The sequence below is a fragment of the Nonomuraea sp. NPDC003707 genome, from assembly GCF_053587055.1.
In genome coordinates, this window is sequence record NZ_JBSFNK010000047.1 from 1 (window position 1) to 57,671 (window position 57,671).

At 67.9% G+C, this 57,671-nt stretch carries 50 protein-coding genes and 2 pseudogenes (1 of these 52 running past the window's edge); 19 read left to right on the forward strand and 33 right to left on the reverse strand.

The genetic code is table 11. The features are described from left to right. Positions 1-786 (forward strand): annotated as a pseudogene (locus tag ACWDRB_RS58755) (hypothetical protein); the annotation flags it as partial. Here ACWDRB_RS58755 and ACWDRB_RS58760 read toward each other — a convergent pair. The 21 genes from ACWDRB_RS58760 to ACWDRB_RS58860 all read right to left on the reverse strand — a co-directional run bounded on the left by ACWDRB_RS58760 (position 713) and on the right by ACWDRB_RS58860 (position 27,696). Further along, entirely contained in the window at positions 713-1,576 is an 864-nt protein-coding gene (locus tag ACWDRB_RS58760) for a hypothetical protein (RefSeq protein WP_449910201.1), read from the reverse strand. The pseudogene ACWDRB_RS58755 and the gene ACWDRB_RS58760 sit on opposite strands and share 74 nt — an antisense overlap. 201 nt (positions 1,577-1,777) lie before the next feature. Further along, entirely contained in the window at positions 1,778-5,776 is a 3,999-nt protein-coding gene (locus ACWDRB_RS58765; protein WP_449910203.1) for a CHAT domain-containing protein, read from the reverse strand. A 14-nt stretch (positions 5,777-5,790) separates the two neighbouring features. Beyond that, positions 5,791-6,732 carry a hypothetical protein gene (locus ACWDRB_RS58770; RefSeq protein ID WP_449910205.1) on the reverse strand — a complete coding sequence of 314 codons (942 nt, stop codon included), beginning with the start codon at positions 6,730-6,732 and terminating at the stop codon, positions 5,791-5,793. Then, positions 6,729-7,121: a hypothetical protein gene (locus ACWDRB_RS58775; protein ID WP_449910207.1), complete on the reverse strand. Its 393-nt coding sequence runs from the start codon at positions 7,119-7,121 to the stop codon at positions 6,729-6,731. Before ACWDRB_RS58775 ends, ACWDRB_RS58770 begins: the two co-directional genes overlap by 4 nt. A gap of 234 nt (positions 7,122-7,355) precedes the next feature. Further along, positions 7,356-9,599, reverse strand: coding sequence for a DNA/RNA non-specific endonuclease (locus ACWDRB_RS58780; RefSeq protein ID WP_449910208.1), 2,244 nt, complete (start codon positions 9,597-9,599; stop codon positions 7,356-7,358). 224 nt (positions 9,600-9,823) lie between these two features. Continuing rightward, on the reverse strand, positions 9,824-10,141 hold the full coding sequence (locus ACWDRB_RS58785) for a hypothetical protein (RefSeq protein WP_449910210.1): 318 nt from the start codon (positions 10,139-10,141) through the stop codon (positions 9,824-9,826). Between the two features lie 25 nt (positions 10,142-10,166). Further along, positions 10,167-12,347 carry a hypothetical protein gene (locus ACWDRB_RS58790; RefSeq protein ID WP_449910212.1) on the reverse strand — a complete coding sequence of 727 codons (2,181 nt, stop codon included), beginning with the start codon at positions 12,345-12,347 and terminating at the stop codon, positions 10,167-10,169. Then, a complete protein-coding gene (locus tag ACWDRB_RS58795) occupies positions 12,344-14,416 on the reverse strand; it encodes a hypothetical protein (RefSeq protein WP_449910214.1) in 2,073 nt (690 codons plus the stop codon). Before ACWDRB_RS58795 ends, ACWDRB_RS58790 begins: the two co-directional genes overlap by 4 nt. A 36-nt stretch (positions 14,417-14,452) precedes the next feature. Continuing rightward, the gene (locus tag ACWDRB_RS58800; RefSeq protein ID WP_449910216.1) at positions 14,453-16,144 is read right to left on the reverse strand and encodes a phage tail protein; all 1,692 of its coding nucleotides are present in this window, start codon (positions 16,142-16,144) and stop codon (positions 14,453-14,455) included. A 31-nt stretch (positions 16,145-16,175) separates the two neighbouring features. Next, positions 16,176-18,383 carry a putative baseplate assembly protein gene (locus tag ACWDRB_RS58805; protein ID WP_449910218.1) on the reverse strand — a complete coding sequence of 736 codons (2,208 nt, stop codon included), beginning with the start codon at positions 18,381-18,383 and terminating at the stop codon, positions 16,176-16,178. Beyond that, entirely contained in the window at positions 18,380-18,769 is a 390-nt protein-coding gene (locus ACWDRB_RS58810) for a GPW/gp25 family protein (protein WP_449910220.1), read from the reverse strand. Before ACWDRB_RS58810 ends, ACWDRB_RS58805 begins: the two co-directional genes overlap by 4 nt. Continuing rightward, the gene (locus ACWDRB_RS58815) at positions 18,766-19,104 is read right to left on the reverse strand and encodes a hypothetical protein (RefSeq protein ID WP_449910222.1); all 339 of its coding nucleotides are present in this window, start codon (positions 19,102-19,104) and stop codon (positions 18,766-18,768) included. Before ACWDRB_RS58815 ends, ACWDRB_RS58810 begins: the two co-directional genes overlap by 4 nt. Positions 19,105-19,119: 15 nt before the next feature. After that, entirely contained in the window at positions 19,120-20,763 is a 1,644-nt protein-coding gene (locus ACWDRB_RS58820; protein WP_449910224.1) for a phage baseplate assembly protein V, read from the reverse strand. Further along, positions 20,760-21,524 (reverse strand): CIS tube protein, encoded by a 765-nt coding sequence (locus ACWDRB_RS58825; RefSeq protein WP_449910225.1) that lies wholly within the window; start codon positions 21,522-21,524, stop codon positions 20,760-20,762. The genes ACWDRB_RS58820 and ACWDRB_RS58825 overlap by 4 nt, the downstream gene beginning before the upstream one ends. 1 nt (position 21,525) lies before the next feature. Beyond that, positions 21,526-22,464: an eCIS core domain-containing protein gene (locus ACWDRB_RS58830; RefSeq protein WP_449910227.1), complete on the reverse strand. Its 939-nt coding sequence runs from the start codon at positions 22,462-22,464 to the stop codon at positions 21,526-21,528. Between the two features lie 61 nt (positions 22,465-22,525). After that, positions 22,526-22,738 carry a DUF6760 family protein gene (locus ACWDRB_RS58835; protein ID WP_449910229.1) on the reverse strand — a complete coding sequence of 71 codons (213 nt, stop codon included), beginning with the start codon at positions 22,736-22,738 and terminating at the stop codon, positions 22,526-22,528. After that, entirely contained in the window at positions 22,684-23,046 is a 363-nt protein-coding gene (locus ACWDRB_RS58840; RefSeq protein ID WP_449910231.1) for a hypothetical protein, read from the reverse strand. The genes ACWDRB_RS58835 and ACWDRB_RS58840 overlap by 55 nt, the downstream gene beginning before the upstream one ends. Positions 23,047-23,048: 2 nt before the next feature. Further along, positions 23,049-23,489: a phage tail protein gene (locus ACWDRB_RS58845; RefSeq protein WP_449910233.1), complete on the reverse strand. Its 441-nt coding sequence runs from the start codon at positions 23,487-23,489 to the stop codon at positions 23,049-23,051. Between the two features lie 13 nt (positions 23,490-23,502). Then, positions 23,503-24,645: a phage tail sheath family protein gene (locus tag ACWDRB_RS58850; RefSeq protein WP_449910235.1), complete on the reverse strand. Its 1,143-nt coding sequence runs from the start codon at positions 24,643-24,645 to the stop codon at positions 23,503-23,505. A 27-nt stretch (positions 24,646-24,672) separates the two neighbouring features. Next, on the reverse strand, positions 24,673-25,497 hold the full coding sequence (locus ACWDRB_RS58855) for a Pvc16 family protein (protein WP_449910237.1): 825 nt from the start codon (positions 25,495-25,497) through the stop codon (positions 24,673-24,675). 9 nt (positions 25,498-25,506) lie between these two features. Then, a complete protein-coding gene (locus tag ACWDRB_RS58860; RefSeq protein ID WP_449910239.1) occupies positions 25,507-27,696 on the reverse strand; it encodes an AAA family ATPase in 2,190 nt (729 codons plus the stop codon). Between the two features lie 790 nt (positions 27,697-28,486). On the opposite strand from ACWDRB_RS58860, the gene ACWDRB_RS58865 reads away from it, so the two are divergent. Further along, positions 28,487-29,092, forward strand: a complete 606-nt coding sequence (locus ACWDRB_RS58865) for a hypothetical protein (protein ID WP_449910241.1) — start codon at positions 28,487-28,489, stop codon at positions 29,090-29,092. A gap of 419 nt (positions 29,093-29,511) precedes the next feature. Next, positions 29,512-30,810, forward strand: coding sequence for a tyrosine-type recombinase/integrase (locus ACWDRB_RS58870; RefSeq protein WP_449910243.1), 1,299 nt, complete (start codon positions 29,512-29,514; stop codon positions 30,808-30,810). 651 nt (positions 30,811-31,461) lie between these two features. Here the strand turns inward: ACWDRB_RS58870 and ACWDRB_RS58875 are convergent. The 6 genes from ACWDRB_RS58875 to ACWDRB_RS58900 all read right to left on the reverse strand — a co-directional run bounded on the left by ACWDRB_RS58875 (position 31,462) and on the right by ACWDRB_RS58900 (position 34,323). Then, a complete protein-coding gene (locus ACWDRB_RS58875) occupies positions 31,462-31,767 on the reverse strand; it encodes a hypothetical protein (RefSeq protein ID WP_449910245.1) in 306 nt (101 codons plus the stop codon). 57 nt (positions 31,768-31,824) lie between these two features. After that, positions 31,825-32,061 (reverse strand): hypothetical protein, encoded by a 237-nt coding sequence (locus ACWDRB_RS58880; protein ID WP_449910247.1) that lies wholly within the window; start codon positions 32,059-32,061, stop codon positions 31,825-31,827. A 309-nt stretch (positions 32,062-32,370) separates the two neighbouring features. Further along, positions 32,371-32,868: an ATP-binding protein gene (locus ACWDRB_RS58885; protein WP_449910249.1), complete on the reverse strand. Its 498-nt coding sequence runs from the start codon at positions 32,866-32,868 to the stop codon at positions 32,371-32,373. A gap of 82 nt (positions 32,869-32,950) precedes the next feature. Further along, positions 32,951-33,265, reverse strand: a complete 315-nt coding sequence (locus tag ACWDRB_RS58890) for a hypothetical protein (protein ID WP_449910251.1) — start codon at positions 33,263-33,265, stop codon at positions 32,951-32,953. Positions 33,266-33,445: 180 nt separating this feature from the next. Continuing rightward, a complete protein-coding gene (locus ACWDRB_RS58895; protein WP_449910253.1) occupies positions 33,446-33,844 on the reverse strand; it encodes a hypothetical protein in 399 nt (132 codons plus the stop codon). Between the two features lie 284 nt (positions 33,845-34,128). Further along, positions 34,129-34,323, reverse strand: a complete 195-nt coding sequence (locus tag ACWDRB_RS58900) for a hypothetical protein (RefSeq protein WP_449910254.1) — start codon at positions 34,321-34,323, stop codon at positions 34,129-34,131. A gap of 209 nt (positions 34,324-34,532) precedes the next feature. Between ACWDRB_RS58900 and ACWDRB_RS58905 the strand changes: the two genes are divergently transcribed. After that, positions 34,533-35,813, forward strand: a complete 1,281-nt coding sequence (locus ACWDRB_RS58905; RefSeq protein ID WP_449910256.1) for a helix-turn-helix domain-containing protein — start codon at positions 34,533-34,535, stop codon at positions 35,811-35,813. A gap of 625 nt (positions 35,814-36,438) precedes the next feature. Here ACWDRB_RS58905 and ACWDRB_RS58910 read toward each other — a convergent pair. Further along, positions 36,439-36,699 carry a hypothetical protein gene (locus tag ACWDRB_RS58910; protein ID WP_449910258.1) on the reverse strand — a complete coding sequence of 87 codons (261 nt, stop codon included), beginning with the start codon at positions 36,697-36,699 and terminating at the stop codon, positions 36,439-36,441. A gap of 245 nt (positions 36,700-36,944) precedes the next feature. On the opposite strand from ACWDRB_RS58910, the gene ACWDRB_RS58915 reads away from it, so the two are divergent. After that, entirely contained in the window at positions 36,945-37,880 is a 936-nt protein-coding gene (locus ACWDRB_RS58915; protein ID WP_449910260.1) for a PIN domain-containing protein, read from the forward strand. Positions 37,881-38,295: 415 nt separating this feature from the next. Here ACWDRB_RS58915 and ACWDRB_RS58920 read toward each other — a convergent pair whose 3' ends face one another. Further along, positions 38,296-38,604 carry a CPCC family cysteine-rich protein gene (locus tag ACWDRB_RS58920; RefSeq protein ID WP_449910261.1) on the reverse strand — a complete coding sequence of 103 codons (309 nt, stop codon included), beginning with the start codon at positions 38,602-38,604 and terminating at the stop codon, positions 38,296-38,298. 789 nt (positions 38,605-39,393) lie between these two features. Beyond that, positions 39,394-40,806 (reverse strand): helix-turn-helix domain-containing protein, encoded by a 1,413-nt coding sequence (locus ACWDRB_RS58925; RefSeq protein ID WP_449910263.1) that lies wholly within the window; start codon positions 40,804-40,806, stop codon positions 39,394-39,396. 380 nt (positions 40,807-41,186) lie between these two features. On the opposite strand from ACWDRB_RS58925, the gene ACWDRB_RS58930 reads away from it, so the two are divergent. Then, positions 41,187-41,474 carry a hypothetical protein gene (locus tag ACWDRB_RS58930; protein ID WP_449910265.1) on the forward strand — a complete coding sequence of 96 codons (288 nt, stop codon included), beginning with the start codon at positions 41,187-41,189 and terminating at the stop codon, positions 41,472-41,474. A 142-nt stretch (positions 41,475-41,616) separates the two neighbouring features. Beyond that, a complete protein-coding gene (locus tag ACWDRB_RS58935; RefSeq protein ID WP_449910267.1) occupies positions 41,617-42,348 on the forward strand; it encodes a GntR family transcriptional regulator in 732 nt (243 codons plus the stop codon). A gap of 11 nt (positions 42,349-42,359) precedes the next feature. Here ACWDRB_RS58935 and ACWDRB_RS58940 read toward each other — a convergent pair whose 3' ends face one another. Next, positions 42,360-43,775 carry a DUF4041 domain-containing protein gene (locus ACWDRB_RS58940; RefSeq protein ID WP_449910269.1) on the reverse strand — a complete coding sequence of 472 codons (1,416 nt, stop codon included), beginning with the start codon at positions 43,773-43,775 and terminating at the stop codon, positions 42,360-42,362. 263 nt (positions 43,776-44,038) lie between these two features. Here ACWDRB_RS58940 and ACWDRB_RS58945 point away from each other — a divergent pair, with 263 nt between their 5' ends. The 10 genes from ACWDRB_RS58945 to ACWDRB_RS58990 all read left to right on the forward strand — a co-directional run bounded on the left by ACWDRB_RS58945 (position 44,039) and on the right by ACWDRB_RS58990 (position 54,893). Further along, entirely contained in the window at positions 44,039-44,449 is a 411-nt protein-coding gene (locus ACWDRB_RS58945) for a plasmid replication, integration and excision activator (protein ID WP_449910271.1), read from the forward strand. Beyond that, positions 44,446-44,739 carry a hypothetical protein gene (locus tag ACWDRB_RS58950; RefSeq protein WP_449910273.1) on the forward strand — a complete coding sequence of 98 codons (294 nt, stop codon included), beginning with the start codon at positions 44,446-44,448 and terminating at the stop codon, positions 44,737-44,739. The genes ACWDRB_RS58945 and ACWDRB_RS58950 overlap by 4 nt, the downstream gene beginning before the upstream one ends. Positions 44,740-44,821: 82 nt before the next feature. After that, positions 44,822-46,240, forward strand: coding sequence for an FtsK/SpoIIIE domain-containing protein (locus tag ACWDRB_RS58955; protein WP_449910275.1), 1,419 nt, complete (start codon positions 44,822-44,824; stop codon positions 46,238-46,240). Further along, on the forward strand, positions 46,237-46,392 hold the full coding sequence (locus tag ACWDRB_RS58960) for a hypothetical protein (protein WP_449910277.1): 156 nt from the start codon (positions 46,237-46,239) through the stop codon (positions 46,390-46,392). Before ACWDRB_RS58955 ends, ACWDRB_RS58960 begins: the two co-directional genes overlap by 4 nt. Further along, positions 46,389-47,999 (forward strand): replication initiator, encoded by a 1,611-nt coding sequence (locus ACWDRB_RS58965; RefSeq protein ID WP_449910279.1) that lies wholly within the window; start codon positions 46,389-46,391, stop codon positions 47,997-47,999. The genes ACWDRB_RS58960 and ACWDRB_RS58965 overlap by 4 nt, the downstream gene beginning before the upstream one ends. Next, on the forward strand, positions 47,999-48,181 hold the full coding sequence (locus tag ACWDRB_RS58970) for a helix-turn-helix domain-containing protein (RefSeq protein ID WP_349454367.1): 183 nt from the start codon (positions 47,999-48,001) through the stop codon (positions 48,179-48,181). Before ACWDRB_RS58965 ends, ACWDRB_RS58970 begins: the two co-directional genes overlap by 1 nt. Next, positions 48,181-49,497, forward strand: coding sequence for a tyrosine-type recombinase/integrase (locus ACWDRB_RS58975; protein WP_449910340.1), 1,317 nt, complete (start codon positions 48,181-48,183; stop codon positions 49,495-49,497). The genes ACWDRB_RS58970 and ACWDRB_RS58975 overlap by 1 nt, the downstream gene beginning before the upstream one ends. Before the next feature lie 797 nt (positions 49,498-50,294). Beyond that, the gene (locus ACWDRB_RS58980; protein ID WP_449910281.1) at positions 50,295-52,025 is read left to right on the forward strand and encodes a tyrosine-type recombinase/integrase; all 1,731 of its coding nucleotides are present in this window, start codon (positions 50,295-50,297) and stop codon (positions 52,023-52,025) included. Positions 52,026-53,007: 982 nt separating this feature from the next. Then, positions 53,008-53,760, forward strand: coding sequence for an FAD-dependent monooxygenase (locus tag ACWDRB_RS58985; RefSeq protein WP_449910283.1), 753 nt, complete (start codon positions 53,008-53,010; stop codon positions 53,758-53,760). Between the two features lie 194 nt (positions 53,761-53,954). After that, a complete protein-coding gene (locus tag ACWDRB_RS58990) occupies positions 53,955-54,893 on the forward strand; it encodes a sodium:calcium antiporter (protein ID WP_449910285.1) in 939 nt (312 codons plus the stop codon). Here ACWDRB_RS58990 and ACWDRB_RS58995 read toward each other — a convergent pair. Together ACWDRB_RS58995 and ACWDRB_RS59000 are read right to left on the reverse strand one after the other, a co-directional pair. Next, positions 54,842-55,060, reverse strand: a pseudogene (locus ACWDRB_RS58995) (alpha/beta fold hydrolase); the annotation flags it as partial. The gene ACWDRB_RS58990 and the pseudogene ACWDRB_RS58995 sit on opposite strands and share 52 nt — an antisense overlap. A 302-nt stretch (positions 55,061-55,362) precedes the next feature. Next, positions 55,363-56,589, reverse strand: coding sequence for a cation:proton antiporter (locus tag ACWDRB_RS59000; RefSeq protein WP_449910287.1), 1,227 nt, complete (start codon positions 56,587-56,589; stop codon positions 55,363-55,365). A gap of 286 nt (positions 56,590-56,875) precedes the next feature. On the opposite strand from ACWDRB_RS59000, the gene ACWDRB_RS59005 reads away from it, so the two are divergent. After that, positions 56,876-57,322 carry a CBS domain-containing protein gene (locus ACWDRB_RS59005; protein ID WP_449910289.1) on the forward strand — a complete coding sequence of 149 codons (447 nt, stop codon included), beginning with the start codon at positions 56,876-56,878 and terminating at the stop codon, positions 57,320-57,322. Continuing rightward, on the forward strand, positions 57,319-57,671 hold the beginning of the coding sequence (locus ACWDRB_RS59010) for an ArsB/NhaD family transporter (RefSeq protein ID WP_449910291.1). Its footprint extends 931 nt past the window's final position; 353 of the gene's 1,284 nt are visible here — the first part of the coding sequence; the start codon lies at positions 57,319-57,321; the stop codon falls past the right edge of the window. Before ACWDRB_RS59005 ends, ACWDRB_RS59010 begins: the two co-directional genes overlap by 4 nt.

The following is a 57,671-nucleotide window of genomic DNA, read 5'->3' on the forward strand; positions in this document are numbered from 1 at the left end:
GCTGACACAGCACGGCGAGATAGCCATGTACCGACACGAGCTATCACGTTCCGTCACCACCGAAAGTGGGCCAGAGCCACTGACTGGACACACCCCTACACCTGGCAGCGGATCACACCCGAGTACGACGAGGTCCCCTCGGGCCGCCTCAGGCTAGAGCTGGGGGAAGGACGCGGCCTGCAGTGCTGGGCGGACGACAAACGTTCGCGTCTGGAGGACAAGATACGAGCGGCCGTCAAAGAGATTGAGCGGCGCTCCGAGGCTGACCAGCAGGCGCGCCTGGAGCGAGAGAAAGCTGAGTGGGAACGCGCTGAGAACTGGCGGCGCGAGGAGGAGGAACGGCAACGTCGGGAGGCGGCGCGGCAAGCGGAGCGTGATAAGGAACTGGCGCAGGCCGCCGACCAGGCGAGGGAGGAGCACAGGCGGCGAGCCTTTGGTCAGGCCCTGGAAGGATGGGCTTGCGCTGCGGCTATCCGCGAATTCTGTCTGGGGCTGGAAGCACTTGCGGCGACTCTGCCTGCACAAGAGGCAACGATTACGCAATGGGTGACGTGGGCGCGAGCGCAAGCAGATCGCATGGATCCCCTGCACACGCCGAGCGTCCTGACCGAGGCGAACTTCGACATCGAGCCGACGCCCGAGGCCCTGCACCGCTATCTAAGGGAGGAAGGGCGAAGCGAACGAGAATCACGACCGGAAGAACCCGCTGGCGTCAAGTACGACGATCTCTTTCCATCAGCATGGCGATGGGGACGCCCAGGTCGCTTTCAATGGTGGCGGCGGTAGCCGTAGCCCCGCGCTTGCGCAGTGCCTCGACCGCCCGGTCAAGGAGCTGGCCAAGCCGTACAACCTCGTTGCGCAAGGCGATCAGCTCATCGAACCGCTCAACGGCCTTCTGCCCGCACCACTGCCGCACCAAGGCGTGCACAGGCTCGCGCTCACGCAGCCGTACCTTGCGTTCCTCGCGGGCATCCTCCCAGGATTGCCGCTGAGAGTACCCGTAGAGGACCTCCGAACGCAGTTCCGCTTCTTCCCGGTGGATGGCTTCTATGATCCCTTCGGAGAATGTCGTAGCGATCGTCGGCATCAGCCGCCGTGCCGCTCGCCAAGGACTGATCAGCGCCCCATGACGATCACGGAAGGCGAGAGGGTCGGCGGCTAGTTCTTCGGGGGTGAGTCCCAGACGATCAGCTACCCCAGCAGGCGTGGCGATCCGCAGGACCCCAGTCTCGGTCTTGCTTCGTCCGAGGATCACCCGTCGGCCAAGCCCGCAGTCCTTCACGACGAGCAACGCGGCTTCGTACTCCACCGTGCCGCCGGCAGCAGACGATACTTCTCTGACGGCCAACAGCCGACCTTCGTCATTGAGCCGCGGTTCGATGTCGGTCCAGAGGTCGAGCAGAGAGGTGGAGGAAACCCATTCCTGCAGCCCGGCGTCGTCGCCGTCCAGCCGGCAGACCCTGATCCAGTCGTCGCTATCCCGTATCTTCACGATCGTGACGCGGTGCACAGGATCGCCAAGTGCCCTGGGCCGCTCGCGATAAGCCCACTCTTCCCCAAGCTCCATGACTGACATTAACCCGGAGTGTGTGACCGCATGGGCGCTGCCTGCGATTTGGCGAAAATCCTAGCTGCACGCGTACCGACGTTGGAGCGCTGTGCTGTCCCACAGCCAGAACAACGAGCCCAAGCCAAGTGATGCTGCAACTCAAGGGCAGTGACACCATTCTCGGCATCAACAAGGTTGGAATGGTGCTCGCGTGGTAGCGGTAACGCTTCAGGCGCCTGCGTACGTGAAGCCGGCCCATCGGGCGGGCTGCGCGAACGGACGGGCGCTGTCCCAGAGGCGCCGTGCCGCCGAAGCCGCGGGTGGGTTGACCACCACGGCCTTTCCGTAGGCGGCATGGAGTTGTTCGTTGGTGACATCACGCAGCCAGCGCTGAGCGGTTCGCAGCGCCTCCGCCGGTTCGCGTCCTTCGGTCCAGGTTTCGTAGAAGCGGGTCATGAGCAGTCCGGTGGAGAGATCGGGCACGGTAAAGAGCGATGAGACTACGCCGTGAACGCCTGCGGCGAGGAAAGCGGCCGGAATTCCGATGACCTCATCGGGCAGGGTCGTCCCAGGGATGCCACTCTCGCAGGCGGACAGGACGGCGAGCCGTGGCCGCCCGCCGCGCCCGTCGGTGAGCCGCATCGAGGCGAGGTCGCTCAGTGCGAGTAGCTGGTCGTTCGCCAGGAGCAGGCCGCTCCGGCGGGGATCAGTGGTGTTGGCACTGCCGTGGCACGCGAAGTGCAGAACGTCGTGCCCGTCGAGATGTTCGGTGACGGCCGTGTGAGTGGCGTCGGCGCCAGCCAGAAGCGCGACGGAGGAAAAACCGCGGGCGGCGTTGTTCACCTCGCGTGTCGCCCATGGCAGGCGACCGGCAGATACCGGCTGCGGCTCGGCTATCGCGAGCAGGGACTGGGGGAGGTGCGCGGGCAGGCCGCTGGCCTCGTCGAGGATGGTCGCGCTGGGCGCGTACGTGAGAAGCAACTCGTCAAGCGCGTAACGGCGGCCGCTGGGGGTGGCGGCATCCGGAGTCCACGCGGCGTGCAGTGGAAGTAGCCCCAGCAGGCCTCCCGGGATCAAGGTGGCGCGTTCGCGGCCTCGGAGGTGTTCGAGCAGCGGACCGACCGCCGCCGTCCACAGCCAACGTGTCGTAGCGTCGAACGTCCGCGTCCAGCCGTCTGGGTCCGTGCCACGGCGCTGATACGCGGTCAGCCACTCGGCCGTGTGCGCCCGCACCTGGGACGCTGCGAAGCCGTCCGGCCACAGCACCTCGACCACGCCGCCGGGATGGGCGATGAGGCACAGGCCGCCGCTGGTGGTTCCGGCGAGATAGACGATGGGATCGGATATCACCGGAAATCCGGGGTCGTTGAGGAATTCCCCGTGACCCGTCGTGGTGCGAATGGCCAGGATCGCCCGCTCCAGCTCCTCGCTGGCGGCGACCAGCGCCTGCGCGCGATGTCGTTCGTGCTCGGCGGGCGACGGAGCCCACGGGCGGCCGAGCGGTGCCTCGGCCTGCGGCCGCAACTCCCCGGCGTCTAGTGCACGCATACGCGCGACGGCCGCCTCGAAACGATCAGCGAGTACGGCGTGTCCGTCTGCCCGCAGCGCGCCTAGGTCGGCCTGGTTGCGGCGTAACGGTTCGGCGAGAAGAATCGCGCGGCCTCGTTCCAGTTGTGTGACGGCATCGCCGAGGCGGCCTTTCCGGGCAAGCCCGTACGCCAGGTCCTGGGCGAGTATCGGAGCCTCGTCGAGGGCGCCCTCCCGGTCGGACCGGCCGACCTGGCGGCGGAGCAGCCTCGTCGTGAGCGCCAGCCCTCGCTCGCCCGCCTCGATGACCTCGTCCCAGGCCTCCCGCTGCGCCGCCCATCGCAGCCACTCGCGCGCGGTCGCGATCGCGGGCCTGAGCCGGAACGCCTCCTCGGCGTCGATCGCCCGACGGAAGGCGCTCGTCGCCGCGACCCGGTCGGCTCCGTCGCCACGCGACTGGAAGCGGGTTCGCAGGGCTGACGCACGGTGCCGCCAGACCACACCGGCCATCGGGCCGCTGTCTTCGATCAGCTCGAGTGCGCGATCAGCATCGGCCAGAGCCCGCGCGGCCTCTTCCGCATCGCCGGCCCGATCGGCGCGTTGGGCACGGGCCCCGGCAAGGTGCGTGAGCACCCGGGGGAACGCCGGCGCGGACGCCTCTGTCTCGGCCAAGGCCTGGCGCAACAGGGCGATCGCATCGTCGGCGGGGCGGTCCTCAATGTCCGCCACCACATGCTCAATCACTCCCTGTAGCTCCAGAACGTCCAGACGGCGAATGGAACCGGGTAAGGTCAGTGTCGCCGCCTCGTGGGCCGCTTGGGCGGCCTCACGAGCGACGGCCAGGTTGTGCGTCTGATTGGCGCGATCGAGGAGCATCCTCGCAAGGCTTTCCAGGGCTGCGGCGCGGTGCTGGGGTGCGAGATCGAGCTTCACCGCCTCCTCGATCATGCGTAGGGCACGCCGGTCATCCGATCGACGACCGGTGCGGTCCGCACGGCGCGCCAGTGCTGTAGCGGCATGATCGACCATCACGAGCAGGTCATACGGCGTCGCGCGCGGATTGCCCTCGATCGTGTCGTACAGCGCGAGCGCCCGGTCCAAGTCCGCGTCGTCGCCGGTCATGCTCTCGCGAGCGAGCAACGCGTTGGCGAGCATCGCCTGAGCCAGCCAAACGTCGGGCGCGTGGCCCCATTCCCTCAGCGCGGTCTCGGCGCGGCTGACGGCCCGGGCGAGATGGGTGTGGTCTCCGGTGGCCTGGAAGCGTGTCGTGAGCAGGCCACCGAGGCTCGCTATCGCTTGCAACCAGGCGAGCGAGCCCGGCTCAAGAAGATCGACGGCGTCCTCATAGCCCGCGATCGCCTGGTCCAGGTCGGCCGGGTCGCCGGTACGTCGATAGCGAGTGTTGAGCCACCAGGAGAAGTCCATGCGGCGCCCGGCACGTTCCGGATCGTTCTGCCCGGTGAGCTCGAGGGCCTCCCGTGCGGCCTGGAGGCCTGCTTCGGCGTCAAGGGGGTCACCGGTCGACTCGTAACGTTGATGGAGGTCGCGAGAAAGAAGGGCCAGGGTCTGGACGCGTCCGTCCTGCGACGCCGCTGTGGGCTGAGGGGTCTCCAGGAGGGACTGTCGGCGGAGCACGATCGCCTCGTCGAGATCTCCGAGCGAGGCGCTCACGGTGAAGCGGGCCGACAGCCCACGGGCGAGGGTCTCGCGCGCGTTCGCGCCGCGGTAGGGTTCGTCAGCGGAGAGATCGCGAGCTCGCCGGGCCGCTGCGACGGCCCGGTCCAGCGCATCCAAGTCCGGCGTCGTCATCGCATATGAAGTCAGCACGGCCGCCAGCAGGATCAGGGTGGCCGCCTCCAGCGGCAGGCCGGAGTGTTCGTCCGCGATCGTGGCCAGAACCTCGGCCTGGGCCAGGAGATCGGCCGGAGCGCCACGTTCGCCAAGACTGCTCTGGAGGCCTTCGAGCGCGGGAAGCAGATCACGCTCGTCGCACACCTCCTGGCGAGCCTGGGTGAACGTGGCCACGGCTGCGTCGATCATGGCGGGATCGCTGGTTGCAGCGAACAGGGCCCGCTGGGACCACCCCAGGTTGATCAGGAAGCGTGCGCTGTCCGGGGTGCCGGAACCAGTGAGCGTGACGGCTTCGCCATGGCACGTCACGGCGCGCCGGAGGTCGTCGACGTGGCCGGTGTGCTTACCACGGGTCCGCAGTGCATTGCCAAGCACATTCCTCGCGGTGGGTTGACGCGTCGCGGCTTCCGGCGCTGGGGTGACCGCCGCCTCGGCCGCCGCCACCGCGCCGTCCAGGTCCGCCTCCGCAGCACCCCGCTCCCAAGCAGCCACGCGGACGTGACTCACGTTGATCAGGACGCTTGTACGCCAGGCGGACCCCGGCTCAGCCCACTCCGCCGCGTTGAGCAGCGCTTCGGCGGCTTCACGGAGGCGTGCGGTCCCGGTGTCGCCGTCGGCTGCAGCGAGTAGGTCGAGACCGAGTTCGTTCAGCGCGTGCGAGATCACCTCGGCACCGAGTACAGCTGCCGCCAGGCGCCGCTCCCCCCGAAGGACGTCGCTGAACCGCGACCACATGTGAATGGCGAGCCGTAGGTGGTCCGGGTGGCCTGATGTGTCGTACTGCTCCTGCGCCTCGAGTGCCATCTGGAAGAGGAGCACCAACACTTCAGTCCGCTTTTTCTCGCGCACGTCGCTTCAACTCCTCACGGGCTCTGCGGGGTGAACGTGGGTGTGTCCTCGTCGAGACCACGCAGAAGATAGGTGGTCAGGCGCCGGCCCTCGGCCCGCTCGGCACGGGGGTCGGCCGGGAGCGGCCAGCGCAGGCTCTTGTAGAGGGCCGTACGGTGCAGGTCGAAGACCGCCTCCACCAAGTCCGCGAACACCTCCGCACGGGGCGGTAGTCGCAACCGCCAGCTCGCGGTCGCCACAATCAGCCCCACCGGCACGGCCCACCAGTTGATCGGGGCGAACAGCACGAACAGTAGCCCCCAGATGAACGTCGCCACCGCCTTGTCCAAGGAGGTCCGGGCGGCGGCGAGTTCCTGCTGGGTGGCCGCCGGAAGCAGCAGCCACAGGTGTGACCACACGGCGACGGCGTCAAGCCCGTATTTGTCGGTCGGCCGGTATTCCGCCGCCCGCAGAATGTTGCCGATCCTCGTCGGAAGGTAGGACTCGTTCGCCGGGAAACGGCGCAGTCGCTGGTCCAACTCGATGAAGTCGGCCTGCTGTTTCGGCGTCGCGGTGCCGCTGTCCACCAGGCCTGCCACTTTCTGGAACTCCGTGTCAAGCGCCTCGACCCGTCTCTTGACCTGATCAGTCAGCCGGGTGCGCAGCGGCTCGAGGAAGGCCGGCCAATAGCCTTCCATCAGCCGGAGCACGGGTGCTGTCAGCGCGCTCACCACCACACCGGTCGCCCCCACGCAGAGCAACCCGCCGAGGAGGACGCCGATCTGGATCGCCTCGGATTGTCCCCCGAGCCAGTTCAGAGGCGCGTCCATGGCAGCGGTTTCGCCCTTGCCATACAGCCAGGCGAGCAGTCCGCCGAACCAGAAGATCAGCGCCGGAAGCGAGGTCGAGATCCATCGGTCGGCAAGCCTTCCGCCGATGGCCTCCCAGAACTTGGTCAGCATCGCCAGCGCCGTCAAGCCGGCACCAGCGGCACATGGTGGTCGGGGCATTCCCGTACGGGAACCCCCACCGACCTGCGCCACCACGCGTAGGCCCCGTCCTCGGGGCACACGTACTTCGACGCGGCGACGGGCATGCCGGTACCGGGAAGGTCGACGGCACGCTCTTCAAGCGGCTGCACCTCCGGCGGCCGGTGCCATTCGTCCTCGATCACTCGTGCTGCCCAGTCTCGTACGGCTGGAGACGCCGCGAGCAGATCGGCGAGGCGATCCCCGACCCTTTTTCCGTCCGCGGCAGCTGCCAGCAGGCGGACGATCGTCGCGTCATACTCCGGCGCCTTGGGTCCGACCAGTTCTACCAGGTAAGGCCGGAGCGTTCGCGCCACGTCGAACAGATCGTCGTCCATTCCTCTCGCCCCTATCTCCTCACAAAGAAAATCTGAAGGCAGGCCAGAGGTCGTTACGGAACTCGCCGCGCGTACCGGCCTGATCCTGCTGCTCGTCCCGCTGCATCTCCTCCCTACGCTGATCGAGCTCCTCCGCGGCGTCGACAACTTCGCCCTGCTTATCGCATTCAACTTCCTCGGCCGTTTGACCTGCGGTCGTGATCGGGAGGTTCGGTGAGGCGAGTGGTCGGCCTGTCAGTCGCTCTGGGTTCTGGTGATGTCCCTCAGCCCGGGGGTAGCAATGTCGCGGACCGGGACGACCACCTGGCCACCCGTGGTCGTCGCCCAGACCTCGACCGCGTAGGGTGCGAGCTCGTGGCCCCTGTACTTGGGCCGTACCCCGAAGCGGACGCTCTGTCCCGACTCCAGGACGCGTCGCAGCGGGTTCTCGAACTGGACCTTGAAGTCGGAGTTGTTGATCTTCTCGTGCATCCATGCGAGGTTGCCTCGGTCGCGACCCGAGCCACCGAACAGGTTGCCGAGCAGGTGACCGCGCCGCGCGCCCAGCGGGTCGAGCTCGCCAGTCCGCAGGCCGATCGGGTTGACGTCGCTCGACGACGGGGATCCGGTGTGCAGGTCCACTGGGACCAGCTCGCCGATCACACCCGTCGGCAGGCCATTCTCCAGATCGCCCACCAGCACCCGCTCGGAGATCGGCAGCGCCCCGCTCTCCGCCGGCGTGGCCGTCTTGGCGGCGGCGTCGGCGCCGGAATCTGAGCGCCGTCCCGAGGTACGTCCCGGGGTCGCGTCACGGCGCATGCCGCCGGACTCGAGGGCGCGTTTCTCGAGCGAGACGCCGCGATCGGCGCTCTTCAGGGCCTCGGTGGCCCCCTCGCCTTCGGCGAACCGGCTGCGCGAGCCGGCACGGCGCGCTCCGAGCGGCCGCTCGGGCGCCGCCGTGGATCGCCGCGAGGCCGTCGCCTTGGGCCGTGCGTTCGTGGCTTTGGGTGGGGCGGCCGTCGCCTCGGGCTGCCTGGTCGTGGCCTTGGCTGGGGCGGCAGTCGTGCCGGTGAGGGCCGGTTCGGTCGTCTTGGCGGTCGGCTTCGGTGTGCCGGCGACGGGAGCCGTCTCGGCTGGGGCTTTCGGCGTGACCCCCGTCGATGCCGTCTCGGTTGGTGGTTTGGATGTGGTGCTCGTGGGGGCCGGTGAGGCCGTCTTGGGGGCGGGCGTGGGGTGAGTCGCGGGAGTGGGCTGCGTCTTGGGGGCTGGGCCACGGGCGGGTGCGGAAGCGGGACCAGACGCGGAGGTGGAGGTGGAGGTGGAGGGGTGGGTCGCTCGGTCCACGGCGATGCTCGCGCCCAGTTGGACGCTGCTCATCAGGGTCGCCATGAACAGGCCCTTCGGATCGGTGAGTCGCTGCTCCAACTGGTCGGCGAAGCCCGCCCAGGTGACATCGCGACCCCGTAACGCGTCGACGGTCTGGTGTACCGCGACAGAGAACCCCTGCGACAGTTCGTGGGTCGTCACGCCGGCGGCGATCGAGGCGAATGCCTTGCGGGCGAGTGTCTGGGCGGTGGGATTCCCGGCCAGACGGTCGAAGATGGTGTGGCTGACCCGTCCGCCGACCCGGGTGAGCACCACCTGGACCGCCGCCTCCAACGCGATGGCCGCCCAGTCGACCTTCTCCCCGTACGCGGCCTTCACCGCTCCCACGCCGACGGTGGCGGCGAGCGGGGCGCCCACCGAGATGGCGGTCGCCGTGCCGCTCACGCTGAGGCCGGCCACCCCGGTGCCGATGGCCTCGGGCGCGAGCCCCAGGGCGGCGCCGCCCGACGCCACGACCGCCAGGACGCCGAGAGTGACGAAAGCGGCATCCCTGGTGTACTCGAGCCCGGTCGCGAGGCTCTCACCACCCTCGATCAACTGGTCGACGTAGGCGCGCACCAGCATCGCCGACCGCTCGGAGGCCGCGTCCGCCTTGGCTAGGTGGTCGGCGGCCTCCGTGAACGCGCCGGCCGTGATCGCGTGGCCGGCCGCGGCGGACTCCGCCGTCAAGGTGGATCGCAGAGCCTCCAGCGCGGTGCCGGGGTGGTCATAGCCGCCCCACGTGCGGACGTAGGCCCATGCCTTCACCGAGTGGGACGTGACCGGGAAGTCGGAGTTCACCTCCTCCTGGGCCCGGTAGCGGCCCATCGCGTCTTCGGCCCGCCTGGCGCTCCGGTTGAGCGCCAGCGTCAGCGCCGTCCGGGCCGAGGCGCGTACGCGCTCCGCCTGCTCCGGGGTGAGCGTGATGACCTCGCCCCGGTAGATGGTGCGCATGAGGGAGTCCGGGCCCATCGACAGGCCATCGATGGCGGCCATCACGGTCCGCGCCGCCGCCAGTCCGTCGCCGGGCGGCAGGGTCGGCTTCGCCAGGGCCTCCGTTCCGGCGCCCGTGCCGTGCCCACCGACCAGTGCCGTGACGCCCTGGTTGCCAGCAGTGGCCTGCAACGACGTCACCGCCTGGCCGACGGTCCCGCCGCCGCCCGCCCCGCCCGGCGAAGACGTCCCGGTCCGGGCGGGCGCCCCGGCACGTACTGAGGCCCCGGCATATGAGGACGGCGCATAGTGCCGGGCCGCCTCTCTGGAGGGAGCCGGTCCGGATTGCTGGTGTCTGTCCTGTTCACTCACGGGGCATCCCGCCGTCCACGAGTTCCGCCTGCCCGCTTTTGTCATGATCTGTACTAGGGCACGGTCAGTACGGCGGGGTGGTCGCCGGTCCCGTTCCGGTCGTCTGGTTCGTGCGCGGTCCCGTTCCGTTCGGTGGGCTGGTCACCGCTCCCGTTCCGGTCTCCGGCCACGCTCCGGTCGGCCCGGGTGGGGCGCGTGCCGTCGCTGGCCTCGGGTGCGGTCAGTTCCTCCAGGACCTGGATGGCGCCGCTGATGCGCAGCAGCGTCTCGCGCAGGGCGGCCTCCTGTCTGGTGAGCTCACGCAGCTGCCCTTCGCCCAGCTGGTACTCCCGCTTCAGCTCGGCCAGCCGGGCCTGCAACTGTTCAATCACGTTGATCACTTCCTCCGTCGTGTGGTCATCTCAGTTCGAGCCCGGGATCCATGACGTTCATGGCTTCCGGCTGGTCGTATATCTCCGGATGCAGGAGCAGGCCCCGCTCGGCGGCCGGCTTGTCCTCCTCCACCACCATGCGGTTGGTCTCGGCCCACGGGTCCTGCCGGACCCCGGTCACCTGCCACGAGACCGTAACCCCGGGCTTGTCGGTGCAAATGGTGAAGGCGCTGTCCCGAACCTCCTCGCGCACCCACGTCAGGGCCGACTGGCCGACGGGCGTCAACTGGAAGCGGTGGTCGCGATTGAGCGCCTCGAAGAAGCCGGGGAGGGTGATCTCAGCCTCGCCCCGCTCGTCGGTCACGGCCACGCCGGTGTACACGTTCAGCCGGTCCGGCGACTCGACGAACGAGTGCGACAGGTACCTGTTGTCCGGGTCGAGCGGGTGGTCGATCCGGAAGCCGCCGCCGCCCTTGGAGAGCGTGCCGCGGACGTCGAGGTCGCCGTTGATCTGGACGCGGCCCAGGAACAGGCCCGCGGAGTTGCCGCCCGCCGCCATGATGCCGGTGCCGGTGCCGGTGCCCTCGACCCACGCGCCGATCGTGCCGGTCGCCCGTATGCCTGCCTGGAAGGCGCCGTTACCGCCGCGCGCGGTGATGGCGGTGCCCCCGCTGACGATGTCGAGCGGGGTGGCCGGTGCCCTTGTGTTGATGCCGACGTTGTCCCCACCGTCGAAGGCCACGACGCCACCGCCGCTGCGCACGAACAGGATCCCGCTGCCGGTGTCACCGATCCACGAACCCCACAGCGACAGAGTGGAGGGACCGTTCGGCTGCCCGTAGTCGCCGCCGAACTGCAGCTCTCCACTGTTGACGTGCATCCGCAGCGCCCATCCGACGCCGACGCCGAACAGTCCCACGTGGTCGTTGCTGGCCATTCCGACGAACGCACGGTCGGCGTCCGGGTTGGCCTGCCGGAACCAGATGCCGGCCGATCCGTCGCCGCCCTGCCGTACGCGCATCCGGCGTGCCACATCGAGCCCGCCGCCCTCCCCAGTGGCGGAGACGCTGATCCGGTTGAAGTTGGACCACAAGTGCGCGGCGCCGCCCTGGGAGTACCAGACCCAGCGCTGTCCGGTGCCCGCGCCCGGTGTCTCGACGAAGTCGGCCACGTTGCGGTCGGCGAAAGAGTACCCGCCGGCGGTGCCGCCGCTGTGCATCTCCGTGCCTTCTACGTGCACGATTCGCTGTGGCGGCGCCGCGCCGATGCCCACGCCTAGCTTCCCCGACTTGTCGATCACCAGCCGGTCGGCGCGTGCGGTCGCGTCCGTCAGCCGCCACGTGCCGTCGGTGTTCGACGATATCTGGTAGGCCGGGCCCGCCGGAGACGACAGCCACAGCGGCGCCGACACCGACAGCGTCGAGGACACGGACAGCGTCGATACCCGGACCTCGCCGGTCGCCCCGGTGACCGCCAGGGCTTCGCGAGGCGCCGCCTCGGACAGCAGGGTCAGGGTTACGTTCCCGGTTGCGTCGGCGGTCAGTTCGGCCACTGGCCGGTCGTCGACGCCGGGTACGCCTCCGCCGGCCGTACGCGGCGCCCGCAGCACCAGCCTGCCCGTGGGGACTCCCGCCGGGCGTCGGGCGTCCGCCGACAGGCTGGTGACCCTGCCCTCGCCGTCCAGCGCCACTCGGGCGAGCACCACCTGCCTGCCGTCGTCCTGGAATCCGGCCGCCGGGACGAGGCGCAGCCACGGCGCGTGCAGCAGGGCGGGCGCGTTGGCCAGGGTGCTGTCGCCCAGCACCTCGCGCCAGGTGAGGGTGAGCAGGCTGTCGGCGCCCGCGCCGGTCGTGTCCAGGGTGAGCCCGTCGTCGCCCACCAGGACGGTCGGCACACCCTGGATCTGGGCCGGGTCGACGGTCTGGTCGACAACAGCTGTACCGCCCGAGGTCAGGACGATCATTCGGCCGTCGGCGTCCAGGGCCGTGCCCGGCGAGACCGTGACCCCCATCTGACCTACGGTGGCGCGTACCGCCAGCCCGCGTGCCACCCCCCAGGAGTGCAGGTCGGCGTTGCGGGCCCGGTCCAATGGCAGCAGGTAGGTCTCCATATCGGTGAGGCTCTCGCCGTGCCCAGTGGCCCCTGTGCGCACGGTGCCGGTGCTGAGGTTCCAGTACTCGGTGCGCTTGACGCCGCTGTCGCTCATGCCGGCTCCACCATCAGGATCGAGGAGGGTCTCTTCCTGGTCTCGACCACCAGCGGGCCGACGTCGGCCCTGACCGCCTTGACCTCCCAGCAGAAGCGCTGGGCGGGGTTGCGGTCGTCGGCGGCCAGCACGGTGAACCCGCCGTCGGCGACGGGAGTGGCGGCCAGCGCGCATACCGGCTCGTCCAGGTCCGACACCGGCGTGAGCAGCACCGTGCGACCGTCGGCGCAGGCGAGGGCCTCGAAGTAGTCCGGGAGCGTCACCCGGGCGCGGCCACCGCTCAGCCGTCCCTCGCCCCGGTAGTAGACCGCCGCCTCCGGTCCCTCCACGCACGCGTGCGTGAGGACGCGGCCGCCGGGGTCGAGCGGGTGGTCGATGGCGAACCGCTTGGTGCCGTCGTTGAGGAACTGGCACCTCGGGTGATCGGGATCCGTCCCGACGTACACCGCGCCGCGGGCGAACACGTCCCACGTGCCGATACCGCCGCCGGACCAGTCGGGATACTGCGGGACGTCGGGCCAATGGACGGTCATGTACATCCTGCCTGGACCGGTGACGTTCAGCCGTGTCGTCGCGCTGACGACGTTGCCGTCGAGGAGGGTGAGCCCGCCGCCAGCCCGCACCGTGGAGGCCGTCGCGAGAGCGCCGCCGATCACCATGTCGCCGCCGACCACGGCGTCGCCGGCGACGCGCAGGCTCGCACGCGTGGGACCGCCGATGTCGACCGACCCCGTCGCCACGTCCATCCGCAGTCCCCATCCGGCGCCGCCGTTGCCCCAGAAACCGACGTGCCCGTCATCGAGCATGCCGACGAACGCGCGGTCGGCCTGCAGGCCGGTCTGGAAGAGCCAGATCCCGGCGGAGGCATCGCCGCCCTGCCGGACCCGCATCCGCCGGTACACGTCCAGGCCGCCGCCCTCACCGGGCGCGCCGATAGACAGCCGGTCCTGGCCGGACCACAGCCGGGCGGTGCCGTCGTGGGCGTACCAGACCCAGCGCTCGGCCGCGCCGGGTGTCTCCACGAAAGTGCGCACTGCCCGGTCCGCGAAGGAGAATCCGCCGCCGGGGCCGCCGCTGTGCACCTCCGATCCCTCGACGTGCAGCACGCGCGCCGCCTTCGCCCCGCCGATGCTCACGTTGCCCGCGGTGTCGACCACGAGGCGGTCTCGTATGCGCAGGTCGCCTGCGATGGTTACGGTGCCGGCGGTGTCGACGGTGAGGCGGTCGCCCACCAGCAGGTCGCCGGAGATGTTGACGGCGCCGGTGGGCTCGACCGTGAAATGGTCGCGTACGCGCAGGTGCCCTGTGACGATGATGTCGTCGGAGAACTGCACGGCGCCGGTGCCGAAGACCGACAGCGCGCGGCGCGGTGGCCCGGCGGGCGGGAGCACGTTCAGATCCACCCTGTCGTCCGCGCCGGCCACCAACTCGGCGACCGCGCAATGGTCCACGCCGAGAGCATCACCGCGGGGCCGGCGCAGCTCTAGGCGTCCGGTGGGCGTGCTCGCCTGGCGCCGCACGCCTGGGCCCAGGGCATCGACGATGCCGCCGGTGCCAAGCGTGACCTCGGCCAGCACCACCTGGTCGCCGACGTCGGGGAAGCCGGCTGCCGGGACCAGGCGCAGCCAGGGCGCGTGCAGTAGCACCGGCGCGTTCAGCAGCTCGAAGCCGGCCACCTCGCGCCAGGTCACGGTCAGCAGGACGGCGCCGGTGAGGTCGGTGGAGTCCACGGTCACGCCGGTGGCGCTGACCGGGACCGTCGGGACGTTCTGCACCTCGTCCGGGTCCACCACGGGGTCGACGACCGCGACACCGCCGTCGGTGAGGACGATCAGGTTGCCCTCGGCGTCCAGCGCGGTGCCAAGGGACACGGTGACGCTGGAGGCCCCGGGCGTCGCCGTCACGCGGAGCCCGGCGGCCACGCCCCAGCCATGCAGGCCCGAGTTGCGCAGCCGGTCCATCGGCATCAGGTGGCTCTCGATGTCGGTCAGGCTCTCGCCGTGCCCGGTCGCGCCGGAGCGTACGGTGCCGGTGCCGAGGTTCCAGTACTGGGTGCGTTTCACTGCCATGCCGCTGCTCCCTTCAGTGGGCGATCGCCCGTCTGGCTAGATCGCGGTGATCAGGTTCCACAGCGTGTGCGCTGGCTTCTCCTGGTCGATGATGCTGCGGATGTTGCCCACCGCCTGGTTCAGCACGAGCTGGCGTGCGGAGGGGTCCGGCGGCAGCCGCCCTTCGGCGAAGTGGACGACGACGCCGAACTGGAACGGTCGTACCCGCGACCAGAACGGCTGCAGCCCCGCCACCTCCGGCTGGCCCGGATCGCACACGACCAGCCGGTCGCCAGCCGCCGCCATGCCGGTCGGGTATACGAACTGCCCGGGCTCGGTGATCCGTACGGCGGTGGGCGGCGCGGCGGCCGGATCGACCTCGAACACGGCCGCGTGTTCGGCCACGGCGCAGATGAACGGGTCGGTGGCCGATGGCGCGAACGGCTTCAGCCCGGCGTCCAGGACGTACAGCCGCCCGTCGCGGGTGTGGGCGATGGCGGTCGGCGCCACCAGCGGGTTGTCGGCGGGGAGCAGCAGTGTCTCGGTCCATGCCGGGGCGGCGCGGGTGACCCGTACCAGGTTGCCGGGGAACCGAGCCGGCGCTGCGGGTTCCTGATCGCCGCCGTCGCCAACCAGCAGCGTGCCGCCGGGTTCGACGGCCAGCGACAGCGGCTCGACGACCGTGCGCAGCGTGGTGCGTGTGGCGGCCGGCGGGTCGGTGCGCACGATGATGATCTTGGGTCGGCTCGGCGAGCCGGGTCCGTCGCCACGGTCCAGGACGAGCAGGTCGCCGCTCCCGGGATCGACGGTCATCGCGACGGGCCACAGCGGGGCGCCTACCGTGGCCAGCGAGATGATCTGCGTCGCGGGGGTGTCGGGGAACGGCGCGGGGACCGCGTACAGCTGCCCGGCACGGTCCAGCACGTAGAGCGTCTCGGGCGCCGCGCCCCGGGCGGGCCGCACGGCGGCGCCGACCACGCGGGTCAGGTTGAGGGTGTCCGGCGAGACCGGCCGGGGCTTCGGCGGCGTTCCCGCCACGTCGTGGTTGCCGGCCGGGCTCAGCCGCCACACCCTGTTCTTGAGCTGCGGCGAGACTCCGGCGGGCAACGCGATGTCGCCAGCGAACACGCCGCCGTCCGTGCCGGCTGCCACGCACCAGGGTCTGGTCACGCCTTCGACGCGGACGCCGGCGTCGGTGACGACCGGTCCCTGCACGACCAGCCCGGCCACCGGCGCGGTGGTGCCGGGCTCAGGTCCGGGGGTGACGGTTAGCAGGCGGGTGCCGTCGTCGAGGGCGACCCGGGGGCGGGTGCGGCCGACGGCGTACAGCTCGAGGTACTTGTCCAGCCCGGCCTTCCTACCACGCAGGCGATAGATCCGGGCGATCTCCGATATTACTTTGCGTCGCTGGTACTCGTCCCACAACGGGGCGTCCTGCAGGGTCGGGAAGCGCAGCGCCACCCAGGAGGCGAGCCAGGGCAGGAATGGCTCCGGGGTCGTCCACGGGTCGAACAGCCGGTCCAGCCGGGCGATCTCGGTGGTGATCGGCTCGTGCTCGTGCTCGCGGGGCGGTTCGTTCTCGTGCTCGCGCTCGTGCGGTGGGTGCGGTAGGGGGACGCCGTCCGGGATGCCGGTCAGCACCTTTTCGAAGATCCGCAGCGCGGCGCCGAGGCCGAACTCCGGTGTCTCGGGCTCGTCCTGCCACAGCACTAGCGGGAGGTGTCGCAACCAGCCGCTCTTGTCGCTCACGGAGTCCTCACCTCCCGCGCGTCCGCCCGTCTCATGCGTTCAGAATCGTGGTAGTGATCTTGTGGGAGCTCTCGGCGGCGGCACAGACCAGCTCGTAGTCGGCGACCCGCACCGACGCCCCGAACGGCGACAGCCGAAACGGCCGCTCCCGGTCCTGGCTGTAGTTGTCGGCGGTGCCAGCTGGGTTGAGCGGCGGGAAGTGGTACACCGGGACGTCCGGGCGCAGCAGCAGGGTGGAGATGTAGCCGAGGTCCCCGGACGGCATGATCGCGCGGAACAGGTCGGAGGTGAACACCGGCTGGCCGACCTGCCATCCGGTGCCGGACGGCCCGCCCCGAGTCGGGTGCAGGAAGGCCTGGATCCGGGCCATGGTGTCGCTCCGTACCTTGTCCTGGTCGGCCCCCGCGTCGATTGCCTGCTGCCACACCACCAGCTCGACGTTCACGATCACGGGCAGGTACCGGGGCCCGAGCACCTCGAGGCGGGCGGTCAGGTCCCGCCGTGGGTCCAGGTACGCCCGCACCTGGCGGATCTGGTCCTGCGTGGGTTCAGGCCGGGCGACCGAAGCGTCCTGGTCCGGGACGATGATCATGTTGACCGTGCCGGGCGCGCGCACGATACCGGCAAAGGTCCACGGGTCGCCCTTCACCCACGGTAGCGGGGGCGGGCCGGGGCCGTCAGCCGCCTGCAGGCGCGGCGGCAGGCAGCGGCGGATCAGCACGTCGTTACCCGCCTCACCGGCGAGGAACTCGTAGTCGTCCACGGTAACCGCGCGGTCGCGGATCTTCAGCTCCTCGGGCGCCCGGCGCAGCGTGTCCTCAATCGGCTCCTCGTCGGCGCCGTCGCGGCCGGGCCCGAGGTTGGTGACGTTCGTGACGCCGGAGGGCAGGATGCCGGAGAGAGTGGTGCCGAGCACGGTGACCTGGGCGGGCGCGACGTTCCCCGCCGCCCCCGCGTCGACATACCGGTAGCTCAGCGCACGGATCAGGCTGCCGGCCGGCGGCACCGAGCCGTGCCCCTGCCTGCCCTGCTTGCTCCGGTCGTCGTGGTTGCCGAAGCTGATCTCGCCGGTCACCGGGTCGGCCCGGTACACGGTGCCGGGGCCGGGCGGGAAATCCTCGACGAGTGTCCAGTCCTGCCAGACCACCGGGTCACCGGTGCCCACCTGCACCTTCAGGTCGGCGTACGGCGCGCCGGTGCCGGGGCGGCACAGTAGCGGCCGGTAGCGGAGCGGGAGCACCTGGAACGCCTCGCCGGTGCTCTGCCCGAGCGGCTCTGGTGCCCGTACGGTCAGCGCGGTACGCGCGGCAGCGGCGTTGAACAGCAGCCGGTCGACACCGATGGCCAGCAGCGTCGCGGCCGGGTTGGCGATCCGCAGGCCGATCCAGAACAGCGAGTCGGTGACCGCGGCGGCACCGTTGCGGGGTGTCACCGTCGTCCACGGCTTGGTGGCTGCCGGGCCCGCCGCGCGCTGCGGCGTCCAGTCGCCCGGCGGCGTCAGCCGTACTCTGCCGTCGCGCCGTAGCCCGCCGGTGGCGTCGGCGACCCCGTTGATGGAAGGCCATGCCAGAGGCTCGGCCGTGCCCCGGGAGTAGGTCCAGGTGAGGGTCGCCTGGGCCTGCTCGGGCACTGGCAGGTACAGCCGCAGGCCGAGCGCGATCTCCTCGGCGACCTGCCGGTCGAAGCCGAGGCACAGCTGCGTGGCCTGCCCGGGCGGCACCTCCACCAGGTACTTGCCCGTCGGCGGGCCGACCAGCGTGGCCGTGACAACGTCGTACCGGCTGGACGCCGCGCCCGCCGGGTGCGGGCCGGCCGCGAGCGCGGCGGTGAGGGTTGTCGGCAGCACCCGGACGTCCTCGTCGGTCTCGAACACGACCGGTGTGCGGCCTTCGAGCGCGGTGGTCTGGGCCTGGGTGCCTGCGGGCACGACGACCGGACCCGCCTTGGCGGTGAAGGTCAGGTGGGTGCGGGCGGGCGTGGCCGGGTTCCTGGTGATCCCGAGCAGGTTCAGGAACGCCACGTAGTTCTTGTCCGGGGTCTGGTTCAGGCGGTAGATCACGCCCTCGGCGAGCCAGGCGAACAGCTCGATCAGAGTGATGCCGAGGTCGCTCGGGTTGTGGTCGGTCCACTGCGGGGCGTACCTGGGGATGAGCGCGCGCATCTGGTCGACGAGGTCCTGCCAGGTCCGATCGTCGAGGTCCGGCGGCAGGATCCGCCCGCGGCGCGATTCGAACGTCATTGCGCACGCTCCAGGTAGAACGGGTAGACGAGGTTGCGCACGTCTCGTGTCGCGCGCAGCCGGTAGCGGATGTCGATCAGCAGCCTGGCGCGCACGTTGTCGTTGGCGACCTCGACGTTCAGGACCTCGATGCGCGGCTCCCACTGGGCCAGGCCCTCGGTCACGTAGTAGCGGGCAAGGTCGGCGGTCGACCTGTTGTTGGGGGCGAAGGCGAGGCTCTTGAGGTTGCACCCGAAGCGGGGGCGCATAACCCGCTCGCCGTGCTGAGTGCCGAGGATGATGCGGATCGACTCCTCGATCTTGGCCGCGCCCGTGGACTCGGCGAGCCCGGCGACGCCGAGCCGCACCGGGAAGGCCAGCCCTCGGCCGGGGAACGGCTCGGTCACTTCGCCGCCAGCCTGTCCTGGACGGCCGTCACCGTCAAGGTGCCCGTGACGCCGCTGATCTGGCCGCTGGTAGTCCCGGCGAGCGAGTCCAGCATCACCGGAAACCCGCCGGCGAAGAGCTTGGCCGACCACCCGCCCGTGATCGCCCTGACGGTCGCGCAGGGGACGTCCCCCTGTGCCCTGACGGTGCAGCCGGTGCCGATCGTCTTGAGACCCGATTCGACGAGCACGGGCTTGCCGCCCACGGCGAGCTTGGCCGCGCTCTGCGGCACCACGGTACCGGGCGGCACGTGCCCGCAGGTCACAGCGCTTTCGGTGGTCAGTACGCGCGCCATTCGCGCCTCCCCTCCTCAGGTGACGTTCACCTGGCTGCTAGTCATTGAGATCTTGGTGACGCCGCCGGCGGCCTCCAGGTTGATTTCGCGGTTGGCCTTGATAGTGAGGCTGCCCTGGGCGCTGATGGTGATCGAGCCGTCCTTGGCGTCTAGCGTGATCGAGCTTCCCGACTTGTCCTCGATCGTGAGCTTTCCGATGTTCGCGGTGTCGTCGAACGTGATCGTGTGGCCGGCCCTGCTCTTGATCACGCGCTTGCTGTTGGTGCCGTCCACGTTGGTCGCCGGCGGTGCCTGCTTGGCGGTCCACAACCCGCCGATCACGTACGGCTTGGCGAGGTCGCCGTGCTCGAACGCAACCAGCACCTGGTCGCCGGGTTCGGGCAGCGCGTAGAAGCCCATGTCCTTGCCGGCCATCGGACGGGCGCACGGTGCCCAGCCACTAGTGAATTTGTCCGACATGCCGGGAAACGCCACCTTGACCCGCCCGATCGGCACCTGGGGCGGCAGGTCGCGTAGCTCGTCGTTGTCCTGCACCACGCCGACCACCACGCCGTAGAACCGCTGCGGCTCGTTCGGCGACGGCTCCTGCACCATCTGCCTGCGCAGCAGCCCCAGCAGGCTGGAGTGGCCGCGCTGGGTGATCGAGAACTCGGTGGTGAAGCCGTTGCCGTCGATCCGGTGGGTGACCTTGCGCGCCCGGTAGGTGCCGCTGAACCGGCGCCCCACGCCCTGGACCGCGATGTAGTCCCCGGCCCGCAGGTCGGGGATGCCGATGCACGATCCGGACCCCTCGTACATACCTTCGAGCAGGTCCGCCAGCAGCGACCTGGCCAGCACCGCGGCGTCCAGCGGGTTCTCCACCGTATGCTGCCTGATGCCCCTACGCGCCAGCGAGCCGAGCAGCTCGATCGCCGCGCTGCCGAGGCGTTCCACCAGGTCGTCGAGGTCGAAGTCGGCCGCGAGGGCGGTGACGGTGATGGCCTGGGCGAGTTCCTGGTTGTACCCGCGGATCACCTGCAGGCCCGCCATGCCGGCTGCCGAGATGCACGGGCTGAAGCCGGACAGGTTCTTGCCCCACGTGAGGACGTGCGCGGCGAGCCGGGGCCGAGGGAGCTGGAAGTGCAGCCGGTCCCACTCGACGTAGACGTCGAAGAAGTACCGCTCGGCCCGGCTCTTGAGGAAGGCCATGTCGCTCTCGGCCTGGATCACTTTCGCGGGCAGGCCAGGCGTGGGGTCCACGACCGGGATCAGCCCGTTCTCTGTCGCGATTCGCGCCGCGATGAGGCTGTCGTTCATAAATGTGTACTCGGTGGGCTCAGGCTGCGTGCGGCGCATCCGGAAGGACTTGTCGTAACCGGACACGCGGATCGTCGGCGGCCCGTCCTGCGGGAACGACGGTTCGATCGCGGCGATCTCGCCGAGGAAGGCGGGCCTCAGGTCGTTGCCGTAGCCGAGATGGATCTCGACGGTCTTGCCAAGGTCGAGCAGTGCCGAGTCCAGCAGGGCGTTGCTGGCGTTGTGCAGGGTGATGCCGAAGGAGCCCGCGAGGTCGAGGTCGGTCTCGACGACTAGGCCGAGGATCTGGCGGGTCAAGTCGGCAGCGAGCGTCACGCCGGAGAGGCGCACCTCGAACCGCGGCGCGAACGGTGGCGCGCTCACGGCCGCCGCCCCGTCCCGCCGGTGGTCGCGCCGTCCGGCGCGGGGATGACCAGCGACCTGCCCGGCGGCAGGTCGAACGGGTCGTCGATCCTGTTGGCACCGGCGATCTCCCGCCAGCGGCCCGGATCGCCCAGGTAGGCGGCGGCGATGCCGCTCAGCGTGTCGCCAGCCACCGTGACGTGGAGCGTGGCCGACCCGGACAGCACCGCGTTCTCCGTCGCCACCGTGCCGGCCGCCGCCGCGTTGACCGCCGCCGAGACGGTCGGCGAGCCGAAGAACACCCCCTGGCGGATCTCGACGTCCACCTCGACGTACTCCTGCAGGCGAACCGACATGGTGGAGCGTACGGGGGTGCCGTCGCGCAGGAACATGGTGAACCGCTGCCCGGCGTCGGTCAGCACGCAGCGGAACTGCACCCGGCCGAGGGAGAACAGCAGCACCGGCGGCGCCTGGGTGCGCGGGTCCCGGTCCAGCAGCCGCACGATGGGCGCCGTGTGCTCGCGCACATCCTCGCCGGTCTCGTAAGTGTCGAAGAACAGCTCCATGGTGAGTGCCCGCGCCTTGCCCCGCACATACTGCAGCGGCGGTGCGTCCAGGCCCGGGATGCCGACCTCGGCGAACACGTTGCCCTGCTCGAGCTGGAGCTCCTCCGGGTTGTACATCACCGCGTGGCCGGTACCCGTGATGGTGTCGATGATCAGAGCCTTGGCCAGCTCGTTGCTGACCCGCCTGGCCGGGCGTACGGGCTTCGGCACGGGCATGTCACCCTCCTCTCTCGAACTCGGTACGCAGCTGGCGCATCAAGTCGGCGATGAGGCTGCGGCGCAGTGCCTCGACGTCGAACGGAGGCTGCTGAGCGAGATCGCGGCCGACCGGCGCCGTCATCGGGTGCGCCGCCGCGCGCGGCGCGGTGGCCGGTGCGGGAGCGGGTGGGGCGACGCCGGGATCGGGGAGCGCGGGCGGGCCGCCCGGGGGCGGCGCCGCCCCCGGGCCGGGGGCGTGGCGGGCCGCCGACTCCTGTGCCAGCGCCGCCCGCTCCTCGGCCGCGACGCCGCCGGGCGCCGCGCGTCGCCAGTCACCGCCCGGGTCCAGCAGCGCGGTCACGTGGGTCGCCTCGTGGGCGAGCAGCCCGAAACCGGCCGGATCCCCGGGACGGAGCCGGCCGTCGCGGAAGTAGACGTCCGCGCCCGCCGTCACGGCGTCGGCGCCGTGCGCCCGGGCGACGGTGTCGGCCGCCGCGTCGTCGTGGACGCGCAACGCGTCGGCGCCTGGCCCGGCGACGCCGCGTAGGCGCGAGCGCACGCCGGGCGGCAGGGCCTGTCCTGGGGCGGAGGCCGGGGCGCGCACCGATTCCGCACTCGGGAACTCGGTCGGCGTCCGATCGCCGGAAAAGGCGCGCGCGGCGGGCGGCCTTGGGGGAGAAGCCTCACCCGGGGATGCCGGGGAAGGGCTGGCGCCGGGCGCATCGCCCACCGGCACGCCGCGCACGATCTCGTCCTGCCGGCCCACCGGCGACTCCTGCCGTTCGAACCGCCCGTCGAACGGCTCGGTCAGGCGCGTCACGTGCTCGGCCACCCGCGCCAGCCCGCTCACCCAGGGATAGGACGGCAGGTGACGTGCAGCTATCTGGCGGCCGGCCTTGTCGAGGCGCTCCCCGAGCGTCCCAGTCGGCGTGCCGTCGTCCGTCATCGTTCGCGCCACTCTATCCACCTGCTCGTCCATTTCCGTCCCGCTCTGCCGCGGCCAGCGTCCGTTCCGCGCCTCACCCGCCGCCTCGCTCGCGTTCGAGCTGGCTCGCGACTTCCCGCACCCAGCGCCGCCGCTGGGCGTGGTCGAGGTTCAGCACCTCAGTAAGGGTCCAGTGCACATGTCGTCCGAGGAAGGCCGCCTCCTGGTGGACCCGGTCCAGGGGGTAGCCCGCTATCCCCCCAGCGGCGGCACCTCCAGCTGCTGGCGGCGGCCACAGTGCGGGCACTCCGCCGTGAGCGTCCGCGGGCTAAGGCCGTTGACGCTGTTGTAGAGGTCCTGGAGGTAGGCCAGATCCGCGGAGAACAGCCCTTCGATGACCCCGGGATTGATCTCCTCCAGGCCGCCGAGCTTGATCACCACCCGGGAGAGCAGGATGACGATCAGGTAAGCGGGCAGGTTCCGCACCCGTGGATCGTTGAGCGGGTAGATCTCGTCGGCGGCCGTCGCCAGCCGCATCACGCCCGTGCGGTGGAGGTTGCCCTCCGTGTCCACGTACCCCTTCGGCAGCTCGAACTCGACCTCGGTGACCAGCACGCTCAGACCCGCGTCAGTCCCTCGTGCGCGAGCACGAGGGTGTCGATGGCGATGTCGCCGCCTTTGGCGCTGAACGCGGGGCCCTCCCACTTGGTCGGCCAGGCTCGGAAGAAGTTCCACCGGGCCACCTCGGTGCTGTTGGCCAGGTCGAACACGACGATCGAGCCGTTCTTGCGTACGACCTGGCCGTCGGCGATCTGCTGGCGCCACTCCCACAGCTCGGTGGAGACGGTCAGGCCCCACTTCAGGGAGATGTCGGAGAAGCTGGTCTTGCCGGGCAGCTTGCGCGCCGTCACGTTGTCGCCGCCCTCGCGGTTCTCGATCACCTCCGTGGTGGAGCCGAGCCCGCTGCACTCGGTGAAGCTCGCCTGGGCGATGCCGTCGAGCTCGACCAGGAAGTTGAAATTGCGGAAGGGATCGACACGCTGTCCTGTCTGAGCCATCTCTGTCCTCCTGCTAACCTTCGCTGATCCGCGCGCCGCCGTCCCACAGGCCGATGCGCAGCACGACGTATTCGGCCGGACGGGTGGGGGCCACCCCGATCTCGACGATGACCTGGCCGAGGCTGCGCACCGCCGGCGGGTTGAGCTCCTCGGTGATGCGCACGTAGAACGCCTCCTTGGCGGTGGCACCGAACAGCGCGCCCGCCTCCCAAACCCGGGTCAGGAACTCGGTGATCGAGCGTTCCAGGCCCTTCCACAACGCGGTGTTGTTGGGTGCGAAGACCGCCCAGCGGACGCCCTGGATGATCGAGTCCTCGATGTAGGACACCAGCCTCCGCACGTTGACGTACCGCCACTGCGTCCCGTCGGTCAGGGTGCGGGCGCCCCAGACCAGGGGTGGACGGCCGGGGAAGCGGCGGATGGCGTTGATCCCGGCCTTATTGAGCGACCCCTGCTCGGCGTCGTTGAGCGCGTACTCCAGGTCGACCGCACCTCGTACGGTCTCGTTGGCCGGCGCCTTGTGCACCCCGACGGAGCCGTCGCAGCGCGCCATCACGCCCGCGACGTGCCCGGAGGGTGGGACGGTGACGGTCACCGAGGTGCCGGGCCGCGCGGCGGGATCGGGGATCACGATCCACGGCCAGTACAGCGCCCCGAAGCCGTTGGCCGACTTCAGGCCGCCGCGCTGCTTCTGCAGGGCGCCGTCGGCCTTGAGCGGTGTGGTGTCCTGCGCGCCGTCGAGCACGGCGAACCGGTCGCCCATCGTCTCGCAGTGTGCAAGCAACTTCGTCTGGACGGTGGGGTCGACGACGCCGGGCAGGCAGACCATGCTGACGTCGGCCAGCCGGGTCAGCGCGTCGAGCGCGCCGTCCACCCCGCCGTTGTCCTTGATCGGCACGACGTACGCGGAAGTCCCGCCGTTCTCCAGGAAACCCCGCACGGCGTACGGCAGGCTCAGCGACGCCTTGTAACCGCCGAAGGCGTCGGTGTACGCGGTCCAGTGCGTGATCGCCACCGGCTTGCCGAGGGCGCTGTCGGCCGCCGCGGCGGCGACTCCGATGAGGGCTAGGACGCTGGTGCCCGCGCCCGTGATGGGCCCGGCCGGCGTGATCTCCTCGATGTAGACGCCCGGCGCCTTGGACTCATAGTCGATCATCGTCTCCTCCTACGCCTGCGGGACCGGTCAGTGGGCGGGCAGGACCACGTCGTGGATCTGGGCCTCAGCCGCGTAGTTCACGGACACCTGCCGGTCGGGATGGTCGGCGGCCTGCACCCGCAGGTGGTAGGCGCCGAAGCCGAGGCCCGCGACGGCGAACCCGCCGTCGCGGCCCGAGGTGACCTGGTCGCCGGTCTCAGTCACGGTCACTGTGGCGCCGGGGACCGGGGTCAGGGTGTGGTCCAGCACCCGGCCGGCGAGCGCGGGATACTGCGGAGAGGCGGTCCGCAGCTGCGCACCCTGCACCGCGGCGAACTCCTCGACCTGGTCAAAGGGGTCCACCGTGATGGTTACGGTCAGTGAGAAGGCCGGGCGGGGCGGCACGCCGAGGGCGCTCCAGAAGTGGCCCATCGCCTGCCCCTCCCTGGTCTGCGCCACGACGGTCGGCAGCGGGTACGGCTGGGACGGGGCTTGCAACGTCCCCTGTAGGAAACGTTCGTCGATCACTGGGAAGCGGCTCAGCCACACTAGGGCGAGGCCGAGCAGCCGATGTTCCTCGGCGGCCCTCATGCCGGCCGTCCGCGATGACCACGCGGTGGTGAGGTAGGTGCAATCGACGCGCAGCGACGGCAGCCGGGCGCGGTAGCTGCTCCCGGCGCGCTCCAGCACCCGCGCCTCGTCGCGCAGCGTGCGGTTCTCGGTGACCTCGTGCAGGAACAGGTTCACGGTGGCCTGCGCCGGCTTGTAGTCCTTGTCGGGGGTGTCGAAGCTGACGTCGGCGTCGCGCAGGAATTCCGGGGCGGCCGGGTCGAGCAGGAGCGCCTTCAGGGTCGCGTCGAGGTCCTGGAACATGTGGCGTCCTCATCCCTCACCCGGGCCGGTGCGAAGCTCTGAGTCCAGCAGGATCTTGCCCATGTTGTGGTGCTCGCGGCGGACGGCCTCGAGCAGATGGGACATGCCGATCGGGCGGTCCTGCGCGGCGGCGAGGAAGGCCGCGCGCAGCACGGCGTTGCCGATGTTCCCGCCGGAGAGGCGGAAGTCGCGGCCGAGCCGCCCGAAGTCGACGTCGTCCTCGCGCGGCGCGCCGTCCGGGAGGCTGACCTCCCAGATGCGCCGCCGCTGCGCCTCGTCGGGGAAGGGGAAGTCGACGACGAACTGGAGCCGGCGGGTGAAGGCGTCGTCCAGGTGTTGGCGCAGGTTTGTGGCCAGGATCGCGACGCCGTCGTGCTGCTCCATCCGCTGCAGGAGATAGGCGGTCTCGATGTTGGCGTACCGGTCGTGGGCGTCGCGTACCTCGGAACGCTTGCCGAACAGCGCGTCGGCCTCGTCGAACAGCAGGATCGCGTCGGCGTCGGCGGCCGCGGTGAAGATGCGCTCCAAATTCTTCTCGGTCTCGCCGATGTACTTGCTGATCACCGAGGACAGGTCGATCTTGAACAGGTCCAGGCCCAGCTCGCCAGCGACGACCTCGGCGGCCATGGTCTTGCCGGTGCCCGGCGGGCCAGCGAACAGGGCGCTGACGCCCTTGCCTCGCGCGGGCCCGCCGCCGAAGGCCCAGTCGTGCCAGACGCGCCGGCGCAGGGTCACCCGCAGGCACAGCTCGCGTAGCTGGGTCGTGGAGTCGCCGGGCAGGATGAGATCGTCCCAGGTGCGGGATGAGGTGATCCGGCGGGCCAGGGCCGCCAGTTGGTGACCGGTCTGGTCGCGCGCTGCGGCGAACAGGTCCCCGCGCGCCGGTCCGCTCGGTGATGCGGGCCCGCAGGCGGACGCCGCGACCGCGGCCGACACGGTGTGAGCGATCTGGCCAGGCCCGAAGCGGAAACGGCCCGCGAGCGCCTCGGCCAGGTCGCCGGGACTGACGACGCCGGCCTCGGCCAGGCAGGCCGCCCATACCTGGCGCCGGACCTCGTGTCCCGGGCGGGCGAACGGCACCGTGACGACGCCGAGCGGCGGCCCGCCGAGCGGCAGCCAGGGTCGGTCGCCAGCCATGATCACGATGCCGGGGTGCCGGGCCAGCCGCTCGGCGAGCGCCCGGCGGGCGTGGGCCGGCCCATGGGCGGCGACCCCGGCATCCTTGGTGTCGCTCGGGCGCAGGGCGTCCGCGGCGTCGAGGTAGAGCAGCGCACCGTGCAGCTGGGCCTCGCGGAAGGCGCGGAACAGCACTTCCTCCGTCTCCTCGCCGATGGTGGACAGGCCGGCCAGGCCGAGCGTCAGCAACGGCGCCCGCAGCTCGCCGGCCAGGGCTTCGGCAGTGGTCCGGCGGCCTGACCCCGGCGCCCCCTGGAAGTACAGCCGCAGCGGACGGTGCTCCCGCGCGGCTCGCGCCGTGGCCAGCAGCGGCTCACGCGCGGAGGCAGGCAGAGGGACGCCGGGCCAGTGGCCGGGCGGGGGAGCGGTGAGGCGGCAGCGGGCGGCGAGCCTGCGGTCGAGACCGCCCTGGAGGAGCAGGACGTCGACGATCTGCTCGTCGAGGGCGACGAAGTGCGCGAGCAGCGGCGGCCGGACCGGCCGCTCGTCCGGCATGAGCGTGACCACGTGCTCGCTGACCAGCGGCGCGTCGGCGCGGAACATCGAGCGGGCGGCAAGCTTGCCAGCGACGGTCGTGGTGACCAGGTCCAAGGCGAGGTTGACGGTGGGACGCCGGCGGTTGACGTCGTCCTGCAGGTATCCGTACAGCCGCTCGTAACGCGGATCCACCTCGGGTGCGAGGGCGACCAGGACGACGTCGAGTTCCTGGTCGGTCAGGCCATACGTGTCGCGCAGCCAGCTCCAGCCAGCGTGGTCGCCAGTCACCTCGTCCCAGCTCGGCCGTACCGGCTCGCCCGCGCCGCGCGCGGCCGTTCCGGCCAGCAGCGGGGCGCCGGGCTCGCCGTGGAGCGAGGCGGCGGCCTGCTCGGCGGTGACGTACAGCCCCCGGAAGGCGTCGGCGGCGGCCCCGGCGCCGAACCGCTCGCGGGCCTGGGCCGTGGCGCGAGTGAGAAGCACGTCGAGGCGGGTGAAGGGGAGCTCGATGGCATTCGCGTGCCCGGCCGGGAAAATCGCGTCGTCCACCGTGGAAGGAAATAAAGGTACGTCAACAGACACGTCTGCCCCCGAGGACGAACCGATGTCAACTCTCGGCCCGATCGATGCGACGATTTATCCCCCGGCTTGGAACGTTACGAATTACGTGATGGCATGTCAATAGTTCGAGCACTTCGACGGTGTTGATCGAAAACGTGGTCCTCCTCGCCTTGGAGCCCTTGGTCGTACGTGTCCGCGGGCTCGGCTGATCCGTCACGCTCGGCCACTCCGCTGCTGCCGCAGAATTGCTTGTTTGCGCCAATTGGTAGCAGATGAGAGACTATGATGGCTGTTCGAACTGTTTCTCACGATTGTCGCCCACTGCGTGCAGTGTCGGCGATTTCCTGGTGACATAGCCCTTCTGGCGATAACCGTTACTGCACGCGGTTTCGCCCAGAATTGGGCGGATTTCCGAATCGGTACGAACCGCAGTGGTTGCTCATGTCTGTGAGTGCCAATAAATCATCCGCCCACGGCACAACCTTGATCGGCGATCTCTGGTGCGACTGCTGGCCGCCTGAGATGGGGATAAGCATAAGGATGCCGAAATCCTTGCCCTGCGTCACCAGGCCACCTTCTTGAACGGCAACTCGGTGTGGACGCCAGGGTGAAGTTCGCTCCGGAGGATCGCGCCTTCCTCGCCGCGCTCCTGACGTCTCTGCCCGCCAGGCCCTACACCGGCTGCGGCTTCTCATGCGCCCAGATACCGTCCTTCGCTGGCACCGCGATCTACTGAAGCCCCTGTAGCTGCCGGCCCAAATGGTTGGGCGACCCCCTCATGCGCTCCATCCGTGTGCTCATTCTGCGTCTGGTCCGGGAGAACCCCTCGTTGGGTTACCGACGTGTGCATGGCGAGCTCACCACCCTCGGCATTAAGGTCGTGCCCTCAACCGTCTGGGAGATCCTCAAGCAGGAGGGCGTAGATCCGACCCCTGCACGGGCATCCACGACGTGGGCCAATTTCTTGCGTTCCCAAGCCGACGCGCTGTTGGCCTGCGACTTCATCGAGACCGTCACTCCTAACGGTCACCGTCAGTACATCCTGGCGGTCATCGAGCACGCCAGCAGGCGGGGCTGTGTGCTGGGCACCACCGCCCACCCGACCGCCGCCTGGGTCCTCCAGGCGGTCAAGGATCTCGTGATGGATCTGGAGGACGCCAGCAGCGGAGCGCGCTATCTGATCCGCGACCGAGACGGGAAGTTCCTGGTCCTCATGGAGGAGATCCTTGCCGACGTCGGCATCCACACGGTGCTCACCGGCGTCCGCATGCCACGTATGAACGTGGTTATGGAGCGATGGGTGCAGTCCTGCCTGCCGCGAACTCCTGGACCGCTGCCTACTTGGGAACGAACCCTCACTGCGGCATGCCCTGCATGCCTATGAGGAGTTCTACAACGGGCACCGGGCTCATCCAAGCCTTGGCTCAGGCAGCTCCGCCACGTTCCGTACCGGATGTGATCAACGATCCAGCCACAATCGTCAACCTGAATGTACGGCGAGGAGACCGGCTCGGCGGAGTCCTCCACGATACTCACATGCCGCTTGAACTGCACGGACGTGGCTTTCGGCAGGCGCAGAGCCCTCTTGAGAAAGGGATTGGGGCAGAGATTGAGCCATCGCCCGAGGCTCCGATTAGGCCTATTGCCCCATTACGTGCCTATTGTCCGTTCGGTTCCGGTTACTCTGATCAACTGACCGAGAACTGACCGTTATCGAGATACAACAATGGGATGAGGCCATCGAGCCGATGCCGTACCATCCGCTAAGGCGAGCCATGTAGGTAACAACCTTTGAAGCGATGCGTGCGCACCCGCCAAGACCTGAACCGGCACATCACCGTGGCCGAATGGCTGGGGGAGTTCCTGGGGCGCAAGCGCGCGATCGAGGAGACCACGAAACGCTCCTACGAGTCCCACGTCCGCCTCTACCTCAACCCCTACCTGGGTGATATCCGGCTGGACCGGCTACGGGTCTCCGACATCGCGGGCATGTTCGATGCGATCGAGGAGTTCAACGACATCATCGCCACCGAGCGCGCCAGCGGCGACCCCGCCCGCGTGGCATCGGTTCGCTATCGGCGTCCGGTCGGCCCGGCCACCCTGCATCGCATCCGCGCCACCTTGCGGCACGCGCTGAACGTCGCGATCTGCCAGGACAGGTTGCTGGACTTCAACCCGGCCGCCGTCGTTGAACTGGCTCCCGCTGTACGCCCCAAGCCCGTCATCTGGACCGAGGAGAAGGTCACTCAGTGGCGCAAGGATCACGCCAAGCACGTCGACCGGCTCAAGCGAGCTCGCGACGGCAAGCGGGTCGATCCGATCGCCGCCTACATCGGTGCTCCGCGTCCGTCGCCGGTGATGGTGTGGACCCCCGAACAGACGTCGGCGTTTCTCGCTTACGCCCGCCGGGATCGGCTGTTCGCGTTGTATCGGCTGATCGCGGTACGCGGCCTGCGGCGAGGTGAAGGAGTTGGGGTGCGCTGGCCGGACGTCATCTTTGAGAAGGCACGGATCGGCGTGCACTGGCAGATCACCCAGCTCGGCTGGGATCCGATCCAGGGCACCCCGAAGACCGATGCCAGTGACCGTGAGATCGCGGTGGATGCCGAGACGATGGCCATCCTGAAAGAGCACAAGAAACGTCAGGCCCGGGAACGGCTGGCGGCCGGCGGAGACTGGGCAGAGTCCGGATTCGTGTTCACCGATGAGCTGGGCCGGCCGCTGCACCCACAGCACGTGACCGACCGCTTCTACTGGCTGTGCTATCAAGCTGGTCTGCCGCCGATCCGGTTGCATGACCTGCGCCACGGAGCGGCCACCGCCATGCTCGCCGCCGGGGTGGACATCAAGATTGTGCAGGAGACGCTCGGGCACACCTCGTCGGCGTTTACCCGCGACACCTACACCAGCGTCTATCCCGAAGCCGCCGCCGCGGCAGCAGAAGCGACCGCCGCACTGCTCGCCGCGCAAGCGCCGCCGTCGGCCTCGCCGGGACGCCGCACCGCCCGGCCCGGAAAAGACCACAAGCCGAGGGCGAACGACACGTCTGGGAAGGTTGGCGGCTCGGTGCTCCACCTGCCACCGGCAAGGCGGCCACAGTGACGTCCGGGAGGGGCACGTTGACCTTCGGGTAGCAGACGTGGTCGGGGAGACAGGTCGGCCGTGGTTCGTTCGGCCGATCTGCTTCTGTGATCTTCCGCACCTCCCCTCCCACAAGGGAGGGGCCCTGCGGGTGGGGGAGGGATGATGCGACCCCAGGGATGTGGTGCATCCGCGTCTTACCCGCAGGGCCTGAGCCCGGCAGCAGCCCACGCAAACAAAAGAGGGGGCGCTGCTGCCGGACGTCTTCTGGACGGCCCATCGCGTTGCATTGCGTCGCCGGGGTCCGGCCGCAGCTATCTCAGAAGGCGAAGGATTGCCTTTCGGTGACATTCCCTGCGAACGGCGGATCGTGGTGATCGTCGCCGAGGGGTGGCTGACCGGGGCCTTTGAGGAACGGGTCTGCTACTCGTCTTGAGGATGCGGTGAGCGCGACTGCGCTACCGCTCAGCGTTAGCCCGGGAACGTCATGGGATACTGCCACCTACAAGCGTTCGACCCCTTTGAGGGGTGACGTGGGTGCCGAGGGCTATCGCAACCGGGCACGTAGACAACCCGAAGGGACGCAACCCTGCCGCTGACGGGCATCCTTGGGACGCTGGGCGGTCGGTATCGGGCGTCCGCGTGAGCGTCGGTGTGTCGCGCTGATCGTGGTTATGCGGCGCCCGCCGGTGTGGTGGCCAGGACGTGGCAGATGCGTTTGGCGGCTGTGGCGGGGTCGGTGACGTCGTTGATGGGTTCGGGCCATGACCACCAAAACAGCCAGCGGTCGTCCATCGGGGCGGCGGAGATGATCTCCGACAGGGTGGTGGCTTGGGGGTTGATCACCCGTAGGCACGGTAGCCGTTCGTCCGGGGTGAGCAGGCGGGCGTGCAGGCCGAGGTCGTGTAGGAGTTCCTGCAGGTTGGTGAGGTGGGTGACGGCTTGCGCGGCTATGGCGGGGTTAACAGGCTCGGGCATGGCTGGCTCCAAAGGATGGGCAGGTGGTGGGGAGGGGGATGGCCTGCTGCCTGCTGTTCACGGGGCGGGCGGGTATGGCGGCTGGGGGTGTTCTGGCTGGTCCTGGTTGCGGCCGGCGGCTCGCCGGGCGCGGTAGATCGACCACAGAGCGGCAGAGAGGTAGCCGATCAGCAGGGCAATGACCAGGGCCAGAGACACCGGCTTGGTCATGCTGGCAGGCGCCAGCAAGGCGAAGACGATGTCGCCGGCGGTCAGCAACACAGCCAACACAATGATCGTCTTCTGGCGAGACATGACCAGAGACTCCATTCACGAGGGAGACAGAACCGGGGAAGGCTCAGGGGCCCGGGTGAGCTGGAAGCGGCCATGAGCAGCCCAACAGCGGACCCGGTTACAGTGCCCGAGCTAGACAGAGATGAGGGGCTCGGCCTGCCAATGAGTTCCTTGCTCGTCACCGACGCGGGTAGCTGCCGGGAGCGGTGAGTGAGTCGACCAAGGTGGCGGTGCCGATCAGCGGGATGGACAGGACAGGAGATGGTGGCCCACCACAGCTCTCTGACCTTCCGGCCGGTAGAAACCCGTGAGCGAACTGAGGCGGGTCAGCTATACGGGGGAGCGGAACAACTCCTCGACCTGCGCTGGTGTCGGGTTGAGGTCGAGGTGGCACCACACCAGGCGCAGCCTTCTGGTGGGTGTCTGGTAGCTTCCCCATCGTCCGCGCGACAGGCGTTGCACGATTGCCAGCCCGCGCCCATGCTCGGAGTACAGATTCGGTGTCTGGGGTGGGATGGTGGGCGGGGTCTTACACGCCGATCCGGGATCGGTTACCGACAGCCGGAGGTAGTCCGGTGCCTGCGACAGGTCGAGCGTGATGGCATCGGCGTCGTCGCTGGTGCTGGAGGCGTCGGAGTGTCTGACGGCGTTGGTGACCAGCTCCGATGCCGCCAGGGTCACGATTTCCCGGGCTGGATGCTCGACGCTGAGCCATCGGCAGATCGCGTCGCGGGCCAGATACGGAGCCCGGTCACTGAGTGCGAGCCGGAGAGCGCCGAGTTCGTGAAGTTCGTGAAGATCGACCCGTGTGGGTGGGTAGTAGATCACCGTATGTGTCTCGCTCGTCCTCAATCGTCAGCCCGCAGGCGTTTTCAGGTTGTGGTGGGTGCACCGCGTGTGGTCTAACAAGTCATGCGGACTCCCGCATATCGATGATCTGCTGTGACGTCTCCTTGTGCTGGTGCTCGACCCACCACAGGCGCCGGTCAGCCTCGGCTCGGCCGTCCCACTCAGCAGGGCCGCCCTCCTTTGGAGGGCACACCTGCGCGGGCCGGGCACGCCCGACCCAGGGGTAACCGGCCGCGTTGCCCTTCGCCCAGATCGTGTAGTCGCCGCCCGCGATGGTCTCGGCGTTCAGGACGATCGTGCGGCTCGTTGCGAGCAGTTGAGCCACGATCACGTCGGCGTTGCACCGTGTGCACTTCTGCGGGCCGGTGGAGGTCACAGCCGACCTCCCGTGCATAGGGTGTGCGGTTCCCGAATGGACAAAGTGATCACTTCCGGTGGCGCGGCGGCGGAAGGCCGTACGGGGTGTGGGCCGCATCGCCGCCGCGCCGGTCAGGTCCCGTGGCAAATCTCCAGCGGATCTCCAGCATCGCCCCGGGGACGGGCCAACGGGCTGGCGTTAAATAACCGTGCCGAGCCTGCGCCAGTGGTTGCCGGGCCTGCGAATCACGCCCGGGTGCTGCTGGTCGCGAACGCTGTAGGCGTCGTGGTCATTGACCCTGGCGTACTCCAGTCGCGTCTCCTCGGCTACCTCGTACCGGTCTTCATCCACGTCGATGTCGTGGAGGTCCTCGTCCGAGGAGTCGCCTCCGGGGCCGCGGCCGAGGAGCGCGCCCAGCGTGCGGAAGTCGTCACCGGGCCGGCGGATCTCGACCTCCGGCCGGTCCTTGTCGCGAATGGCGTAGTCGTCGCTGTCCCCGATCGCCGCGTACTCGATGCCCGTGCCGTCAAGCAGCGTGAACTTGGCCTCTTCCACGGCTACCTCCCACAGGTCGGGCTGAATCGATCTGGCTGTCATGGGAGTTCTCCCTTGCGTTGATTCTTCGATGGCGCCGGGCACCGAGGCCCGGCCTGGTGCCCGGCCCGCCGCCTGCCCGGCACGGCGGGCCGGGGGCTTCACGGGCGGGGACCGGCCAGGCGCTGGATGATCGCCACCTGACCGGTCAGGCCCGCCATGAGGTCGATGGGATTGCGGCACTCCACAATCCGCCGCACCCCGGCGGTCACCTCCTCCAGCGTGAGCCGCCAAGACGGCTCAGCCCTCCAGACCAGCCCCGTTGATGTGAGGCCGTAGCTGATCCACTACGGGTGGAAGGTGGTGCGCAGCACGGCGAGCTGACGGTCCCGCATGTCGAGCCGTAGCCATGCCCTTATCGCAGTGTCCTCGACGGCGGCTTGCATGAACGGGCTTACGTTCGCGCCAATCAGGTCCATCTTGGCCACCGCCCCCGTACACTCAATCGCTTTGGTCGAATTGAGATCAATGTCGGAATTCACAGCTATGGCCTTCCTGATCAGCGGTTACGCAACGTTCATTGGATTTCGCGTTTCCAGGAGAAGCGCAGTGCCATAGTGAAAGAGTTCGGGGGAAACATCCAAGGGGGTGGATGTTGGAACATCGGTTTCCACCAATTCCACCAACGAGGAGATCGATCTGAATGCCTCGTCGCCCTGACGCCGTCGATCCCTCCGTGTCGCCTTGGCACTTGCTGGGCTCGGAGCTGCGTTACTGGCGCGATGAGGTGTGCGGTCTCAGCCAGCGTGAGGCGGCGGCGCAAGCGCTCTGCGACCATGGCGACCTATCCAGATGGGAACGCAGTCAGGCGCAGGTGCTGCCTGACGTAATAGAGCGTCTGGATGCCCTGTATGGTGCACAGGGACGGCTAAAAGCGCTGCGTGCCTTTGCTGGCGAGTTTGACCGACTTCGCCAAGTCGTTCCCGAGGAAGCTAGCGATCTTGCCGAGGATGATGACATGCATCGGCGTGCTGCGATGCGACTGCTCGCCGCATTGGGCGCAGGAGCAGCCATTCCGCCAGGCACCCTGGAGACGTTGTTCTCCGGCATTGACCATGCCGTCGCCGACCGCGGAATTCGCGCCGATGACTGGGAAGAGATCGCGTGGGAGCACGGCTTCTCCTACTACACGCAGGCGCCGGGCACGCTCATCCACGCAGTAACCGCGGATCTGGCCGAAGTCTCCCGGCTCCTCCAACGCACCTCCTCCACAGTCGCCCGTACAGGCTTGCTCCGCGTCAGCGCACAGCTCGCGGTCCTCATGGGCATGGAGATGAGCGATGTGGGAGAGCTGAGACCCTCACGCCAATCGTGGCAGCTGGCCCGCCGCGCCGCCGACGCGACCGGAGATCGGGAGCTGCGGGTGTGGGTCCGCGGGTGGGAGACCGAATACGGGTTCTGGGCCGGACGGCCCGCCCCCGTCCTTGCCCGCCTGGCTGAAGACGCTGTGCACATAGCCAAGGGCACAGCCAGCGCCGGGCTGGCCGAGGCGCTCCGAGCGCGGGCGTTCGTCGCCGCATCGCAGGGCGATGTCCATACGGTACGTGCCGCCCTCGGCGAGCTGAGGAACGTGCAGGAGCGGCTGCCCGGCGACGCGACCAGCGACCAGACAACACCCCTGTGGAGCTTCGTGGAACGCGATGCTGCCTGGGCGAACGCCTACTCGCTGGCCCTGATCGGGGACACGGCGCAGGCAACCGCCGCCGTGGACAGGGCGATCGCTGTCTGCCCGCCCACCTTCACCGGGAACATCATCCACTACGAGCTCGTGCGAGCTCTCGCACTCGTTGGTGAAGGCGACATTGACCACGGGCTCGCCCATGCCGTGACCACCGCGCACGCCTGGCCAATCAGCACGATCCGTCGCCGCACCCTCGGACGCATCCTGGACGCGTTGCCAGGGAAGGGGCGCGAACTGGACGCCGCTCGCGAGCTGCGCAGCCTGACGGCCAGGCCTCCGGCCGACGCGTAGCGACGCCCGAACCTGCCGCGCACCTCTCCCTTGCGTCCGCAGGTCGTGCACGGCCAGTACCGCCACGGCAGCACCTACGACCGGATGCCGGAGCAGGCAGCGACCGCGAGCGGCGATCTCCGGGCCATCGCCGAGGCCCGATCACGAAACATGATCCCAAGAGAGCATTCGAGTTCTTGAGCCCCACACAGGCTTGACCGGTGCTTGGATGTGTCCGTGGCCAAGCCGGGCGTGTCCCACCCTCCAACCCTTCCTATCGGGCCCTTCTATAGGGTGCCGCTTGGGTCTGGCATTACTGTCCGTCCCGAGGGGCCCGAAAGCCGACATCGCAAACCGGGGCAGTTCGGTCTCGGCTCTCGGCCCGCCAATGTGCCGGACGCGTGCCGAAGAGCATGTGACGAGCATGAACTCGACCGCTTTCGCCTCGCCGAAGACGGTCGAGAATCGAGAAAGTGCAGGTCGGATGGGGTGTGAGGTGGTAGGGCGCCCGGGGCTCGAACCCGGAACCTACGGATTAAAAGCTCGGCCGATCACAGTTCCAGACAGTTCAATGCAGGTCAGAGGGCGTGCGTGGTCCATCCTGAACGCCCTCGGACGGCTCTGTATTGCAACCCGGACTGCAACTCTAAGAAAGGTCATCGGCGGCGTTCGTGGAGCCCAAGATGAGTGCGACAATCAATCGTATCCCTGTGATGAGCGCGGCCGGTAGAACGAAGAAGAGCCAGAACCCCCAAGCCTCCCGCCCCGCTGTCCAGGCGATCATGAGCGTCACGATCAAGGCGACAAGAGTGGCGGACAAGTAGAGGATCTTGCGTTGCGGGCTACGGGGCGTCACAAAGAACGATGCCACAACAACAACGACAGGTACCGCGTACACAAGGATCACGGCAGCGACTATCGCGTGGACTCCTCCGCTTCCGCGAGCGTTGGCAGTGCGTTGCCCGTATCACGACAGCGCAGGCTATGGACCCTGAATAGCGCCCATACCGTCCGCATGCCAGCATCGTATACGTCAATGCGGCGAACTTGACCGAGCCGATCGCACAGGCACTCAACAGTCCTCCGCATCGGGGTGATCAGCCGCGGGGTATTTCCATGCGGCCGTCTAGGCGGGCATGTCAGAATGGCCAAATGCTGAAGTTGATCCCGGGTGCGGACTACACGAACGTCCGTGACGTTCTCACAAAGATCTTGATGGGCGCGCAGAACGTGCACGCCCAGCAAGGTCCAGGTGTCGACTTTTACAACGCCTACATGGCGTGGGTGCACGAGTCGACACGCCAGTTTCGCAATCAGGTCAGACCGATAGAGATTGATCGGTTAATCGCCACTGCCCGGTACAGAATGCTGTTGTCGGTGCCATTCCCGGCTAGCGTTCCTGTGCGGGAATTGCTGGTGATCGAAATTCAGGACCGTATCGACGAACTCAAGCAGACGCTGGATGACTTGCGGCTCCAGCGGGAGCGATGGATCGCACGTGGCGGGTTCGTCGTCCCAGACACGACATTGTTCATGCAGCACCCCGTCGACATCGAGTCGTGGGATCTTGTTCCCTATCTGAATGACCCGAACGAGGCCCCAGCCATCGACTTGGACAACGTCGACATCCACGTGGTCATCCCGATCTCCGTCATCGACGAACTGGATGCCCAAAAGAATCGTGGGGAAGCAAAACCACGAGGGCGGGCGCGCAAGACTTTGGCAGTCCTGAACCGTCTCTTCCGGGACCCGACCAGTATCGCGACACTGCGCGAGCCAGGCTTCCCTGCCACTGACCCGGACGACAAGGTGAGGCGTGGCAAGATCAGCCTGGAAATCCTTTTCGATGACCCTGGCCATGTGCGACTACCGACCATGGACGACGAGATCATCGACCGTGCAGTGCAGGTACAGGCGTTTCGTGGCCGGAGCCCGATCAGGTTCGTCACTTATGACACCGGTCAATCGCTGGACGCGCGCAAAGCGGGCCTCGAAACGATCAGAATCGAGCAGCCAGAGGAGGCCTCCTACAGTGGCACGAAGGCAAAGCCCAACAAGAGATCTATGAGTCGCGATGACCGTCAGTGAAAGTGAAAGCGCTTCTGGCATCATGCAGCGCTCCGAACTGGTGCTTTGGGGGCTGCCCGCTTCTCAACTAGGCGAAGTAATCCGGACATAGTCTGGATCTTGAAACCCGGCCCACGCGCTGGAGGCTTTGGTGGATCCTGGTGTCCCCCGTGCCATCAGGATGAACCCGGCTCCCTGCCTTATCCGGTGGGTCGGGACTGAGGAACGAAGTTCCGAACCGTCGATCGCCCCCAACCACACTCAGACGCCAGTCACCGTCAGGCGATCGTGAAAGGCGGCATGAGGACGGAGATCATCAGCGCATGGTGGCCGCTTCTTTATGAGCACGATCATTCACGGGGTCGTACGGCTCCTGTTACGTAGAGCGCCGGTTCCGACGTCTGAGTTGAGCTGCCTTCGTTCGTGGCCGTTGTCGTCACAGCTCCAGCGGCGGCAGTCCCCGCATATCTCGGTAGCGCTGCCGCTCTGCGGTCAAGCTCTCCGACCCGTTGGGGCCACCCATGACGACATCGGCGTTGTGATCATCCTGTCCGTCGTCCTCCCACCAGCATTCTTCGCAGAACCCGAAGCCGCCGCGGTACTGAAGGGTGGGGTGGAAGCAGCATGGGCACGTGTACGGCTGATCGCCTGGCGGTAGCCGGAGGAAGTCTCCGCCCTGTTCTGCCATCACGGACAAGACCCATCGCTTGCGTTCGCGGATCTCCTCGATGCTGGGGTGGGTCATATCCGTCATGATGCCGTACGGCTCTGAACTTCCGCATCTCGATCGGCAACGCTGTATCTCCTCCTGCCCTGTGCCCGGATAGCTGCCAGAGACCCGCGACTCGCGCCCGCGGTTCCGTCCGGAGTTGCCTCCTACCGTCTGATGATCACACCCGCACACTGGCATACGGTGGGCCGGGGCTGAGGAACGAAGTCCCGGACCGTCGATCGCCCCCAACCACGCCCAGACACCAGCCAATATCAGGCGATCGTGAGGGTGGCATGAGTAACGGAGGCGACTTGGGTCGTGTTCGCGATCACCCCGGCGCGGCGTCCCCGTCGGAGGTGGCTCTTGATCGACGGGATCCGTTCATGGGACGTTATGTTCCGTGGATCAATACCGGGGATCTCGCTGGCACAAAGCTGGTTGGGCACTAGCGTTCTTCAATTTCGGTTGGTTGCTCGCGGGGTTGGGGTTTGTGTGGTTGGACACCACCACGCCATGGCCGCTGTGGCATCAGTTGCCCTTCTGGGGTCTCGTCTTTGCGAACATAATCATTAATATCGTTGGACGTGCTCGATACAGTGCGTCATCCAAGCCTGCTCCTGGACCGGGCGAACTTCACTCGCACCGTGGCGCTGGCTGATCATCTCAATGCCGCGTGGGAACCTTGCCCGCGCGGCTCCCGCGCGAGAACGGCCCCCAGGCCGCACGCGCAGCGCGGGAGGGCCGCGCGGGCGCGGCGGCATAGCCGCCGCCTTGATACCTACAAGAACAATTCGGCAGTGCAGGGCTGCATGCCTGATGTGGTCACGCGGACGATTCGCTCAGGCTTCGATGTGCTGAGTTGATGGCAAGCAGGAGTTCACGGGCTGTGGCGTCTCGCTTGCCGGTGAGTGCGTTCTCTACTCCGGCGAGTTGCTGGAAGGCCCAGCGGGATTCGGTGCGCTGGGCGGTTTCGAGAGCAAGGCGTCCGCTGGCGACGCCTTCGTTGAGGTCGCCGATGCGGAGTTGGGCGGCGGCGATGTCGGCGTAAACAGCGGCGATCTTCTTGTGGTCGGTCTCGTGTGACAGGGCGTTGAGGGCGGCTTGGCCTTCGTCGATGACGCGCTGTTCGTCGCCGAGATGCACGTAGGTCGATAGCCGGTAGGCGGCCATGCGGCCAGGGTCCAGGAAACGGGTCCAGGCCCGTTCGCGTTGAGGGCGTGCGTCGCCGTAGGCGTCCTTCGCCTGTTCCAGGCGGATGAGTGCCTGCCGGTCGCCGAGACTGGCGAGTTCTTCGGCTTCGCGGGCCAAGAGCCAGGCTCTGGTGGCGTCGTCGCCCTGGGCTGGTAGGTACTGCTGGGCGAGGCGGATGTTCTGGACTGCGGGGGCGCCTCGGACGGCGTACGAGCGGTAGCCGTAGGTGCAGGCTTGGATGATGGGGTGTCCACTCTCCTGGGCAGCCAGAGTGGCGATGTGGTCGAAGGCTGTGGACTGTCTCGGCTGTTTGATTTCCCAGGCGATCCATGAGGCCAGAACTGCTGCCTCGCCTGTGGTGGCGGCTAGCCGGCGGCGTAGGCGGTCGGGGAGTCCGGCTTGGAGGAGGGTGCTCACCTCGTTGAGGTGTGCGGTGAGGCCCTGATAGAGGGAACGAGCGGGCATGACCTCTTCGAGGCGGTGGAACCCGATGGTGCGGGCCTCTAGCCGTTCGACCGTGTCTTCCTGATCGGCTCGCGAGCCGGTGAGGGCCAGGGTGAGGCGCTCCCATGGGTTGGCGATCGAGGCGGCGCTTTCGGCGGTAAGTCCGGCTGCGAGGAGCAGCATCGTGCGGCGGTCCATGTGGCCATCCAGCCTTCCCACGATCCAGGCCAGCGTCAGCACGTCAACGTCGCAAGCGTCGTCAGGCTGGCGCGAGCCGACAACAACTTGTTCCACGTTAAGAAGGCCACTTGCTGGTGTTCCATCCCGCGTCGGGATGGGTGTCGGTGGGAGTGGAACGCCGGTGAGGATGCGCGGGGCGAGGCCGAGTGTCATGCGGGCGGGGTCGGGCATGCCCAGGCCCTCGGCGATGCGCTCGAACACGTCGAGCGCGGTGACTTGAGCCTTGTCCTTCATGTACTCGCTGACTTTGCCCTGGCTGAAGCCCACGGCGACGCCGATGCGGGTTTGGCTGACGCCTGCGTACTGGCGGATGAGCCGGAAGAGGTGGCCGATATCCCGCTTTGTGAGGGCAGTGCGCATTTCGGGGCGTTCCCAGAGGTCAGCCGGTACTACGACCGGTTCGGCCCCGTCTGCGGGCATCTGCGGTATCCCCTTGCGTCCTTGGACTGCCGGTGACTCCACGCTCACCGTTCGGAGTTATCCCGTCAAGGGATATTGCTGATCCCGTCCGAGGATTCCGGCTCGGGATGGGTTGCCTTCGCGCAGGTGAACACGCTTGTCCCCATGACTGGGAGCGATCAACCGACAAGTGAGAGGTGCCGGGCCTGCCGGGCCAAGGGATGGCGCTGGGTGCGCAAGAGCCGTGCTGATGCGCTGCGTCGTCTCGACGGGAAGGCGGTCGAGCTTGTGCGGGTGAACTGCTTCGAGTGCTCGGGTGTCGGAAGGAGGCAGGTGTCGTAGTGGAGATCATCTCGGACTGCATGAGTCCGCACGTCGAAGGGGTTCGGGAGGGGCACATGCAGTTGGTCTGGCGCAAGCCGTCCAAAGCGGAGGAGCGTGCCCGGGTGGTGGCCTGGTCGTGCCACTGCCGGACGATCGTCTACGAGCTGTGCCGTGCGGCCGGTCAGTCGTACATCCGCCGGACGGAATACGATGACAACGGGGAGTCGGTCTACGAGACCTACCGGTGGTCCTTCAAGGAGGCTGCGGAGGTCTGGGCCGCCTTGCTTGAAGGTCAGGCGGTGTAGGTCGGTTCGACGGCGCGGTGCCCGAAACGGGGCCGCGCCGTCGCTCTTTGGGGTACGTCTATCTGTCGGAAGAAGGGGTTGCCTAAGCAGCATGCGCTGATAGCCTGCTTGGCTAGACAGGCATGTTGAATGTGGAGCCCTGATGTCATTTGAGTACACGCCTCCGAAGTACGCGCAGCTGATCGCGGAACTTGAGCGGCGCATCGACTCGGGCGAGTATCCGCCCGGCTCCCCGCTGCCGAGCGAACACCAGCTCATGGCCGAATTCGCCATGGCGCGCCCGACCGTCGTCAAGGCGCTCGGCGTTCTCCGGGATCAGGGCTGGATCGTCACCCACCAGGGCAAAGGCCGGTTCGTGCGCGGTCGCCCTGCGATCCCGACGGGGCAACAGGTACGAGCCGGGCGGGAACTCCTCGACCGGAAAGAGGCCCAGGTCTCCAGTCGGCTGCTCTCGGCTGGAGAGGTCCCCGCACCGAACAGGGTCGCCGCTTATCTCGGGATCAAGCCCAAGTCGCCGGTCATGCTGCGGCAGACGCTGGTCGAGCACGACAACGAGCCAACCGAGATCTCTTCGACGTGGCTTCCGGTTGAGGTCGCGCAGGGAACGGCGCTCGCCGAGCTGGAGGAGTTGAAACAGGGGGTTCGGCGTTACGTCGAAAGCGCGGCCGGCGCTTCGCTTGATCACATCATCGAGCACATCACCGCGCGCAATCCGACCAAGGAGGAGTGCGGCCTCCTCGGCGTCAAGAGCTCGGCTGCGCTGCTGACCGTCTATGCGGTGGCCTGCGATGCCACTGGAAAGCCATGGGTCGTCGTCGAGTCCGTACTGCCTGGAGACCGCCACGAATTGGAGGACGCGTACCCCATTCGCTGACCCAGATGGAGCTACGAGGCGGTTTCAGTCGTTCCGACCGACTGCCGCCACTCCAGGGCTTCGGCTGTGTCGCGGTACTCCAGAAGGTGTTGACCAGCGATCTTCTGGAGTAGGTCGCGCACCTCGGCCGGCGTGGCGTGGAAGAACTCTCGTCGCAGGTTCACCTTGTTGAGTCGGCGATCGCTCAACTCTGCGTGCAGTCGTGACTCCAGTCCCACCGCATCCTCACTGAAGATCAGCGCATGCGTGTCGAACCTGAACGGCACTGACGCGTCCCCCAGTTCACGCACGCGGTCTTCAGGCTCCAGCCGGCGGGTCATGCCGATCTTCACGACGTTCTCCCCGAACGCCCCGATGTTGGAGATGACGTACACGTACCCAGCCCTGGTGTTCGCCTCGCGGGCCTCCACGTCGGCGACCGCCGCACCGATCTCCTCCAGCTTGGCCTTCAACTCGTCCACGCTCTCCGCCGACGCGGCACCGTTCTTCAGCAGCTTGGCCAGTGCCGATCGGTAGTGCGCCTCCTCCTTGCGCAGGCGCGTCTTCTCGCGCTCGAACTCGCGGCGCGCGGCCTCCTCCTCGCGCTGCTGCTCGCGCTGCGCCCGGATGAGTTCCTTCTCCTCCTCCTGCTTGGCCAGGTAGTCGGCTGTCAACTCCAGTTCGTGGATCCGCGTTCGGTGATAGTCAGGGTGGACGTGGATGTTCATGGTCCGTCCCAGCTTGACGATCGTCTCCACGACCTTCTCCAGCCGATCGATCGCCGATTGCAGCTTGTACGGGCGCATGGTTCGCACGCAGTTGTCCGCCTCCGCGTTGTATGCGCGCAGCATCAGCCTGGAGAAGTCGCGAACCATCTTGCGTCCCTCGGCCGCCGACCCGTTCACCTGCCAGTTGGTGGCGCCTACGACGGCTCGCCCCTCTCTGGCCATCTCCTTGATGCGAGCCTTTACCCGCGTGAGTTGGTCCTTATAGGCCACCGCGTCGCTCAGCGGATGCCGGTACTCGTAGACACCCACCTCCTGGAGCAGAACGGTCTCCTCGGTCTGCACGACCCGTCGCTCCGTCTCATGAAGGCGCCGGGTGGCGTCATCGATAGCGGTTTGCAGTCCGGCGTGCTCTACATGCAGGGCCTCGGTCATCGCCGCGATGCGCATGGCGTCCAGCCCACCCAATCGCTCCACCCATTGGCGTAGCTGGGTGTTCTCCTCTTCGAGCCGCTTCTTGCCGCCGAAGAGTCCACCGCTCTTGCGTTCCGGTAGCTGTGGTGCGTTCGTTGCTGGTGCAGTCGGCACTTCTTCCAGAACCCAGAATTCCCAGCCCTTGGGAGCTGGTGGCCACGACGGGTCCGGTTTCCACCCCTGTGGCGGTTTCCACCCGCGAGGCGGGACCGGCCAGCCAGGGGGCGAATTGAACTGGTACTCGGGCATGTGCGCTCCTCCCCTGCAGACGACAAGCCACACAGGTGAGATAGCTATGAGCCCCACAAGGGTTACAGGAAGCGGGCATTCGGAGCCGTCTTGGGAGCTATCACCCAAATTTCTATTTCGCCCTAGTTTTGCGCGTCGGAGTTCCAGCTTTCTTCGGCCTGTCCACTTGGTGCACTTGACTGTCCAAGTGAACGTCATGCTTAATGGGCTTACAACTTGGTCAGTCAAGATGGCTGACCGCTCAAGAAGAGAGGTTGGCAGACATGGCAATCCAGGGACCCATCCCCGTGACGTTCGCCCAGGTCTTCCCGCACGGCTGCTACGCCGTCGGGGAGGTCGAGCAGGTCAAGGACTTCGAGGCTTCGGCGAACGGCAGGTTCGTCCAGGCGAGGGACAAGCAGACGGGCGAACTCGTCTGGCAGATCCCCGTCATGGACGCCGACCCGTCGCTCAAGGCGGCCCAGAAGACCGTGGCAGTCAAGATCCTCAGCCCCACTCAACCGGTCGCCCCGGCTCCCGTCGCGGGGCTGCCGTTCACGCCGGTCGAGTTCGACGGACTGACCGTCACTCCGTACGTCAACGGGTCCGGGCGGCTCGCCTACTCGATCAAGGCGCGGCAGATGCTCGCGCCCCGCACCAAGTCCAACAACAACAGCAAGGAGGTCGCAGCATGAGCACCGGCTACAGCTACACCACCATCCAGGTCACGCCCAACGAGGAGCCTCGCATCGGGGTTGCGATCTACCCGGACAGCTCGGCCCGGGTGACGTACTTCCCGGCCGACAAGAGCTCCCACGCCTTCATCGACATCGCCTTCGCCGCCGCTCACGTGAGCATCGGCACGACGAAGGACGCCGAGATCACCGACGAGCGTGTCGCGTTCGCGCGTCAGTTGCTCGACGCGGCGGCGGCCTTCCTCGCCGACTGCGAGCGCCTGCACGCCGAACAGCAGGCGGCGGCCTGACAAGCAAGCGGGGCCGCTGGAACTGGTCCTTCCGGCGGCCCCTCATCTCCCCTGACGCGAATCACGAGAGGTCTACAGCCTAATGTTCAAGAGGCTTCCTGGTGACGAGGCGCGCAATCTCGTCACCACCACCCCAGATACCGCAGTCGTGTTCCAACCGGCTGTCGTGCGGACACCTGCCCTGGTCACACTCGTCACCTACGGGTGGCGCTTCGTCGCCGCGCTCGTGCGTACGATCTGGCGGCACCCGGTGGCGACGTCCGTGCCCACTGTCCTCGGGTTCACCTGGTACCAGTACGGCTGGCCGCTGGCGGCGTCCCTGTTCGGGGTCGTCGTGCTGAGCCTGCTCTCCTGGGCCTTTATCGACCGGCCCTCATTCGCTCGCCTCGTCGGCTGGCGACTGCTGGCCTGGTGGCGGTTGATGTCCCTCTACCGCCGTCACTGGCAGTCCGTCATGGACGTCTCCGGCCTCGGCAAGCGCGTCCATGGCCGCAGCTACCTACCCCGGCTCGTCCGCGTCCAGTGCGACGGCTGGGCCGACCGGATCACCGTCCGCATGCTGAGAGGTCAGGCGGTCAAGGACTGGTCCGATCGCATCGACAACCTGGCCCACGGCTTCGGCGTTACCTCGTGCCGGGTAGCGCTGATCAAGGGCGGGCAGCTCCTGCTCATCTTCCCGCGCCACGATCCGCTCGCCTCGCCGATATCCGCGCTGCCCGTCCCTACCGAGCCGACCGTCGGGCCGGTCGAGATCGGCAAGCAGGAGGACGGCCAACCGCTTCGGCTCAAGGTGCACGGCACTCACGTCCTGATCGCGGGCGCGACCGGGGCCGGCAAAGGGTCGTTCCTGTGGGACACGATCCGCGGATTGCTCCCCGCCATGCGGGCGGGCCTGGTCGAGATATGGGCGTTGGATCCCAAGCTGATGGAGCTGTCGTTCGGGCGAGCGCTGTTCCAAGGCCGGTACGCCGCCGACCCGGCCGACTGCGCCGACTTGCTCGACGAGGCCGTCAGCGTCATGCAGAAGCGGGCGGCTCGCTTCGCCGGTCTCCAACGTTCCCACGTCTCGACGATCGAGGATCCGTTCGTCCTGGTGCTCGTCGACGAAGTGGCGTTCCTGACCGCCTACCAACCCGACAGACAACTCCGGCAACGAATCTCCGCCGCCCTCGCCACCCTGACGACCCAGGGCCGCGCGGTCGGCGTGTGCGTCATGGCCGCACTCCAGGACCCACGCAAAGAGGTCATGAACATTCGCAACCTCTTCCCCGACAAGATCGCCCTCCGACTCGACGAATCCGAACAGGTGGACATGGTGCTCGGAGACGGTGCACGCGATCGAGGCGCTTTGGCTGATCGCATCTCACCGGTTCCGGAACTGGGCGCGGGTGTCGCCTACATGCGGTTGGAGACCTCGCCCGAACCGATCCGGGTTCGCGCCGCCTACGTCTCCGACGCCGACATCCGCGCGATGGTCGCGCAATTCGGGGAGGTCGCATGACTCTCGCCCACCTCCTCGAAGGGCTGCGCTGCGCGTCCTGCGGCACGCCCAACGCCCTCTGGCTCGACCTGATCCGCGCCCTGGCCGAGTGCCGCGAGTGCGGCCAGACCGCGCTGAACGTCACCGACACCGACGAAGGGAGGTCCCTATGACCCATGCGCAAGACCGTGCACTACCCCGAGCGGTACGCCTGTCGATGCCACTCGCCCGAGACGTCGTCGAAGAGGTCGCCAAGCTCCACGGCGTGTGCATCCGGCCCGTCCCGCTCAAGCGACTCGACACCCACACTGGCAAGTGGGAGATCATCGACGTTCCCTGTGGCTCGTCGATGGACAGCAAGTGCCCGCCATGCGCCAAGCGCAACAAGCAACTACGCAAGGCCCAATGCCGCGAGGGCTGGCACCTCGACGAGGAACCGACGATCACCCCAGATGAGCCGAACGAGGAACAGCGCTGGCTCGTTGAGTTCCGCGCCGACATCCAGGCCCAGCGCGACAACACCGAACGAGACGGCGGCGACACCACCGACCTGGACGCGGTGATCGAGGGCCTGGACGAGGAGATCAACGCGGCGGGCATGCGGGGGAGCGTGCTCGGCCGGACGACCTCCAAGCGCTCACGCTCGACCAGGCGGCGGCAGGACGCGCCAGACCTGCCCAAGCGCAAGACGGCGCACACCACGCTGGGCCGGACCTTCCAAGCCCCGGACGGCAGGACCTATCGGCCCTCGTTGTTCGTCACGCTCACCTTGCCCTCGTACGGCAAGGTTCGTGATGGCGTGCCCGTCGATCCGCAGACCTACGACTACGCTCGGGCGGCTCGGGATGCGCTGCACTTCTCCAAGCTGGTGGATCGGTTCGTGCAGAACCTGCGCCGCGTGGCAGGCTTCGACGTGCAGTACTTCGCCACCGTGGAGCCACAGAAGCGGCTCGCTCCACACCTGCACATGGCAATCCGCGGGACGCTACCGCGCGCGGAGATGAAGCAGATCGCGGCGGCCACCTACCACCAAGTGTGGTGGCCCTCGGTCGATCACGTGGTCTTCCAGGGCGAGCACCTGCCTGTCTGGCAGGAAGGGGCCGGCTATCTCGACCCGGACACCGGAGAAGTCCTGCCCACCTGGGACGAAGCCCTCGACGAGGTGGACACCGACGAGGACGCCGAGCCGCTGCATGTGATCCGCTTCGGCGAGCAGGTGGACGTCAAGGGCGTGCTCGCGGGCACCAAGGACGCCGACCAGTGCATCCGCTACCTGTCCAAGTACCTGACCAAGAGCCTCGGCGACGGGCTCGACGGCCAGGCCCAGCAGGAGCACGCGACCCGCTTCGTCGATGCCCTGCGCTTCGAGCCCTGCTCGCCGACCTGCCCGAACTGGCTGCGCTACGGAGTCCAGCCCAAGAACGCCAAAGCCGGGATGGCCCCCGGTCGGTGCCGGTCCAAGGCGCACAAGCCCGAACACCTCGGTTACGCAGGTCGCCGCGTCCTGGTCTCCCGCAAGTGGTCGAACAAGACCCTGGCCGAGCACAAGCAGGACCGCCGTACCTGGGTCCTGGAAGCCCTCGGTAAGGCCGACGAGCCGATAGACCCGCACCGCTACGTCTGGAAGCCTGTCCCGGCCAGTGACGCCAACGTGGCCCCGCTTGCTGTGCGGCTCCTGCGGTCCGTCCGTGAGCGGCAACGCTGGCGCGCTCATATGGCCGAACTCCAATCCAGCGCAGACGGCCAAGATCATTCGGCAACGGAAGGGAGGGCGGCGTGATGGAACGACTCTTCTACCGGCCGAACGACGCGGCCACAGTCCTGGGGATGAGCCGTACGGCCATCTTTCGACTGATCAAGACCGGCGAACTCCGGTCGATCAAGCGCGACGGATACCGCTTGATCCCTGCTGCCGCCCTGTTGGACTTCGCCCGTGACCTGGAAAGCAAGGAGGCGGCGTGATGGCGCGCAAGCCCAACGGCCGTTCCTCGATCTTCCTCGGTAAGGACGGCAAGTGGCACGGCTACGTGACCATGGGGGTCAAGGACGACGGCACACCCGACCGCCGCCATCGGATCGGCGACACCGAAACCGAGGTGACCCGCAAGGTCCGCGAGCTGGAGAAGAATCGGGACTCCGGCAAGTCCGACAAGCCGGGGCTCGCTCCCACCGTCGCCGAGTGGATGCGTACGTACCTGGATGAGATCGCGCCACTCAAGGTCAGCGAGCACACCCTGCAGAGCACCTATCGGCCCAAGACCGAACACTGGATCATCCCGCGCCTCGGCGCTCATCGCCTCGACCGGCTACGGCCGGAGCACTTGGACGCCTTCTACGCCTACCTCGCGCAGCAGGGTCTCGCCCAGAACACGATCGTGCAGATCCATCGGATCCTCTCTCGCGCACTCAAGATCGCGGTGCGCAGGGAGAAGATCGTCCGCAACGTCTGCACTCTGATCGACGCACCTACCGCGGAAGACGTTGAGATCGAACCACTGGACGCTGACGAAGCCCGGGACGTCCTCGACGTGGCCAACCTCCAGAGGAATGGAACCCGTTGGTCCGTAGCGCTCGCGCTTGGTCTTCGGCAATGTGAAGCGCTTGGCCTGCGCTGGAAGTACGTGGACCTCAAGCGAGGCGTCATCCGCGTTTTCTGGCAAATCAAGCACCAGCGTTACCGCCACGGCTGCAAGGACCCGCACGCCTGCGGCCAAAGGCTCCACCGCTACCCGTGCCCGAAGGATTGCCCCAAGGCAAAACGCACCTCTGGCCGCAAGCACGTATGCAGCAGGGAAGGACAGAAGTTCTGCGCTCCCGACTGCGCCAAGCACGCGACTTCCTGCCCTGAGCGCGTAGGCGGCTGGGCCTTCGCGAAGCCCAAGGGCAAGAGCAAACGAACCGTCATGATCCCGCCCCCGCTGATCCCACTCCTCAAGCTTCACCAGCAGGCCCAGCAGGTCGAACGAGAATCCGCGGGGGAGCGGTGGCAGGACTATGACCTCGTTTGGTGCCACGAGGACGGACGCCCCATAGATGCCGGCCAGGACTGGGACGAATGGAAAGAACTCCTCCGCCTGGCCGAGGTCGAGAAAGACGCCCGTGTCCACGACGCCCGTCACACCGCCGCGACTCTCCTCATCGAACAGGGCGTGGACATCAGCGTCGTTCAGGAAATCCTCGGCCACTCACAACTGACCACGACGAAGCGCTACACCCACATCACGGCGACACTCTCGACCGAAGCAGCAGCCCGGATGGGCCGGGCTCTCTGGGGCTAACTGCAACTGGAAATGCAACTGGGCGGGCTTCCGGATCATGGAGATCGGGGAGTCCGCCCAGGTCATTGGTGGTAGGGCGCCCGGGGCTCGAACCCGGAACCTACGGATTAAAAGTCCGTAGCTTTGTTCCTACATGCCAGAGCGTGCCGTGTTCTGTCGCACGGGGTTCAGAAGTGCCAGCACAAATGTATCGAATCCGGACATTCCTTCATGAAGTGCCGGCGGCGATTTATCCGTGAATTTCATGGATTCGAAACCGTGAGCCGCTGTTGGTTGCTCGGGCTGCCCGGTGCGGAGTCCGATGCCGGATTTGACTCAAGGTTGGCCTATCGAGCTGTCCTAACTCGGCCGTTGTGGCCGGTATTTAGATAAGTGACAGGGATGAGTTCGCTCGCCGGATTGGGGGGTCCGATGGTGACTGTACAGCTCAGCCACTTCGCCGAATCTCGATGCTGTGCCTTCCCCTCCAGTGGAGACCGCCGTCACGTGATCAGGGCGTAGCCCTCCGCGCGAGGCCGGCGTCCTGCGACCGAGGCAAGCTGCAGCACACCCCAGGCTCGGCCGGGGTGTGGGCTGGGACATATGACCAGCGGATATCGCTTGACATGGGCAATGGAGGTGGGCGTCGATACCGACCGCCCCGGGCCATCCGGTGGCCCCGAACATCCCCGCTGCGGCCCCATAACGGGCCTGCGCGGGCCGACCGGGGCCGCCCTCCGGCCCGGGGTGCGGCAATCCCCCCTCCGGGCCGCCGGACGGCGACCGCGCGGTAATGGGCCGGGTACGCGATGCCACCGGTGGCGTCCTGCCCCGGTCATACCGGCGCCGACGGCGATCGGCGGAGGTCGCGGGGATGGGGGAGCGCCGGAGGAAACGCGGCGTCGAGCGGTCGGCGACGCGAGGTCAGCGAACAAGGGAAAGGCACGACAGCGACGATGAACGGAACCACCTTCAAGACGTGTTCCTGCCGGGACGAGGCGACCGGCAAGAAGCTGGGCAAGGCCTGTCCGAAGCTGCGCTGTCCGGGCGGCGGGGAGTGGTGGAGCAGTACCCATGGCCGGTGGGCCTACCAGTTGGAGTTGCCCGCGCACGCCGACGGGCGGCGGCGTAACCCGCTGCGAAGGCGAGGTTTTGCCTCGCTGGAGGAGGTCGAGGCCGAACTGGAGCACGCTCGCGCGCTGCTGGCGCTGGATGAGGACCCGCATATCCGGCGGAAGGTCACCGATCTGATGTTGTCCGTGCTCAAGGACAGCAAGGCGTTGCCTCCGGTGGAGGAGGTGCGGCGCAAGGTCCGCACCCGCCAAGACCTCAACCCCACCGTCATGGTCGCCGAATGGATGGCCGAGTTCCTGCGGCGCAAGCGGAAGATCGATGCCACTACGCGCCGCTCGTATGAGGCGCACATCCGCCTGTACGTCACCCCGTATCTGGGTGACATCCGGCTGGACCGGCTACGCGTTTCCGATGTGGCGGGGATGTTCGATGCGATCGAGGAGTTCAACGACGTCATCACCACCGCCCGCACAAGCGGCGACCCCGAGCAGCGAGCCAAGGTCCGTTACCGGCGGCCGGTCGGCCCGGCCACCATGCACCGCATCCGCGCCACCCTCCGGCACGCGCTGAATATCGCGATCAAGCAGGACCGGCTGATCGACTTCAACCCCGCCGCGGTCGTCGAACTCCCCGACGCCGAACGCCCCAAGGCGCTGGTATGGACCGACGAACGGGTCGCCGACTGGAACCGCGAACTACACGACCGGCTCGACATCGAGCAGCAGCGGCACGGGGCGCGGCTCAGCCGCGCCAGCATGATCAACGTGTACGCGTCCGTGCCGCGACCGTCGCCGGTGATGGTGTGGACGCCCTCCCACACCTACGCCTTTCTTTCCCAAGCAGCCACTCACCGGCTGTCCGCGCTGTACCGGCTGATCGCCCTGCGCGGGCTGCGCCGCGGCGAGGCGGTCGGGCTGCGCTGGAAGGACGTTGACCTGACCGCCGGAACTGCCGGGGTGCACTGGCAGATCACCCAGCTGGGCTGGGAGCCGGTACAGGGCAGGCCGAAGACCGAGGCCAGCGACCGCACTATTGCGTTGGATGAGGACACCGTCACCGCGCTGCGCGCGCATCGCAAGCGTCAAGCCGCCGAGCGGCTGGCCGCGGGCGAGGCCTGGATCAACAGTGGGTTCGTCTTCACGGACGAGATCGGCCGACCGCTGCATCCGCAGCAGGTCAGCGACCACTTCTACCAGCTGGCCTTCCAGGTGGGACTGCCACCGGGACGGCTTCACGACCTCCGCCATGGCGCTGCCTCGCTCATGCTCGCCGCCGGGGTCGATCTAAAGGTCGTGCAGGAGACCCTCGGGCACGTCTCCTCTACCTTCACCCGCGACACCTACACCAGCGTCTACCCCGAGGTGGCCCGCGCCGCCGCCGAATCCACCGCAGCCCTGGTCAACACTGCAGCCGCAGGCGCTCAGACAGCCCGGCTGATCACCCTGCCGAACCACACCGGCACGACCACTACCTGAGCCACTCAACCCAGGCAGGCCCGCCGATTCACCGGCGGGCCTGCCTGTTTGCTCTCAACGGCTATGCGCAGACGGAGCAGCCGATGGATCCCCGGCCTGTGCTGTGAACGGGGCCGAGAGGATCGCTGTGAGAAGCAGCGGATCTTTTATCTGCTTGTCACGAGCGGCCTGGTGGGCAAGAAGAGCCGGCTTGGACAAGGCTTGACCGTACATGAGACCAGCGCTGACCAGCGACGCCGTGCATACCGTCTGACTTGATCTTCTAGTTACCGTCGCTGGGGTCTGAATTGACGGTGGTCGCCTAAACGATCTACCGCCATACACGGTCCGTACACAAGAGCAACCACCGAGCAACCAACCATGATCAAAAACGAGCTCAGAGGCTGGCGAGAACCGAGAAACCCCAGGTCGGAAGCGGTATTGAAGAGTAGGGCGGGTGGGACTTGAACCCACGACCCACGGATTATGAGTCGGCTCGATTGGTGCCGCTCAGTGCCGTCGGGTGTTGTTTTGTATCGCTGTGGCCGGGATTCTCCCCGCTGTCGTGTCGGTCTGTGGCGACGTGTGCCGTGCTGTATCGCGTACACGCGAGCAACCACCGAGCAACCATACGTTCTTGACCATCACCACTATGTGCCATTTTTCCCCCTATCTCGGCACGGCTATGTAGGGCCAGGATTCGTGACGAGGCCCCAGCCTCACGGCAGATCGAACGCGTACGAGCAACCACCGAGCAGCCATCGGTAGGTGATGCGCGGGCTTGTAGTCGCATCGGAAGCATGTAAAGCCTGCTTGACGTGTTTGGATGTGGTTTTCGGCAGGCGCAATGCCCACCGGCTCCCACTGACCAGCGCGAAGGTCATCGGTGCCGCGAGCAGTCACACTGCGGCGGTATCCAGCGGGAGAAACGGCGTCTTCACGGCGAAGGCCGGCTATGAACCAACGTCAAGTACGACCGCGTCCTTTCCACGGCGTGACAGCGGTGTGCGACGGCGTCGAGTTGAGCGCTGAGTTGGTCATCGGCGCCGATGGCATCCGCAGTACCGTGCGTCGCCGGCTCTGGCCGGACACAGCGGTGCCGCGCTTTCTCGGGCGGACGGCCTGGCTGGGTATCGCCGACGTTCCTGATCTGCCGCGCAGTGTCACGCTCGGCCCGGGTGGCTACTTTCTGATCCACCCGATCGTGCGCGGCCGGGCGTACTGGGCCTATGTCACCACCGGCGATGCGCCTGGCATCCGCTACGGCCAGGAAAAGGCCGAGGTGACCCGCCAGATCGGGACCTGGCACGAGCCGATTCCGGCGCTGATCGAGGCCACTCCGGAGGAGGCGGTCATTCATATCGACGTCCACGGTGTGGAGGCGCTACCGACCTATGTCCGCGGCCGGGTGGCTCTGCTCGGCGACGCCGCGCACGCGATGAGTCCCGATCGTGGCCAGGGCGCCGGGCAGTCCATCGAGGACGCGGTCGTGCTCGCCGCCGCTCTGGCCGGTGAGCCCACGATCGAGGGTGCGCTGCGTCGCTATGACGCCGAACGCCGCCCGCGTACCCAGTCCATCGCCCGGGGTGCCGACAAGGACGGGCGGCGCCTCACCTCCACGGCCGCCCACCGGGCGATGGCGACCATGCTGCGCATGGTGCCCGGCCCGTTGTGGCGCATGGGCATCGCGGCCGACGGTAACGCAACGTGGCGCTGGGAGCCGCCGCATCTGCCGTCGCCGGCTACGTCCCACTGAGCCGGATTGGTCCTGCGACCTGATGGGGTCGGGAGGGAGTGATCCTCCCGCGCTGATCTGCCATCCAGCAGACGACGGTCACTTTGAGTGCGTGATTGATCCCTTTCTGTTATAGCGTCTATTTGTCGCCGCGTCGGCGTCCGCGCTGGTCAGCGCGGCCCATTCGAGTGAGGTGACCTGCCGAGAGGACGTTGATGCTGTTCCCTGCCACCCTTGTCGTGCTCGGGCTGGTCATCCTCGCCTTCGCGGGTGATCACTTGATGTCGGGGGCGGGCAGGTTGGCCGGTCGGCTCGGCCTGCAGCCTGTCGTGGTGGGCGTGGCGGTCATGGGATTGGTCGCCAGCGTTCCAGAGCTTGTCGTAGCCGCTACGGCCGGCCTCAGAGGACATGCGGAGCTGGCGACGGCCAGCTTGGTCGGCTGGAACATCCTCAACCTGACCGCGGTCCTCGGGGTCGGCGGGCTCACGGCGCCGTTGGTCATCCGGTCCTTGCTGCTGCAGCGTGAGGCGCTGCTGTCAGTGGCGGCGGTCACGATATTCGCGATCACGTTGCTGGAAGGGCTCGGCTGGGGGGCGGGTGTCACGCTGGCCGTGGCACTGATCTGCGCGGTAGTGCTGTTGGTGCTCTTGGCCCGGGCGGCTCCGCACGACATGGTGGCAGCGCAGAGCGTGGGTTACCTGAAGACGGCCGAGCTGCCGCGCCTGAGAACAGAGGTGTTGCGGACGTTTGCCGGCCTGGCTGGGGTGCTGGTGGGTGCGCAGCTCGTGGTGATCAACACGTCCGAACTGGCCGCACGGGCGGGTGTCTCGCCGGATCTGGTCGGGTTCACGCTGGTGGCGTTCGCTGCTGCGCTTCCCGTCTTGATCATCGCGATCCGGGCTCAGCGGTACGGTTACAGTGATCTACTTGTCGGCACCTTGCTCGGCGGCAACCTGTGTAACAGTCTTGCGGGCGGCGCCATCGTCACCCTCGTCACCGCTGGCGCGCCCACCGTGGCCTCGACCGTCATCGTGGCGATGGTGGGCATCATCGGGTTCATCTGGGCCCTGCTCGCCCGTGGCATACCGCTCAGCCGAGGCCCATCAGCCCTGTTGGTGGTGGCGTATTTCCTGGCGTTGCCGCTGCTCATATGAGCGGCAGCCAGGGTCACCGCCGCTCCCAGCGAATTGCCAACCAGTACGATCTGGTCCAAGTCCGCGACGGCCAAGACCTCGTCCACTACCCGGCCGTACCAGGCCAGCCTGCCCCGCCGAGGCCGGTACGGGTCGCTGGGTCCGGGCTGACCGGGGAGATCCCCCACCGTGGTCGCCCAGCGCGCCGACAGCGCCCGCAGCTACGGCAGGGCCACCGCGGCGTTGGAACCGGTGCCGGGCACCACGACGACCTGCGGCCCTCGGCGGCCGGCCGACACGAGCGCCACCTGGCCGGCGACGGAAGGCAGAGGCGGAAGTGCGGCTGTGCATCAGAAGGAGCGCTCCTTACACGAGGGATGGCTGCCGGCATGTCGACGGGGAGGAAGGCCGCAGAGCGGGACGGCCATGGTGAAGCCGATCACCACGACCTGCGCTGGAGGACGGAACCCGTCCACGAAGACGGCGTGTTTCAATCCGGGTCACCTGCCGGTCTGCGCAGGCGGCGAGTGACTCCGCCGTACCAGGCCGGGACCTCGCGCTCATCGTCGAAGGTGCGGGCGACGACGATGTCGGTGGAGGAGTGCAGCAGGATCGAGAGCACGATGGTGACGGCGACGATCTGGAACACCTGCTGCGCGGCGGGGATGCCGGAGGCGATTACAAGCAGGCCGTAGACGACGGAGGCGAAACCCTTGGGCCCGAACCAGGCCACCGCCGCCTGTTCGCGGACCGACAGCCCGGAGCGCAGGAAGGACAGCCAGATGGCGATGGGGCGGGCCAGCACCAGCGCGCCGATCGCGAACAGCCAGCCCTGCCAGCCGACCGAGCCGAGCAGCGCGGGGGTGATGAGCGCGCCGAACACCAGCAGCGCGGCCAGCTTGAAAACTTCGGCGATGAGCTCGCCGAAGTGCTCGAACGACTCGCGCTGCCGCTGTCCGAAGGTGGCCACGGTGATGCCGGCCGAGAAGGCGGCCAGGAACAGGTTGCCGTGTGTGGCCTTGCCGACGGCGAGCACGAGCAGTCCGATGGCCAGGGCGTTGAGCGGCTCATACTGGGTGGAGGCGGAGAACCAGCGCGTCTGCTCCAGCTTGATCGCCGCCCAGGGGATGGCGACTCCGATGAGCACGCCCAGGCCGAGCTCCAGGGCGAGTGCGCGCAGGTGCAAGTCCTGCGCGCCGGAGGCGATGGCCAGGAAGATGATGACGAAGGGCAACGCGAGCCCGTCGTTGACGCCGGACTCGACGTTGAGCAGCTGCCGTAGCCGGGGTGGCACCTTCTCGTTGCCGACCAGCGCGGCGGCGAAGACGGGGTCGGTGGGTGCCAGGATCGCGCCGATCAGCAGGGATTCGATCCAGCCCAGCCCGATCAGGTAGTGCGCGCCCACGGCGGTGATGGCCAGGGTGAGCGGCAGTCCCCAGCCCAGCGCCCGGCCCGGCAGCCGCCAGGCGCTGCGCAGTTGCGGCCAGCCCACCCGCATGCCGTCGGTGAACAGCACGGTGAACAGCGCCAGCTCGGCCAGCGTGGCCACCAGCTCGTCGCCCGGTTCGAGCGAGACCACGCCCAACACTCCGTCGCCGAGGACGAACCCTGCGACCAGGAAGAGCGCGGCCGTGGACAGGATGGTGCGGTGGGCCAGACTGGACAGCAGCACGGCCAGCAGCAGTACGCCCGCGAACGCGGTTAACAGAGTGCCCATCAGTGGCACCGCGAAGAAGAAGTCACTGTGTGTACGCCTCCGGTCGGATCCACTAGACGATCTTGCCGACCAGACTTCCCGGCGCACCGCCGCTCACCCTAGCAGCGACGATGTCAAGCGGATAGACGGATTCTTGACGCCGACGCCAGCACGCACATCACCGAGAGCCGATGGAGAGCTGCCGATCCCGCTCTCGGCGATCTTGGCAGGCCTTGATACGTTGTCTACAGGTGAGCCGGGAAGTCTGGTCGGCACGTTCTGTCCCCGTTGAGTGAAGGATGTGCCGGTGCGCGCCAGAGACCTGCTTGCCGACTTTCCCACCGTCGCTCTCGACACCTCCGTCGTCGATGCCGCTCGGATGCTGGCCGACCAGGATCTGCCGGGGCTCATCGTGGTCGACAACGACGGGGCGCCGGTGACGATCCTGCCCAGTACACAGGTGATGCGCCTGGCCGTGCCCGGCTACTGCCAGGACGACCCGGCGCTCGCCCGGGTTGTGGACGAGGCACACGCGGATGCCTTGCTCCAAGCGCTGGACGGCCGCACCGTACGCGAGGCACTGCCACGGCAGCCCCGCGAACTGCCGGTCACCGACCCCGAGGCGACCGTGCTGGAGTTGGCCGCACTCATGGCACGTACCCACAGCCCGCTGGTCGCCGTGGTCGACAACGATCAGCGACTGATAGGGGCGGTGATACTGCAGGCCCTGCTGGACCGGGTGCTCGCGGTATGAGCGTGCTGTCGTGGGTGAGCGTGGCGGTCTTCCTGGCCGCTTATGCGCTGATCGCCACCGAGAAGGTCCACCGGGTCGCGGCGGCGCTCGGCGGGGCCGGGATCATGCTGGCCATCCACGCCACCAACGGCGAGGCGGCGTTCTTCTCCCGGCACGCCGGGATCGACTGGAACGTCATCTTCCTGCTGCTGGGCATGATGGTCATCGTCGGAGTGCTGAAGCAGACCGGCGTTTTCGAGTACTTGGCCATCTGGGCCGCCAAGCGTGCCAGGGGCCGGCCGTTCCGGCTGATGGTGCTGCTGGTGCTGATCACCGCGGTGGCCTCGGCGCTGCTGGACAACGTGACCAC

Coding starts and splice junctions, on each gene's coding strand:
- ACWDRB_RS58760 (WP_449910201.1), bottom strand. CDS start 1,576: ATGTCAGTCATGGAGCTTGGGGAAGAGTGGGCTTATCGCGAGCGGCCC.
- ACWDRB_RS58775 (WP_449910207.1), bottom strand. CDS start 7,121: ATGGACGACGATCTGTTCGACGTGGCGCGAACGCTCCGGCCTTACCTG.
- ACWDRB_RS58790 (WP_449910212.1), bottom strand. CDS start 12,347: ATGAGCGACAGCGGCGTCAAGCGCACCGAGTACTGGAACCTCAGCACC.
- ACWDRB_RS58795 (WP_449910214.1), bottom strand. CDS start 14,416: ATGGCAGTGAAACGCACCCAGTACTGGAACCTCGGCACCGGCACCGTA.
- ACWDRB_RS58805 (WP_449910218.1), bottom strand. CDS start 18,383: ATGACGTTCGAATCGCGCCGCGGGCGGATCCTGCCGCCGGACCTCGAC.
- ACWDRB_RS58815 (WP_449910222.1), bottom strand. CDS start 19,104: ATGGCGCGCGTACTGACCACCGAAAGCGCTGTGACCTGCGGGCACGTG.
- ACWDRB_RS58825 (WP_449910225.1), bottom strand. CDS start 21,524: ATGCCCGTGCCGAAGCCCGTACGCCCGGCCAGGCGGGTCAGCAACGAG.
- ACWDRB_RS58845 (WP_449910233.1), bottom strand. CDS start 23,489: ATGGCTCAGACAGGACAGCGTGTCGATCCCTTCCGCAATTTCAACTTC.
- ACWDRB_RS58850 (WP_449910235.1), bottom strand. CDS start 24,645: ATGATCGACTATGAGTCCAAGGCGCCGGGCGTCTACATCGAGGAGATC.
- ACWDRB_RS58855 (WP_449910237.1), bottom strand. CDS start 25,497: ATGTTCCAGGACCTCGACGCGACCCTGAAGGCGCTCCTGCTCGACCCG.
- ACWDRB_RS58865 (WP_449910241.1), top strand. CDS start 28,487: ATGCGCTCCATCCGTGTGCTCATTCTGCGTCTGGTCCGGGAGAACCCC.
- ACWDRB_RS58875 (WP_449910245.1), bottom strand. CDS start 31,767: ATGCCCGAGCCTGTTAACCCCGCCATAGCCGCGCAAGCCGTCACCCAC.
- ACWDRB_RS58880 (WP_449910247.1), bottom strand. CDS start 32,061: ATGTCTCGCCAGAAGACGATCATTGTGTTGGCTGTGTTGCTGACCGCC.
- ACWDRB_RS58895 (WP_449910253.1), bottom strand. CDS start 33,844: ATGACAGCCAGATCGATTCAGCCCGACCTGTGGGAGGTAGCCGTGGAA.
- ACWDRB_RS58915 (WP_449910260.1), top strand. CDS start 36,945: ATGCTGAAGTTGATCCCGGGTGCGGACTACACGAACGTCCGTGACGTT.
- ACWDRB_RS58920 (WP_449910261.1), bottom strand. CDS start 38,604: ATGACCCACCCCAGCATCGAGGAGATCCGCGAACGCAAGCGATGGGTC.
- ACWDRB_RS58925 (WP_449910263.1), bottom strand. CDS start 40,806: ATGCGCACTGCCCTCACAAAGCGGGATATCGGCCACCTCTTCCGGCTC.
- ACWDRB_RS58935 (WP_449910267.1), top strand. CDS start 41,617: ATGTCATTTGAGTACACGCCTCCGAAGTACGCGCAGCTGATCGCGGAA.
- ACWDRB_RS58940 (WP_449910269.1), bottom strand. CDS start 43,775: ATGCCCGAGTACCAGTTCAATTCGCCCCCTGGCTGGCCGGTCCCGCCT.
- ACWDRB_RS58945 (WP_449910271.1), top strand. CDS start 44,039: ATGGCAATCCAGGGACCCATCCCCGTGACGTTCGCCCAGGTCTTCCCG.
- ACWDRB_RS58950 (WP_449910273.1), top strand. CDS start 44,446: ATGAGCACCGGCTACAGCTACACCACCATCCAGGTCACGCCCAACGAG.
- ACWDRB_RS58955 (WP_449910275.1), top strand. CDS start 44,822: ATGTTCAAGAGGCTTCCTGGTGACGAGGCGCGCAATCTCGTCACCACC.
- ACWDRB_RS58960 (WP_449910277.1), top strand. CDS start 46,237: ATGACTCTCGCCCACCTCCTCGAAGGGCTGCGCTGCGCGTCCTGCGGC.
- ACWDRB_RS58965 (WP_449910279.1), top strand. CDS start 46,389: ATGACCCATGCGCAAGACCGTGCACTACCCCGAGCGGTACGCCTGTCG.
- ACWDRB_RS58970 (WP_349454367.1), top strand. CDS start 47,999: ATGGAACGACTCTTCTACCGGCCGAACGACGCGGCCACAGTCCTGGGG.
- ACWDRB_RS58975 (WP_449910340.1), top strand. CDS start 48,181: ATGGCGCGCAAGCCCAACGGCCGTTCCTCGATCTTCCTCGGTAAGGAC.
- ACWDRB_RS58990 (WP_449910285.1), top strand. CDS start 53,955: ATGCTGTTCCCTGCCACCCTTGTCGTGCTCGGGCTGGTCATCCTCGCC.
- ACWDRB_RS59000 (WP_449910287.1), bottom strand. CDS start 56,589: ATGGGCACTCTGTTAACCGCGTTCGCGGGCGTACTGCTGCTGGCCGTG.